49 protein-coding genes and 1 tRNA gene are annotated in these 51608 nt (G+C 68.9%); 14 read left to right on the plus strand and 36 right to left on the minus strand.

Annotated elements, in window-relative coordinates; all coding sequences use genetic code 11:
* Positions 1-61 precede the first annotated feature (61 nt).
* The 6 genes from ABZT04_RS31615 (at position 62) to ABZT04_RS31640 (ending at position 5544) form a co-directional block, all read left to right on the plus strand.
* Positions 62-997, plus strand: coding sequence for a cellulose-binding protein (locus ABZT04_RS31615; protein ID WP_019073154.1), 936 nt, complete (start codon positions 62-64; stop codon positions 995-997).
* 287 nt (positions 998-1284) lie between these two features.
* Positions 1285-1539: a hypothetical protein gene (locus ABZT04_RS31620; protein WP_356060391.1), complete on the plus strand. Its 255-nt coding sequence runs from the start codon at positions 1285-1287 to the stop codon at positions 1537-1539.
* A gap of 9 nt (positions 1540-1548) precedes the next feature.
* Positions 1549-2523, plus strand: coding sequence for an ABC transporter ATP-binding protein (locus tag ABZT04_RS31625; protein ID WP_356060392.1), 975 nt, complete (start codon positions 1549-1551; stop codon positions 2521-2523).
* Positions 2524-2525: 2 nt separating this feature from the next.
* Positions 2526-3296, plus strand: coding sequence for an ABC transporter permease (locus tag ABZT04_RS31630; protein ID WP_355912121.1), 771 nt, complete (start codon positions 2526-2528; stop codon positions 3294-3296).
* Between the two features lie 107 nt (positions 3297-3403).
* Positions 3404-4675 (plus strand): ATP-binding cassette domain-containing protein, encoded by a 1272-nt coding sequence (locus ABZT04_RS31635; RefSeq protein WP_356060393.1) that lies wholly within the window; start codon positions 3404-3406, stop codon positions 4673-4675.
* The gene (locus tag ABZT04_RS31640; protein WP_356060394.1) at positions 4672-5544 is read left to right on the plus strand and encodes an ABC transporter permease; all 873 of its coding nucleotides are present in this window, start codon (positions 4672-4674) and stop codon (positions 5542-5544) included. The genes ABZT04_RS31635 and ABZT04_RS31640 overlap by 4 nt, the downstream gene beginning before the upstream one ends.
* A 12-nt stretch (positions 5545-5556) precedes the next feature.
* Here ABZT04_RS31640 and ABZT04_RS31645 read toward each other — a convergent pair whose 3' ends face one another.
* A complete protein-coding gene (locus ABZT04_RS31645; RefSeq protein ID WP_356060395.1) occupies positions 5557-5889 on the minus strand; it encodes an ATP/GTP-binding protein in 333 nt (110 codons plus the stop codon).
* 221 nt (positions 5890-6110) lie between these two features.
* Here ABZT04_RS31645 and ABZT04_RS31650 point away from each other — a divergent pair, with 221 nt between their 5' ends.
* Positions 6111-7139: an LLM class flavin-dependent oxidoreductase gene (locus ABZT04_RS31650; RefSeq protein ID WP_356060396.1), complete on the plus strand. Its 1029-nt coding sequence runs from the start codon at positions 6111-6113 to the stop codon at positions 7137-7139.
* A 79-nt stretch (positions 7140-7218) separates the two neighbouring features.
* On the opposite strand, the gene ABZT04_RS31655 is transcribed toward ABZT04_RS31650, so the two are convergent.
* On the minus strand, positions 7219-7611 hold the full coding sequence (locus ABZT04_RS31655) for an SCO5389 family protein (RefSeq protein WP_200679793.1): 393 nt from the start codon (positions 7609-7611) through the stop codon (positions 7219-7221).
* Between the two features lie 253 nt (positions 7612-7864).
* Here ABZT04_RS31655 and nucS point away from each other — a divergent pair, with 253 nt between their 5' ends.
* Positions 7865-8548 (plus strand): endonuclease NucS, encoded by a 684-nt coding sequence (nucS, locus tag ABZT04_RS31660; RefSeq protein WP_356060397.1) that lies wholly within the window; start codon positions 7865-7867, stop codon positions 8546-8548.
* Between the two features lie 86 nt (positions 8549-8634).
* Here the strand turns inward: nucS and ABZT04_RS31665 are convergent, their stop codons facing one another.
* The 3 genes from ABZT04_RS31665 to ABZT04_RS31675 all read right to left on the minus strand — a co-directional run bounded on the left by ABZT04_RS31665 (position 8635) and on the right by ABZT04_RS31675 (position 12685).
* Positions 8635-11145, minus strand: coding sequence for an ATP-binding protein (locus ABZT04_RS31665; protein ID WP_356060398.1), 2511 nt, complete (start codon positions 11143-11145; stop codon positions 8635-8637).
* A 221-nt stretch (positions 11146-11366) separates the two neighbouring features.
* The gene (locus ABZT04_RS31670; RefSeq protein WP_043683078.1) at positions 11367-11690 is read right to left on the minus strand and encodes an STAS domain-containing protein; all 324 of its coding nucleotides are present in this window, start codon (positions 11688-11690) and stop codon (positions 11367-11369) included.
* A 146-nt stretch (positions 11691-11836) separates the two neighbouring features.
* Positions 11837-12685: a 3-hydroxyacyl-CoA dehydrogenase family protein gene (locus ABZT04_RS31675; protein WP_356060399.1), complete on the minus strand. Its 849-nt coding sequence runs from the start codon at positions 12683-12685 to the stop codon at positions 11837-11839.
* A gap of 205 nt (positions 12686-12890) precedes the next feature.
* Between ABZT04_RS31675 and ABZT04_RS31680 the strand changes: the two genes are divergently transcribed.
* Entirely contained in the window at positions 12891-13463 is a 573-nt protein-coding gene (locus ABZT04_RS31680) for a cob(I)yrinic acid a,c-diamide adenosyltransferase (RefSeq protein ID WP_356060400.1), read from the plus strand.
* A 24-nt stretch (positions 13464-13487) separates the two neighbouring features.
* Here the strand turns inward: ABZT04_RS31680 and ABZT04_RS31685 are convergent, their stop codons facing one another.
* Both ABZT04_RS31685 and ABZT04_RS31690 read right to left on the minus strand, forming a co-directional pair.
* Complete coding sequence (locus ABZT04_RS31685) at positions 13488-13757, minus strand: type II toxin-antitoxin system RelE/ParE family toxin (protein WP_356060401.1); 270 nt, start codon at positions 13755-13757, stop codon at positions 13488-13490.
* The gene (locus tag ABZT04_RS31690) at positions 13754-14035 is read right to left on the minus strand and encodes a type II toxin-antitoxin system Phd/YefM family antitoxin (RefSeq protein ID WP_356060402.1); all 282 of its coding nucleotides are present in this window, start codon (positions 14033-14035) and stop codon (positions 13754-13756) included. The genes ABZT04_RS31685 and ABZT04_RS31690 overlap by 4 nt, the downstream gene beginning before the upstream one ends.
* A gap of 173 nt (positions 14036-14208) precedes the next feature.
* Between ABZT04_RS31690 and ABZT04_RS31695 the strand changes: the two genes are divergently transcribed.
* Positions 14209-16035, plus strand: coding sequence for a glycoside hydrolase family 18 chitinase (locus ABZT04_RS31695; protein WP_356060403.1), 1827 nt, complete (start codon positions 14209-14211; stop codon positions 16033-16035).
* A 70-nt stretch (positions 16036-16105) separates the two neighbouring features.
* Here the strand turns inward: ABZT04_RS31695 and ABZT04_RS31700 are convergent, their stop codons facing one another.
* The 26 genes from ABZT04_RS31700 to ABZT04_RS31825 all read right to left on the minus strand — a co-directional run bounded on the left by ABZT04_RS31700 (position 16106) and on the right by ABZT04_RS31825 (position 44420).
* Positions 16106-16552 carry a DUF2550 domain-containing protein gene (locus ABZT04_RS31700; RefSeq protein ID WP_355912074.1) on the minus strand — a complete coding sequence of 149 codons (447 nt, stop codon included), beginning with the start codon at positions 16550-16552 and terminating at the stop codon, positions 16106-16108.
* Positions 16553-16681: 129 nt separating this feature from the next.
* Complete coding sequence (locus ABZT04_RS31705; RefSeq protein WP_356060404.1) at positions 16682-17056, minus strand: F0F1 ATP synthase subunit epsilon; 375 nt, start codon at positions 17054-17056, stop codon at positions 16682-16684.
* Between the two features lie 111 nt (positions 17057-17167).
* Positions 17168-18604, minus strand: a complete 1437-nt coding sequence (atpD, locus tag ABZT04_RS31710) for a F0F1 ATP synthase subunit beta (RefSeq protein WP_356060405.1) — start codon at positions 18602-18604, stop codon at positions 17168-17170.
* 2 nt (positions 18605-18606) lie between these two features.
* Positions 18607-19521: a F0F1 ATP synthase subunit gamma gene (locus ABZT04_RS31715; RefSeq protein ID WP_356060406.1), complete on the minus strand. Its 915-nt coding sequence runs from the start codon at positions 19519-19521 to the stop codon at positions 18607-18609.
* Positions 19522-19542: 21 nt separating this feature from the next.
* On the minus strand, positions 19543-21132 hold the full coding sequence (gene atpA, locus ABZT04_RS31720) for a F0F1 ATP synthase subunit alpha (protein WP_356060407.1): 1590 nt from the start codon (positions 21130-21132) through the stop codon (positions 19543-19545).
* Positions 21133-21261: 129 nt separating this feature from the next.
* Complete coding sequence (locus ABZT04_RS31725) at positions 21262-22077, minus strand: F0F1 ATP synthase subunit delta (RefSeq protein ID WP_356060408.1); 816 nt, start codon at positions 22075-22077, stop codon at positions 21262-21264.
* Complete coding sequence (locus tag ABZT04_RS31730; RefSeq protein WP_356060409.1) at positions 22074-22616, minus strand: F0F1 ATP synthase subunit B; 543 nt, start codon at positions 22614-22616, stop codon at positions 22074-22076. Before ABZT04_RS31730 ends, ABZT04_RS31725 begins: the two co-directional genes overlap by 4 nt.
* 43 nt (positions 22617-22659) lie before the next feature.
* Positions 22660-22896 (minus strand): F0F1 ATP synthase subunit C, encoded by a 237-nt coding sequence (locus tag ABZT04_RS31735; RefSeq protein WP_067273352.1) that lies wholly within the window; start codon positions 22894-22896, stop codon positions 22660-22662.
* Between the two features lie 75 nt (positions 22897-22971).
* Positions 22972-23808 carry a F0F1 ATP synthase subunit A gene (gene atpB, locus ABZT04_RS31740; RefSeq protein WP_356060435.1) on the minus strand — a complete coding sequence of 279 codons (837 nt, stop codon included), beginning with the start codon at positions 23806-23808 and terminating at the stop codon, positions 22972-22974.
* Between the two features lie 210 nt (positions 23809-24018).
* Positions 24019-24432, minus strand: coding sequence for a hypothetical protein (locus ABZT04_RS31745; protein ID WP_356060410.1), 414 nt, complete (start codon positions 24430-24432; stop codon positions 24019-24021).
* A gap of 294 nt (positions 24433-24726) precedes the next feature.
* Complete coding sequence (locus tag ABZT04_RS31750; protein ID WP_356060411.1) at positions 24727-26046, minus strand: MraY family glycosyltransferase; 1320 nt, start codon at positions 26044-26046, stop codon at positions 24727-24729.
* A gap of 129 nt (positions 26047-26175) precedes the next feature.
* Positions 26176-27414 carry a serine hydroxymethyltransferase gene (glyA, locus tag ABZT04_RS31755; protein WP_356060436.1) on the minus strand — a complete coding sequence of 413 codons (1239 nt, stop codon included), beginning with the start codon at positions 27412-27414 and terminating at the stop codon, positions 26176-26178.
* A gap of 390 nt (positions 27415-27804) precedes the next feature.
* Complete coding sequence (locus ABZT04_RS31760; protein WP_356060412.1) at positions 27805-28482, minus strand: protein-tyrosine-phosphatase; 678 nt, start codon at positions 28480-28482, stop codon at positions 27805-27807.
* On the minus strand, positions 28479-29126 hold the full coding sequence (locus tag ABZT04_RS31765) for an L-threonylcarbamoyladenylate synthase (RefSeq protein ID WP_355912039.1): 648 nt from the start codon (positions 29124-29126) through the stop codon (positions 28479-28481). The genes ABZT04_RS31760 and ABZT04_RS31765 overlap by 4 nt, the downstream gene beginning before the upstream one ends.
* 55 nt (positions 29127-29181) lie before the next feature.
* The gene (gene prmC, locus ABZT04_RS31770) at positions 29182-30027 is read right to left on the minus strand and encodes a peptide chain release factor N(5)-glutamine methyltransferase (protein ID WP_356060413.1); all 846 of its coding nucleotides are present in this window, start codon (positions 30025-30027) and stop codon (positions 29182-29184) included.
* A 40-nt stretch (positions 30028-30067) separates the two neighbouring features.
* The gene (prfA, locus tag ABZT04_RS31775; protein WP_356060414.1) at positions 30068-31144 is read right to left on the minus strand and encodes a peptide chain release factor 1; all 1077 of its coding nucleotides are present in this window, start codon (positions 31142-31144) and stop codon (positions 30068-30070) included.
* Between the two features lie 106 nt (positions 31145-31250).
* Positions 31251-31475 (minus strand): 50S ribosomal protein L31, encoded by a 225-nt coding sequence (gene rpmE / locus ABZT04_RS31780; RefSeq protein ID WP_019073185.1) that lies wholly within the window; start codon positions 31473-31475, stop codon positions 31251-31253.
* A gap of 137 nt (positions 31476-31612) precedes the next feature.
* A complete protein-coding gene (locus ABZT04_RS31785; RefSeq protein ID WP_356060415.1) occupies positions 31613-32752 on the minus strand; it encodes an LCP family protein in 1140 nt (379 codons plus the stop codon).
* Positions 32753-32949: 197 nt separating this feature from the next.
* Positions 32950-34734 carry a trypsin-like serine protease gene (locus ABZT04_RS31790; protein ID WP_356060416.1) on the minus strand — a complete coding sequence of 595 codons (1785 nt, stop codon included), beginning with the start codon at positions 34732-34734 and terminating at the stop codon, positions 32950-32952.
* A 180-nt stretch (positions 34735-34914) separates the two neighbouring features.
* A complete protein-coding gene (gene rho, locus ABZT04_RS31795; protein WP_356060417.1) occupies positions 34915-36954 on the minus strand; it encodes a transcription termination factor Rho in 2040 nt (679 codons plus the stop codon).
* A gap of 411 nt (positions 36955-37365) precedes the next feature.
* Positions 37366-38295, minus strand: a complete 930-nt coding sequence (thrB, locus tag ABZT04_RS31800; RefSeq protein ID WP_356060418.1) for a homoserine kinase — start codon at positions 38293-38295, stop codon at positions 37366-37368.
* Positions 38296-38566: 271 nt separating this feature from the next.
* Positions 38567-39625: a threonine synthase gene (thrC, locus tag ABZT04_RS31805; protein ID WP_356060419.1), complete on the minus strand. Its 1059-nt coding sequence runs from the start codon at positions 39623-39625 to the stop codon at positions 38567-38569.
* Positions 39626-39631: 6 nt separating this feature from the next.
* Positions 39632-40924: a homoserine dehydrogenase gene (locus ABZT04_RS31810; protein WP_356060420.1), complete on the minus strand. Its 1293-nt coding sequence runs from the start codon at positions 40922-40924 to the stop codon at positions 39632-39634.
* A 160-nt stretch (positions 40925-41084) separates the two neighbouring features.
* On the minus strand, positions 41085-42482 hold the full coding sequence (gene lysA / locus ABZT04_RS31815) for a diaminopimelate decarboxylase (RefSeq protein WP_356060421.1): 1398 nt from the start codon (positions 42480-42482) through the stop codon (positions 41085-41087).
* Between the two features lie 69 nt (positions 42483-42551).
* The gene (gene nrtL / locus ABZT04_RS31820) at positions 42552-43733 is read right to left on the minus strand and encodes an ArgS-related anticodon-binding protein NrtL (RefSeq protein WP_356060422.1); all 1182 of its coding nucleotides are present in this window, start codon (positions 43731-43733) and stop codon (positions 42552-42554) included.
* Between the two features lie 114 nt (positions 43734-43847).
* Entirely contained in the window at positions 43848-44420 is a 573-nt protein-coding gene (locus ABZT04_RS31825) for a response regulator (RefSeq protein WP_356060423.1), read from the minus strand.
* Positions 44421-44478: 58 nt separating this feature from the next.
* On the opposite strand from ABZT04_RS31825, the gene ABZT04_RS31830 reads away from it, so the two are divergent.
* Positions 44479-44550: transfer RNA gene (locus tag ABZT04_RS31830), tRNA-Arg, on the plus strand.
* A 501-nt stretch (positions 44551-45051) separates the two neighbouring features.
* Here ABZT04_RS31830 and ABZT04_RS31835 read toward each other — a convergent pair.
* On the minus strand, positions 45052-45720 hold the full coding sequence (locus ABZT04_RS31835) for a hypothetical protein (RefSeq protein ID WP_356060424.1): 669 nt from the start codon (positions 45718-45720) through the stop codon (positions 45052-45054).
* 657 nt (positions 45721-46377) lie between these two features.
* Between ABZT04_RS31835 and ABZT04_RS31840 the strand changes: the two genes are divergently transcribed.
* Positions 46378-46893 (plus strand): hypothetical protein, encoded by a 516-nt coding sequence (locus ABZT04_RS31840; RefSeq protein WP_356060425.1) that lies wholly within the window; start codon positions 46378-46380, stop codon positions 46891-46893.
* A 145-nt stretch (positions 46894-47038) separates the two neighbouring features.
* Here the strand turns inward: ABZT04_RS31840 and ABZT04_RS31845 are convergent, their stop codons facing one another.
* The gene (locus ABZT04_RS31845) at positions 47039-47995 is read right to left on the minus strand and encodes a LysR family transcriptional regulator (protein WP_356060426.1); all 957 of its coding nucleotides are present in this window, start codon (positions 47993-47995) and stop codon (positions 47039-47041) included.
* 96 nt (positions 47996-48091) lie between these two features.
* Between ABZT04_RS31845 and ABZT04_RS31850 the strand changes: the two genes are divergently transcribed.
* Complete coding sequence (locus ABZT04_RS31850; protein WP_356060427.1) at positions 48092-49276, plus strand: nuclear transport factor 2 family protein; 1185 nt, start codon at positions 48092-48094, stop codon at positions 49274-49276.
* 112 nt (positions 49277-49388) lie between these two features.
* Here the strand turns inward: ABZT04_RS31850 and ABZT04_RS31855 are convergent, their stop codons facing one another.
* Positions 49389-49976 (minus strand): lamin tail domain-containing protein, encoded by a 588-nt coding sequence (locus tag ABZT04_RS31855; RefSeq protein ID WP_356060428.1) that lies wholly within the window; start codon positions 49974-49976, stop codon positions 49389-49391.
* A 337-nt stretch (positions 49977-50313) separates the two neighbouring features.
* On the opposite strand from ABZT04_RS31855, the gene ABZT04_RS31860 reads away from it, so the two are divergent.
* The coding region (locus ABZT04_RS31860) for an acyltransferase (RefSeq protein ID WP_356060429.1) at positions 50314-51608 on the plus strand (1295 nt) is incomplete at its 3' end.

Here is a 51608-nt window from a genome sequence, read left to right on the forward strand (position 1 = left end):
CACCGCTTCGGCCCCTAGGATTCCACCTATCACCTCACCGGTCTCATTCGACAGGAACCCCATGAGCGACACTTCCCCCTACGGCTTCGAGCTTGTGCGGCGTGGATACGACCGCGCTCAGGTGGACGAACGCATCTCGAAGCTCGTCTCCGACCGTGACAGCGCTCTGGCCCGTATCACCGCACTCGAGAAGCGCATCGAGGAGCTCCACCTCGAAACGCAGAACGCCCAGGCGCAGGTAAGCGACGCCGAGCCGTCGTACGCCGGTCTCGGCGCGCGTGTCGAGAAGATCCTCCGCCTCGCCGAGGAAGAGGCCAAGGATCTGCGCGAGGAGGCGCGCCGCGCGGCCGAGCAGCACCGTGAACTCGCGGAGTCCGCGGCCCAGCAGGTCCGCAACGACGCAGAATCGTTCGCTGCGGAGCGCAAGGCCAAGGCGGAGGACGAGGGCGTCCGGATCGTCGAGAAGGCCAAGAGCGACGCTTCCCAGTTGCGCGGCGAGGCGCAGAAGGACGCGCAGTCGAAGCGCGAGGAGGCCGACGCCCTCTTCGAGGAGACCCGCGCCAAGGCCGCGCAGGCCGCCGCCGACTTCGAGACGAACCTCGCCAAGCGCCGCGAGCAGTCCGAGCGCGATCTGGCGTCGCGTCAGCAGAAGGCCGAGAAGCGTCTCGCGGAGATCGAGCACCGCGCGGAGCAGCTCCGCCTGGAGGCCGAGAAGCTGCGCACGGACGCTGAGCGCCGCGCCCGCCAGACGGTGGAGACGGCTCAGCGCCAGGCCGAGGACATCGTGGCCGACGCGAACGCCAAGGCGGACCGCATCCGTTCGGAGTCCGAGCGCGAGCTGGCGGCTCTGACGAACCGTCGCGACTCGATCAACGCCCAGCTGACGAACGTGCGCGAGATGCTCGCCACGCTCACCGGCGCCGCGGTGGCCGCCGCGAGCTCCCCGGTCGAGGACGAGCCCATCTCCCGCGGGGTTCCGGCTCAGCAGTCCCGGTAACGAACAGCGCGACCTGAGGCCCGCACCGTCTCCCCCGGAGGTGCGGGCCTCAGCCGTGTCCGGCCGTCATATTCCCGTCGTCCACCCGGCCCGGCGCCCGCCGCGGAAGCGGCAGGTGTCACGGACGATGCGTGCTCTCGGCGTGCGGGGCCCTGCTCTGCGTACGGGTCGCACTCGGGTCCGGGTCCGGTGCGGCGGCAGTGCGTGCCGGGCGCCGCGAGGCAGGCGTGACCTCGCGGACACGGCCTACCAGCGGCAGGTAAACGTCGTCGACGATCTCGGCGAGGGTGCGGTCCTCGACCGGGTCGCGGGACCTACGGCTGTTCCGGGACCGCGCCTTCACCATCTCCTCGGTGCTGACCGACCGGCTCGGGCCGCGCACCGCGCTGTTCACCGCCGTACTGGCGACGATCCTCGCCCACGGGCACGGCCGCACGGCCTTCCCGCACGCGTTCGCCTGGGCGACGGCGTTCACCGTTGTTGCCTGCGGCGTCGGACTCTGTTTGCCCGTTCGGGTGGCATCCGCCGAACGGCCGTCTTAGCGTGGCCGCATGATCGAGCTTGAGGGGCTGACGAAGCGGTACGGCGAGAAGGTCGCGGTCAACAATCTCACCTTCACCGTCAGACCCGGCATCGTCACGGGCTTCCTCGGCCCGAACGGCGCCGGCAAGTCGACGACGATGCGCATGATGCTCGGACTCGACCGGCCGACCGCGGGTGACGTACGCATCGACGGCCAGCACTACGACCGGCTCAAGGACCCGCTGACGTACATCGGCGCCCTCCTCGACGCGAAGGCCATGCACGGCGGGCGCAGCGCCTTCAACCATCTCCTGTGCCTCGCGCAGAGCAACGGCATCCCCAAGGCCCGGGTGCACGAGGTGCTCGACACCGTCGGTCTGACCTCCGTGGCGAAGAAGAAGGCCAAGGGGTTCTCGCTCGGCATGGGACAGCGGCTCGGCATCGCGGGCGCGCTGCTCGGCGACCCGCGGATTTTGATGTTCGACGAACCGGTCAACGGACTCGACCCCGAGGGCATCCACTGGATCCGCAACCTGATGAAGTCCCTTGCCGGGCAAGGCCGTACGGTCTTCGTCTCCTCGCACCTGATGAGCGAGATGGCGCTGACGGCCGATCACCTCGTCGTCATCGGCCAGGGCCGGCTCCTCGCCGACACCACCATGGCGGACTTCATCCAGCAGAACTCGCGGTCCTACGTCCGGATCCGCACCCCGCAGCGCGAGCGGCTGCTCGACGTGCTGCACCAGAACGGGATCACCGTCGTCGAGAGCGGCAGCGGAGCGCTCGAGGTCGACGGGGGCAAGTCCGAGCAGATCGGTGAGCTGGCCGCACAGCACCAGCTCGTGCTGCACGAGCTGAGTCCCCAACAGGCCTCCCTGGAGGAGGCGTTCATGCAGTTGACCGCGGAGTCGGTGGAGTACCACGCGCATTCCGACACATCCCCCGCGCCCCTCGCGGCACCTGCCGGACAGCAGGGCTGGGGCGACGGCTGGAAGAGGGGCTGAGCATGGCGGCGACCCAGGTCATCCGGTCGGAGTGGACCAAGATCCGCTCCGTCGCGTCGACGGTGTGGACGCTCTCGCTCGCCCTGGTGGTGACGATCGCGCTCGGCATGCTGATCTCGGCGCTGTCGAAGAGCCAGTTCGACGACATGAGCGCCAAGGACAAGCTGTCCTTCGACCCGACGTTCATCAGCTTCGCCGGGATGAGTCTCGGGCAGCTCGCGATGATCGTGTTCGGGGTGCTCGTCGTGTCGAACGAGTACAGCACCGGCATGATCCGCACCTCCCTGGCGGCGGTCCCGCAGCGCGGCACCTTCCTGTTCGGCAAGATCGTGGTGGCGACCGGGCTCTGTCTCGTCGTCGGGCTGGTGACGAGCTTCGTCACGTTCTTCCTCGGGCAGGCGATGCTCGGCTCGCACCGGGCGGAGATCGGCGACCCTGGCGTGCTGCGCGCGGTGATCGGCGGCGGGCTCTACATGACCCTGATCGCGATGTTCTCCATGGGCGTCGCCTCCATGCTGCGCTCGCCGATGCTGTCGCTGGGCATCCTGATGCCGTTCTTCTTCCTGATCTCCAACATCCTCGGCAACGTCTCCGCGACCAAGAAGATCGGCCGCTACCTGCCCGACCAGGCCGGCAGCAAGATCATGCAGGTGGTCACGCCGGTCGACGACTCCACGCCGTACGGACCCTGGGGCGGGCTCGGCATCATGGCCCTGTGGGTGGCGGCGGCGCTGCTCGGTGCCTATGTGCTGCTGAAGCGGCGGGACGCGTAGCCACGGCCGAGGCTTTACTTTCCTTTGGGCGGAACCGTCAGCGCCCCGATATCCTCCTAACCCTTACGGGGGCGTGTGCCCTGCTGTCCTTTCGATGGGTGCGGAGCATGATCGAGGCTGTCGGCCTGACCAAGCGCTACGGCGACAAGACCGCCGTGTACAACCTTTCCTTCCAGGTGCGGCCCGGCGCCGTCACCGGCTTCCTCGGACCCAACGGCTCGGGCAAGTCGACGACGATGCGCATGATCCTCGGCCTGGACAATCCCACGTCGGGCCAGGTGACGATCGGTGGCTTCCCCTACCGCAAGCTGCCGAACGCCCCCAGACAGGTCGGCGCCCTGCTCGACGCCAAGGCCGTGCACGGCGGCCGGCACGCCCGCAACCACCTGCTGAGCCTGGCCCAGCTCTCGGGCATCCCGGCCCGCCGGGTGGACGAGGTGCTCGGGGTGGTGGGCCTCCAGGACGTGGCCAGAAAGCGCTCCAAGGGCTTCTCGCTGGGCATGGGGCAGCGGCTCGGCATCGCCGCCGCGCTGCTCGGCGACCCGCAGGTGCTGCTGTTCGACGAGCCGGTCAACGGCCTCGACCCCGAGGGCATCCTCTGGGTGCGGAACCTGATGAAGGCGCTCGCGGCGGAGGGTCGTACCGTCTTCGTCTCCTCGCACCTGATGAGCGAGATGGCGGTGACGGCGGACCATCTGATCGTCATCGGGCGCGGGCAGTTGCTCTCGGACATGAGCGTCCGGGACTTCATCTCGGCGAACTCCGCCGACTTCGCGCGCGTGCGCACCCCCGACAGCGAGCCGCAGTTGCGCGAGAAGCTGACGTCCGCGCTGACCGAGGCGGGCGGGCACGTCATGCCCGAGCAGGACGGCGGGCTGCGGGTGACGGGACTGCCGCTGCCGCGCATCAGCGACATCGCGCACGACACGGACGTACGACTGTGGGAGCTGTCCCCGCATCAGGCCTCGCTGGAGGAGGCGTACATGCGGATGACGCAGGGCGCGGTCGACTACCGCTCGACCACCGACCAGAAGTCCGGTCTCATGCAGCCGCTGCCGCCGGGCACGCAGCCGCCCATGCCGGTACCGGGCCAGGGCCAGCCGGGCTGGTACGCCCCGCCGTCGCCGCAGCAGGGCGGGCAGCCGTTCGCGATGGGGCAGCAGCCCCCGGCGAATCCTTACGGCACCCCCAACCCGTACGGCGCCCCTGCGGCGCCCGGCGGGGCGATGCCGGGCCCGTACGGGCCTCCGGCGCCCCAGGCCCCGCAGACGGCGGCTCAGCCGCCTCAGGCCGCCTCGGCGCCGGCGGTGGACGCCGCCCCTGCGCAGCCCTCCGCCCCCTCCCCCGCCGACCTGACCAAGCCCGAGGACGCCCGATGAGTACGCCCCAGCCCCCGATGCCGCAGGCAGCCGCGCCCAACTGGCAGGCGGCGGCCGGTCCTTCGTACGGCGGGTACACCTCGCCGATCCCGGTGGTGCGCACGCATCTCGGGCATGCGCTCGCCTCCGAGTGGACGAAGATCAAGTCGGTGCGTTCGACGCTCTGGACGCTCGGTGTGTTCGTGGTGCTCGTCGTCGGCATCGGAGTGCTCGCCGCCGTCGTGGTCAGCAACTCCTCGTCCGAACTGCACGACGAGAACCCGCTCTCCTTCGGCTTCTTCGGGCTGCTGCTCGGCGTCATGTGCATCATCACGCTCGGCGTGCTGACCACCGCCTCCGAGTACGGCACCGGCATGATCCGCACCACGATGACCGCCTGCCCCAGCCGGGTCCGCGTCCTCGCGGCGAAGTCGATCGTGTTCTTCGCGGTCGCCTTCGGGGTCACGCTGGTGGCCGTGACGTTCGTCGCCTTCGTGGACGTCTCGCTGCTGAAGGGCAACGGTGCCAAGGACCCGTCCGCCGGCGAATGGCTGAAGGGAACCGTCGGCATCTCCCTCTACATCGCGCTGCTCGGACTGCTGTCGCTGATCATCGGCTCGATCATCCGGCACTCGGCGGGCGCGATCACCATCATGATCGGCGCGGTGCTCGCCCCGCTGGTCATCGCGCTGTTCATGTTCTCGCAGTCCCTGGAGAGCACGCGTCAGGCGCTGTTCGAGTACTCGATCCCGAACCAGCTCAGCGTCTTCTACTCCAACTCCCTCACCGAGTCCGGCCCGAGCGGCTGGGACCCGCTGTGGATCATCGTGGGGGCGACGGCCGTCGCGTTCGCGAGCGCCGTCGCACTGCTGGAGAAGCGGGACGTGTAGGCCGTAGGGCCCTCAGAACCTCGGCGCGTTCCTGGACCGCTGCACCCGTGTGGTGCGGCGGTCCTTCGCGTTCCAGCACGCCTTGTGCCAGTGGCGGCGGTCGTCCACGCCCGCGTGCTCCGGCCAGGCCACGACGTGCGGGACGGCGGAGGGGATCTGCTGGTCGCAGCCGGGACAGCGGTACGTCTTGCCCTCCGCGCTCGCCCCGGCGACATGGCGCACGCTCCACTCCTCGCCCTGCCAGTGCTCCGTGGACTGCCAGCCGCCGTAACGACCGGAGCGGTCGCCGTCGGCGCTCTGGCCGGAGGAACCGGACTCCTTGGGTCGGTTGCGACGCGGGGACACAGAACACCTCACGGGGCTATACAGGAGGCAAGGGCTGTGTCCAGCGTACGTGCCCCGGACACGGGTACGCGAAGGGCGCCAAGCCGCACAAGTCCCCCTCCGGGCCGCCCATTCTGAAGACAATCCGCAAATCTCTCCGCCAGACCGTGTCCTCGGCACGTGTCGGACGGTTATGCCCGGTGGGGGAGCTCCGAGCCGGAGCCAAGGAAGCAGGAAATGCGATGCGCGTCGGAAGTTTTGTGTTGGCGGCCCAGTTCCCGGGGCAGGGCCAGGGGGAGGCGCTCCACCGAGCGGTCCGCTCGGTGGAGGTCGCGGAGGAAGCGGGCCTGGACACGGCCTGGCTGGCCGAACACCACTTCGTGCCCTACGGCACCTGCCCCTCCGCGGTCACCCTGGCCGCCCTGCTGCTGGGCCGCACCCGGCGCATCCGGATCGGCACCGCGGTCAGCGTGCTGCCGACCGTCCATCCGGTCGCCCTCGGCGAGCAGGCCGCCCTGCTGCATGTGACGAGCGGCGGACGCTTCTCGCTGGGCGTGGGGCGCGGCGGGCCGTGGGTCGACCTGGAGGTGTTCGGTTCGGGCCTGGCCGCGTACGAACAGGGGTTCCCGGAATCGCTCGATCTGCTGATGCGCTGGCTGCGCGAGCCCTCGGTCGCGGGCACCGGGGACCGCTTCGCGTTCCGTGAAGTCCCCGTCGTACCAAGGCCGTCGGAGGCGCTGTCGGACGGGCCGGGCCCCGAGGTCGTCGTCGCCTGCACCTCGCCCGCGAGTGTGCGGCTGGCGGCCGAGCGGGGTCTGCCGATGCTGCTCGGCATGCATGTCGGGGACGAGGAGAAGGCCGAGATGGTCGCCGTGTGGCGGAAGTTGGCGCGGGCGGCCGGGCGGCCGGAGGAGGAGATCCGCGGCGCGGCCCATGTGTCGGCCGGGGTCTGCCAGATCGCGGACCGGCGTGCCGACGCCGTGGAGGCGCTCGTGAAGGCGATGCCGGGCTGGCTGAAGCAGGGACTGGACGCCCATGTCACCGTGGACGACCGCGAGCGCCGGATGCGCGACCCGCTGGCGTACACCGAACTCCTTTGCGGGCTGCACCCGGTGGGCACCCCGCGGCTGTGCGTCGACCGGCTCGCGGCGACCTCCGAGCGGACCGGCATCTCCCGCTTCGCGCTGCTCGTCGAGGGGTCCGGAGACCTCGCGGCGACCGAGGAGAACGTACGGCGGCTCGGCGCCGAGGTGCTCCCCCACCTCGGCTGACCGAACCGCGGGGTGCTTGCCGCCCCAGTACAGAAGCACCTCCCGCGTACGGAGCGGCAAGCAGTGCGCCACCGCCGCGTCAGCAGTCCCTGAACTCCGGGGACTGGTTCAGCAGTTGACTGCGCACCGAGGTGAAGCGGGTCAGCGTCTCGTCGACCGAGCCGTCCAACGGGAACACCGCCACCCGGTGGCAGTTCTGGAAGGCCAGCCGCACACCGAAGTGCCGCTGCAGCGCGCCGCGTATCGCGTCACTCGCGAGCGCACGCAGCAACTGACCGCGTGCCTGCTCGTCCGGCGGCGGCGTCTGGTTGTCGGCGAACGCACCGCCGTCGACCTTCAGCTGAGCCACCAGGGAGCTGATCATCTCCCATGCGTAAGGCAGGGAGGTCCGGACGCAGTCGACGAATTCCGCTTCGTCGACCTCGCCTCGCTCGGCCTTTTCGAGTAGGGCCGGTGAGACGTCGAGCGACATGGGTTCTCCTCTCGCACCCCCAACACCCGGGGGTTGCCGGACAGATAAGGGAGTCCGCGATTACGAACACGCTGCGTACACGCCTCGCGACCTCCCGTTTATACGGTAGGCAACTGAGGGGGGCGGCACCAGGAGAATGCGTACATAGGGGAATCCCAATAGGCCCACAATCGGCCATGAATGAACAAGGGGCGTCACGGGTCTTCCAGGGCGAATCGCGTGCACCCACGCCCGTCGAGTAGCGTTGCCGACCATGCGTCTCGTCATTGCCCGGTGTTCCGTGGACTACGCGGGCCGGCTCACCGCCCACCTCCCCTCCGCCCCCCGTCTCATCCTGGTGAAGGTGGACGGCAGCGTCTCGATCCACGCGGACGACCGGGCCTACAAGCCCCTGAACTGGATGTCGCCGCCCTGCACGCTGAAGGAGGAGTCCGGGGACTTCCCCGAGGGCGCCGTCGGCCTCTGGACCGTCATCAACAAGGCGGGCGAGAAGCTCATCATCACGATGGAGGAGATCCTGCACGACTCCTCCCACGAACTCGGCGTGGACCCCGGCCTGATCAAGGACGGCGTGGAAGCGCACCTCCAGGAGCTGCTCGCCGACCGCATCGACACCCTCGGCGACGGCTACACGCTGATCCGCCGCGAGTACATGACGGCCATCGGCCCGGTCGACATCCTGTGCCGGGACGCCGACGGCCAGACCGTCGCGATCGAGATCAAGCGGCGCGGTGAGATCGATGGCGTGGAGCAACTCACGCGCTATCTGGAGCTGTTGAACCGCGACCCGCATCTCGCCCCGGTCCGCGGCATCTTCGCCGCCCAGGAGATCAAGCCCCAGGCCCGCGTCCTCGCCACCGACCGCGGCATCGGCTGCACGGTCCTGGACTACGACGCCCTGCGCGGCATCGAGGACGACAAGCTGCGCCTGTTCTGACCGACACGGACTTCGCACGGACTTCACTACGACGAAAAGGGCCGGTTCCGATCATCGGAGCCGGCCCTTTCGTGTCGTACGGAGTGTCAGATCACGGTGTCCGCGGCCGCGCTGCTGCTCTGGGGCGCGGCCGAACCGGTCGTCTCCACGGGGGCACTGGAGGAGGCCGCGCCGCTCGCGGAGGTTTCTGTGGACGGGGCGCTGGACGTGACCGAGGGCGACGGTGACGTGGTGTCCGTCGGCGGAGTGGTGGTCGGCGGAGGGCTGCTCGGAGTCGTCGGCTCCGACGTGGTCGGCTTCGGCGACGTCGGCTTGCTCGTCGTCGGCTTGGACGGCGACGGCGACGTGTGCCCCGAACCGCTCGTCCCGCTCGGGTTGTCCGAGGGCTGCCCGCCGCCGTCCGTGGGCGTCGGGTCGTCGGACGTGCCGTAGGTGCCGTCCGGGCCCGGGTCGGTCGGGCTGCTGGTGACCGTGCCGGTGTCGGTGCCGTCGTCCTTCTTCGCCTTGTCGGCGCCGAGGCTGTCGTCGCCGGTGCCCTGGCTGGCGGACGGGTTGACGCCGACCTTGTCGGACGGGTTGTCGGCGTTGTTGTTGGACGTGGCGCCCAGGGTGACGACCGTGCCGAGGACGGCGGCGAGCAGGACACCCGCGCCGGCCGCGACGAGGTTGCGCCGGGCGTAACCGCGCAGACCGCCCCGCGCCTTGTTGTGGGGCGTCGGGGTCGAGGGCTGGTGGGAGACGAGGGTGTAGGTGTCGCCGGGCGGCTGGAGCGGCGGGAAGGGCGCCGGTGTGCCGCCGGGCGGTGAGGCGGACTCCTCGTAGCGCGCGTCGGGCACCTCGTCGCCGGCCGCGGCAGCGAGGCCCAGGGGGATGCCGGAGCGGTCGGCGACCAGGGCGAGGGCGCGGCGGCCGGCGACGGTACCGCGCTTGTCGGCGGCGGCCTCGCGCAGCGCGAGGGAGGACTCCAGCTCGGCCCGGGCCCGGTCGAGGTCGCCGTCGCACAGCGCGAGGACGCCCAACTCGTGGTGGAAATAGGCCTGTTCGCCGACATTGCCGGCGAGCTGGGCGGCCTCGGAGCCGGCCCGCAGCACCCGCTCCCAGGCGCTCCAGTGCAGTCCGGCGGCGAACGCGGGGGCTGCCGTGCGGGCGAGTTCGACGGTGGCGCTCTCCTCGCCCTCGCCCGGCGGGGTCGTCGCCGGCAGGAGGGCGACGAGCGCGGCGAGCAGGGCGTCCGCCTCGGCGCAGACGCGCTCGGGTGTGACCGAGGGGTGCCCGGCCCACCAGGAGTAGTGCAGGGCGGCGACGAGGGTACCGGAGTCGACCTCGTCGTCGTATCCGGCGGCCTCCAACTGGGTCTGGACGCCGGCCGCGAGCCGGTAGCGGGAGCCGACCGGGGAGACCAGTCCGCAGCCCGCGAGTTCACCGAGGGCGGCGTCCGCGTGGGTGTCGCCGACGAGCGCGGGCAGATGCGCCTGGTGCGGCACCTCGCCGTCGAGCGCGACCGCGAAGCGCAGGGTGGCGCGGGCCGAGGTGCTGAGCCGGGAGGCGAGCAGTGGAGCGGGCGCGGCGGCCTCGCCGAGGGACGGCAGCGGTATCTCGTCGGCCGGGTCGGAGGCGACGGGCGCGTCGAAGGGTACGTCGGCCGGGGGCGCGTCCTGGAAGACGCCGAACTCCTCGACGGCACTGGTGCCGACGCGCAGTTCGTCGCGCTGCCGGAGCAGGGCGCCGGCCTGGACGAAGCGCAGGGGCAGGCCCTCGGACTCGAAGTAGAGGTCGCCCGCCCAGTTCGCCTCCTCCTCGGTGAGGATGCGGCCCACCGTGCGTTCCAGGACCTCCACGGCGCCCGCCCGCTGCAGACCGCCGAGGAAGACCTCCTCGATGACGGAGTCGGCGGCCGGTGCCGGGACCTCCGGGGTCGCGGCGATCAGGAAGGCGCACTCGGGGGTCGCGTCGAGGAGTTCCTCCAGGGCGGCACCGCCGAACTCGATGTCGTCGAGGACGACGACCGCGCCGATCTCCCGGGTCAGGGCGAGCAGCTCGTCTCGGTCCGGCCGGTACAGCGGGGCGTCGTACACGGCGTGGAAGAGGTCGTGCAGGAGGTCGGTGGCCGTGCGGTGGAAGCCGGTGAGGCGGACCACGCCGTCGGGGGCGAGGTCCAGGCAGTCCTCGGCGACGAGGTCCAGCAGGCTGGTGCGACCCGAGCCCCCGGGGCCGGTGAGGCGCACGGAACGGCCGCGGGCGAGCAGCCGTACCAGACGCTCGCGCTCGTCCTGGCGTTCCAGGAGCGGTGGTGTGGGCCGGTTCAGGCCCGGCGGTACGGGCGGCTTGGCGGCGCGGGCGGTCTCGGCGCGCTCGGCGGCGGAGCGCTTCGCGGGCCGGCCGGGCCGCTGTCCGGGCGGGCAGGCCTCGATCTCGCTGCCGTCGACCGGGTTGACGGTGAGCAGGAAGTCGCCGGTGACCACCTGCACGGTGCGGGCGAGTGCGGGTGTGTGCTGGCCGAAGTCGGTTGTCAGGGGTTCCCGGGGCGGACGCTGACGCGACGACGTGTCGCCGGTGTCATGGCCGTACTCCTCGGGTCCCCGGTCGATCGGGTCCATAGGTCCAAGCCCCCCAAAAGCGTCGTGTGCGGGCCATAACGGCCCAGGCCCCTCCCGGCCTTGCTGCACACCGCGCTGTCGCTTCTGGTCCGGGCCCGCTCGAAGGGTTGTCTGGCAGCGGGCGACCGAACCCTAAACCTTCGCACAGTATCTACGACAGACCGGGGTACCGCGCCGTCCGAGACGTCACAGTCTCATGAGGATTGTGCGCGGCGGAATCGTCACACTCTGGGAAGCGACTCGACCCCGATCCCGCCCTCGATGGCCAGGATGCGGTGCAGCCGGGTGGCCACGAGCAGGCGCTGCATCTGCGGCGGTACGTCGCGCAGCACCAGGCGGCGGCCGCAGCGGCCGGCCCGTCGGTGGGCTCCCATGATGACGCCGAGGCCGGTGGCGTCCCAGGAGTCGAGCTCGGACAGGTCCAGCACCAGATCGCCGACGCCGTCGTCGACCGCCGAGTGCAGGACCGTACGGGCGTCCGCCGCGCTGCGGACGTCGAGGCGGCCCCCGACGACCAGCTCGACGTGGTCGCCCCTGATGTACATATGCGCTCCCCGTGAGTGCGGTGGCGTACTCCGTGATGTAGGTGATGCACCCTCTGACTGCGTGAGGTGTCGAGAGGTTGCCGTCTGTGAGCGAACCGATACCGAATTCACCCCTGGGTGTGATGGCTCAGAGGTGCTGTGCGGTTTCAGTGCTTGTAGAAGCCCTGCCCGCTCTTGCGTCCGATGTCACCGGCGTCCACCATTCGGCGCATCAGCTCCGGCGGGGCGAACTTCTCGTCCTGTGACTCGGTGTAGATGTTGCCGGTGGCGTGCAGCAGGATGTCGACGCCGGTGAGGTCCGCCGTCGCCAGCGGGCCCATCGCGTGGCCGAAGCCCAGCTTGCAGGCGAGGTCGATGTCCTCGGCGCTGGCGACGCCCGACTCGTACAGCTTCGCCGCCTCGACGACGAGCGCCGAGATGAGACGGGTCGTCACGAAGCCGGCCACGTCACGGTTGACGACGATGCAGGTCTTGCCGACCGACTCGGCGAACTCCCGCGCGGTGGCGAGGGTTTCGTCGCTCGTCTTGTAGCCGCGGACGAGTTCACAGAGCTGCATCATCGGGACCGGCGAGAAGAAGTGCGTGCCGACCACGCGCTCCGGACGCTCCGTCACGGCCGCGATCTTCGTGATCGGGATGGCGGAGGTGTTGGAGGCGAGGACGGCGTCGTCCCGCGTGATCTTGTCGAGCGCGCGGAAGATCTCGTGCTTGACTTCCAGCTTCTCGAAGACGGCCTCGACGACGATGTCGGCGTCGGCGACGGCGTCCAGATCGGTGGTCGCGGTGATCTTGCCGAGGGCCGCGTCGGCGTCGTGCGCCTCCAGCTTCCCCTTGCTCACGAACTTGTCGTACGAGGCCTTGATGCCGTCGGTGCCACGCTTCAGGGCTTCGTCGGTGACATCGCGCAGGACGACGTCCCAGCCCGCCTGCGCGGAGACCTGGGCGATACCGGAACCCATGAGTCCGGCGCCGATGACGGCAAGCTTCCGTGCCACTGTGCGACTCCCCTTTGAAACGCCAACAGCGTGTGTCCGTGCGTATCCGTATTGCTCTTCGGCGGACACTAGCGAAGGTGGGCGGCTGTGTGACCGGTAAGTAATGCGCGTCACGTCTCATCTGACGGACATCACACCGGCACGGCTCATTCGACCGCCCGTACGGCCTAGTTGAGCCACGACCGACCCTGACTACGCTGGTCCCATGGTCAATCTGACGCGTATCTACACCAGGACCGGCGACCAGGGCACCACCGCCCTCGGCGACATGAGCAGGGTCGCCAAGACCGATCTCCGCATCTCGGCGTACGCCGACACCAACGAGGCGAACGCGGCGATCGGCACGGCGATCGCGCTGGGCGCCCTCGCCGAAGACATCGTCAAGGTCCTCGTCCGCGTCCAGAACGACCTCTTCGACGTGGGCGCGGACCTCTCCACACCAGTGGTCGAGAACCCGAAGTTCCCACCCCTGCGCGTCGAGCAGTTCTACATCGACAAACTCGAAGCCGACTGCGACCACTTCAACGAGCACCTGGAGAAGCTCCGCTCCTTCATCCTCCCCGGCGGCACCCCGGGCGCGGCCCTCCTCCACCAGGCATGCACGGTGGTACGACGTGCGGAGCGGTCGACGTGGGCGGCCATGGAGACACACGGCGAGGTGATGAACCCGCTGACGGCCACCTACCTCAACCGCCTCTCGGACCTGCTGTTCATCCTGGCCCGTACGGCCAACAAGGAGATGGGGGACGTGTTGTGGGTGCCGGGGGGTGAGCGCTGAACGGCGGCCCGAGCGGCTCGCCGTTCAGGGGCGGCGGTAGATCTCTCGGCGATGCCCGGCCTCGACGACGAGGATGACGAGCTTGCCGTCGTCGATCATGCAGGCGATCCGGTAGACGCCGACGCGCAGTCGGTACAGGCTGTCGTGGCCCGACAGCTTCCTCACGTCCACGTCCTCGCGGTACGGGTCGTCACCAAGCCGGCTGAGGGCGTGGAGGATGAGCAGAGCCGTCGTCCGGTCGATGGCCTTGAGCCGGCGCCGGGCCGCGGGCGTGAACTCGAAGGCGTACTTCACGCCGTGTCCGCGGCGGACGTGCCGAAGATGTCCGCGAGCACGTCCGCGAGGGTGGCGCGCGGTGCGTCGCCTTCCTCGGCGAGAGTCCGCAGGGCCTTGCGCGCGAGCAGCTCGTCCGCCGCCTCCTCCAGCGCGTTGTACTCCTCTATGGGCACGATCGCCGCCACCGCGGCGCCACCGCGCGTGATGACGGTCGGCTCCCCCTCTTCCGCGTGGTCGAGGAGTCGCGCCAGGTTGGCCCGCGCTTCGCGGACGGATACGGATGCGGAGTCGTCCATGCGGCCAGTGCACTCGCCTCCGTGTACACGCGTCCGGGTGCGAAGGGACCTCAGTCGGCCTGCCCGGAAGTGGTCCAGACCTATTGACCCGTGGTCCAGACCTTCCTATTCTCGCGGGACTGTGGGTGCGAAGGCTCAGTCGCACCCCCCAACTCCCCCATAGGAGGCGCGACATGCGCTTCAGACACAGAGTCGCGGCGGGTCTCGCGACCCTCGTGCTGCCGCTCGCCGGGCTTGTCGGGCTGGCGGCTCCCGCTCAGGCCGCCTCGACCGCCACCGCCACCTTCACCAAGTCCAGCGACTGGGGTACCGGGTTCGGCGGTCAGTGGACCGTCAAGAACACCGGTACCGGTGCGATCAGTTCCTGGACGGTCGAGTGGGACTTCCCCTCCGGTACGTCCGTCACCTCGGCCTGGGACGCGGACGTCTCCAACTCCGGGAACCACTGGACCGCGAAGAACAAGTCCTACAACGGCACCATCGCCCCGGGCGCCTCGGTCTCCTTCGGCTTCAACGGGGCGGGATCCGGCTCCCCGTCCAACTGCCTTCTCAACGGCGGCAGTTGTGACGGCGGCACCACCGTCCCCGGTGACGCGGCACCCTCCGCACCCGGCACCCCCACCGCCTCCGCCGTCACCGACACCTCGGTGAACCTCTCCTGGAGCGCGGCCACCGACGACAAGGGCGTCAAGAACTACGACGTGCTGCGCGACGGCACCAAGGTCGCCACGGTGACGACGACGTCGTACACCAACACCGGCCTCACCGCCGGCACCGACTACTCGTACACCGTGCAGGCCCGGGACACCGCTGACCAGACCGGCCCGGTCAGCGGCGCGGTCGCCGTGCACACCACGGGCGGTACGACCACTCCCCCGGCCACCGCCGGCACGATCAAGCTCGGGTACCTCCCCGAGTGGGACACCTACACGCGCAACTACCAGGTCAAGAACCTGGTGACATCCGGCACCGCCGCGAAGATCACGCACATCAACTACGCCTTCGGCAACGTCACCAACGGGCAGTGCGCGATGGGCGATGCCTACGCCGACTACCAGAAGACGTTCACCGCCGACCAGTCGGTCAGCGGCGTCGCCGACACCTGGGACCAGCCGGTCGCGGGCAACTTCAACCAACTGCGCGAGCTGAAGGCGAAGTACCCGAACCTCAAAATCCTGTGGTCCTTCGGCGGCTGGACCTGGTCCGGCGGCTTCGGGCAGGCGGCGGCCAACCCGACCGCGTTCGCGCAGTCCTGCTACAACCTGGTCGAGGACCCGCGCTGGGCCGACATCTTCGACGGCATCGACATCGACTGGGAGTACCCGAACGCCTGCGGGCTCTCCTGCGACTCCAGCGGAGCCGCGGCCTACAAGAACCTGATGGCCGCCCTGCGCGCGAAGTTCGGCACCGGCAACCTCGTCACCTCGGCCGTCACCGCCGACGCCACCTCCGGCGGCAAGATCGACGCCGCGGACTACGCGGGCGCGGCCCAGTACGTCGACTGGTACAACGTGATGTCGTACGACTTCTTCGGCGCCTTCAACGCGACCGGCCCCACCGCCCCGCACTCCCCGCTCACCACCTACACCGGCATCCCGACCCCCGGCTTCACCACGGCGGACGCGATCGCCAAGTTCAAGTCGAAGGGAGTCCCGGCGAGCAAGCTCCTGATCGGCATCGGCTTCTACGGCAGAGGCTGGACCGGCGTCACCCAGGACGCCCCCGGCGGCACCGCCACGGGCGCGGCGACCGGCACCTACGAGCCGGGCATCGAGGACTACAAGGTCCTCAAGACGTCCTGCCCGGTCACCGGCACCATCGCGGGCACCGCCTACGCCCACTGCGGCAGCAACTGGTGGTCCTACGACACCCCGAGCACGATCGCCGGAAAGATGAGCTGGGCCAAGTCCCAGGGTCTCGGCGGCGCGTTCGTCTGGGAGTTCAGCGGTGACACCAGCAACGGCGAGCTGATCAGCGCCGTCAGCAGCGGGCTGCAGTAGGCCCGTTAAGCCACATTGACGCTCCCCCAGACTTCGTCCGGGGGGAACCCCACCCAGCGAGTGAATGTGGCTACGCCACATTCACTCGCTGTCCGGGCGGGGCTGCCTCAAGCCACGCGAGGAAACCGGTCAACGCGTCTTCGCTCATCGCGAGTTCGAGACGCGTGCCCCGGTGCAGACAGGTCAGGATGATGGCGTCGGAGAGCAGCGCCAGCTCCTCCTCGCCCTCGGGGAGACGGCGGCCGGCCACCTCGATCGCCGAGCGTTCCAGGGTGCGGCGCGGGCGGTAGGCGTAGGAGAAGACGCGGTACCACTCGATGCGGTCGCCGTTGTAGCGGGCGACGCCGTAGCTCCAGCCCTTGCCGTTGGTGTCGGGTTTCTCCGGGACGTCCCAGCGCAGCGAACAGTCGAAGGTGCCGCCGGAGCGCTGGATGAGTCGGCGGCGCAGGCCGAAGACGAACAGACCCACCACCACAAGGGCGACAGCGATTCCGCACACAGTCAGAGCGAGGACCATCGACACCGACCTCCTCGTCTCCTAGGTAACGGAACGGAAAAAACACCCACATTCGCCTCAGCCGCGGCTGGGGCCGGATTCCTCCGGTCCCAGCCGCGGCTGAGTCACGTCATCGCGTCAACGCTGGGTTCAGCGCGTCTCCACCGCACGCAGTCGGACGTCCGCGCGGCGCTCGGCGGAGGCATCGCCCTCAGCCTTCGCCTGCTCCAGCTCACGCTCCACGCGCTGGACGTCGATCTCGTCCGACAGCTCGGCGATCTCGGCGAGCAGCGACAGCTTGTTGTCCGCGAACGAGATGAAACCGCCGTGCACCGCGGCGACGACCGTTCCCCCATCGCTCGTACGAATGGTCACCGGGCCCGACTCCAGCACACCGAGCAGCGGCTGGTGACCGGGCATGACGCCGATGTCGCCGGACGTGGTGCGCGCGACGACCAGGGTGGCCTCGCCGGACCAGATCTGGCGGTCCGCGGCGACGAGCTCGACATGCAGCTCAGCAGCCAAGGTGGGCTCCTCGGGTCACCACCCGGCGATCGTGCCGGGTGTGGGTTCAATTCTAGTAGGCGTGAAAGAGGGGGTGGGACACGCCCCACCCCCTCAAGGTGAAGCACGGGGTCAGGAGACGCCCAGCTCCTTGGCGTTCGCCTTCAGGTCCTCGATACCGCCGCAGAGGAAGAACGCCTGCTCCGGGAAGTGGTCGTACTCGCCGTCGATGATCGAGTTGAAGGCCACGATCGACTCGTCCAGCGGGACGTCCGACCCGTCGACGCCGGTGAACTGCTTGGCGACGTGGGTGTTCTGGGACAGGAAGCGCTCCACGCGACGGGCACGGTGGACGGTGAGCTTGTCCTCCTCGCCCAGCTCGTCGATACCGAGGATCGCGATGATGTCCTGGAGGTCCTTGTACTTCTGCAGAACCGTCTTGACGCGCATCGCGGTGTTGTAGTGCTCCGCCGAGATGTAGCGCGGGTCCAGGATGCGGGACGTGGAGTCCAGCGGGTCCACGGCCGGGTAGATGCCCTTCTCGGAGATCGGACGGGAGAGAACCGTCGTCGCGTCGAGGTGGGCGAAGGTGGTGGCCGGGGCCGGGTCGGTCAGGTCGTCCGCGGGGACGTAGATCGCCTGCATCGAGGTGATCGAGTGACCGCGGGTCGAGGTGATGCGCTCCTGGAGGAGACCCATCTCGTCGGCCAGGTTCGGCTGGTAGCCCACCGCGGAGGGCATACGGCCGAGCAGGGTCGAGACCTCGGAACCGGCCTGCGTGAAGCGGAAGATGTTGTCGATGAAGAACAGCACGTCCTGCTTCTGCACATCGCGGAAGTACTCCGCCATGGTCAGACCGGCGAGGGCCACGCGCAGACGGGTGCCCGGGGGCTCGTCCATCTGGCCGAAGACAAGCGCGGTCTTGTCGATGACGCCCGAGTCGGCCATCTCCTCGATGAGGTCGTTGCCCTCACGGGTGCGCTCGCCGACACCGGCGAACACGGAGACACCGTCGTGGTTGTTGGCGACGCGGTAGATCATCTCCTGGATGAGCACCGTCTTGCCGACGCCGGCACCGCCGAACAGGCCGATCTTGCCGCCCTTGACGTACGGGGTCAGCAGGTCGATGACCTTGACGCCGGTCTCGAACATCTCGGTCTTCGACTCGAGCTCGTCGAAGCGCGGGGCCTTGCGGTGGATGGACCAGCGCTCGCCCGTGTACTGCTCGTCGACGTTCAGCACCTCACCGAGGGTGTTGAACACCTTGCCCTTGGTGAAGTCGCCGACCGGGACGGTGATGCCGTCACCGGTGTTGGTGACCGGGGCCTGGCGGACCAGACCGTCGGTGGGCTGCATCGAGATGGTGCGGACCAGACCCTCACCCAGGTGCTGGGCGACTTCCAGGGTCAGCGTCTTCTTCGCACCGTCCTGGGCCGGGTCGGCCACCTCGACGTGCAGAGCGTTGTAGATCTCCGGCATCGCGTCGACGGGGAACTCCACGTCGACGACCGGGCCGATGACCCGGGCGACGCGGCCCGTGGCAACGGCCGTCTCAACTGTCGTCGTCATTACTATTCACTCCCCGCGGACGCGTCGGCCAGGGCTGCGGAGCCACCGACGATCTCGCTGATTTCCTGGGTGATTTCGGCCTGGCGGGCCGCGTTGGCAAGACGGGAGAGCGTGGTGATCAGGTCTCCCGCGTTGTCGGTCGCCGACTTCATCGCGCGGCGGGTGGCGGCGTGCTTGGAGGCAGCCGACTGGAGCAGCGCGTTGTAGATACGGCTCTCGACGTACCGCGGCAGCAGGGCGTCCAGGACGTCCTCCGCCGACGGCTCGAAGTCGTACAGCGGAAGGATCTCGCCCTGGGGGACGGCCTCCTCCGCGACCTCTTCGAGGCTGAGGGGAAGCAGCCGGCTGTCGATCGCCGTCTGCGTCATCATCGAGATGAACTCGGTGTAGACGATGTGGAGTTCGTCCACGCCGCCTTCCGCCGTGTCCTTCTCGATGGCCTCGATCAGCGGAGCCGCGACCTTCTTCGCGTCCGCGTACGTGGGCTCGTCGGTGAAGCCGGTCCACTGGTCCGCGATCTTGCGCTCACGGAAGTTGTAGTGGGCGACACCGCGGCGGCCGACGATGTACGTGTCGACCTCCTTGCCCTCGGCCTCAAGGCGCGCGGTCAACTGCTCCGCGGCCTTGATGGCGTTGGCGTTGAAGGCGCCGGCCAGACCGCGGTCGCTCGTGAGGAGCAGCACAGCGGAACGGGTCGGCGTCTCGGCCTCGGTGGTCAGCGGGTGCTTGGTGTTCGAACCCGTACCGACCGCCGTGACCGCACGCGTCAGTTCCTTCGCGTACGGCGTCGAGGCCTGCACCTTGCGGTGCGCCTTGACGACGCGCGAGGCGGCGATCATCTCCATCGCCTTGGTGATCTTCTTGGTCGCGGTGACGGATCGGATGCGACGCTTGTAGACCCGGAGCTGGGCTCCCATGAGTCAGGTCCCTTCCTTACGTCACTTGGCCGTGGCCGGAGTGTCCTCGCCGAGAAGCTTGCCGTCCGAGGTCTCGAACTGCTTCTTGAAGTCGGCGATCGCGTCCGCGGCGGCGGTGAGGGTGTCGTCCGACATCTTGCCGCCCTCCTTGATGGAGGTCATGAGGCCCTGCTCCTTGCGGTGCAGGTACTCGAGCAGCTCCTTCTCGAAGCGGCGGATGTCCTCGACCGGTACGTCGTCCATCTTGCCGGTGGTCGCGGACCACACGGAGACGACCTGGTCCTCGGTGGGCATCGGCTGGTACTGCGGCTGCTTGAGCAGCTCGACCAGTCGCTGACCGCGCTCCAGCTGGGCCTTCGACGCGGCGTCCAGGTCGGAACCGAAGGCGGCGAACGCCTCCAGCTCGCGGTACTGGGCGAGGTCGAGGCGCAGTCGGCCGGAGACCTGCTTCATCGCCTTGTGCTGCGCGGAACCACCGACTCGGGAGACGGAGATACCGACGTTCAGCGCGGGGCGCTGACCGGCGTTGAAGAGGTCCGACTCCAGGAAGCACTGGCCGTCGGTGATGGAGATGACGTTGGTCGGGATGAACGCCGACACGTCGTTGGCCTTGGTCTCGACGATCGGGAGGCCGGTCATCGAGCCCTTGCCCATGTCGTCGGAGAGCTTCGCGCAGCGCTCCAGCAGACGGGAGTGCAGGTAGAAGACGTCACCCGGGTAGGCCTCGCGGCCCGGCGGACGGCGCAGCAGCAGGGACACGGCGCGGTAGGCGTCGGCCTGCTTGGAGAGGTCGTCGAAGATGATGAGGACGTGCTTGCCGTCGTACATCCAGTGCTGGCCGATGGCCGAACCGGTGTACGGCGCGAGGTACTTGAAGCCGGCCGGGTCGGACGCCGGGGCGGCGACGATGGTCGTGTACTCCAGGGCGCCGGCCTCTTCGAGCGCACCACGCACGGAGGCGATGGTGGAGCCCTTCTGACCGATGGCGACGTAGATGCAGCGGACCTGCTTGTTCACGTCGCCCGAGCGCCAGTTGTCGCGCTGGTTGATGATCGTGTCGACGGCCAGGGCGGTCTTGCCGGTCTGGCGGTCGCCGATGATCAGCTGACGCTGGCCACGGCCGATCGGGGTCATCGCGTCGACGGCCTTGTAGCCGGTCTCCATCGGCTCGTGCACCGACTTACGGGCCATGACGCCCGGGGCCTGCAGCTCCAGCGCGCGGCGACCGGTGGTCTCGATCTCGCCGAGGCCGTCGATCGGGTTGCCGAGCGGGTCGACGACACGGCCGAGATAGCCCTCGCCGACGGCGACGGACAGGACCTCTCCGGTGCGGGTGACCGGCTGGCCCTCCTCGACGCCGCTGAACTCACCGAGGATGACGGTACCGATCTCGCGCTCTTCGAGGTTGAGCGCGAGACCGAGGGTGCCGTCCTCGAACTTCAGCAGTTCGTTGGCCATGGCCGAGGGCAGGCCCTCGACCTTCGCGATGCCGTCGCCGGCAAGAGTGACCGTGCCGACCTCCTCGCGCGAGGCCGCGTCCGGCTTGTACGACTGGACGAAGTTCTCCAGCGCGTCCCGGATCTCCTCCGGCCGGATCGTGAGCTCCGCCATCTGGGTTCCCTGCTCTCCTTGTTGGGCCCGAAGTTTCACTTGGGGGGATGGGGGACTCCCCCCTGAACGAGGTGAATCCTCTGCACGGCCCAACTCGGGCCGCCTTACTACGTCTTTGTTGTGGTGGTGCTAGCTCGCCATACGGCGGGTGGCGTCATCGAGGCGGTCCGCGATGGAGCCGTTGATGACCTCGTCGCCGACCTGCACCCGGATCCCGCCGAGGACCTCGGGGTCCACGTCGATGTTGAGGTGCATCTGGCGGCCGTAGAGCTTCGCGAGGGCGGCGCCCAGGCGCTGCTTCTGCGGGTCGCTCAGCGGGACCGCCGTGGTGACGACGGCCACCAGGCGACTGCGGCGCTCGGCGGCGAGCTTGGAGAGGGCGTCGAGCCCCGCTTCCAGGCTACGTCCTCGCGGCGCGGTCACCAGGCGGGTCACCAGTCGCTCGGTGGCCGGCTTGGCCCGGCCACCGAGCAGGCTGCGAAGCAGCTCGCCCTTGGCCGTGGTGCTCGCGGCGCGGTCGGTCAGCGCGGCGCGCAGCCCGGTGTTCGAGGAGACGATCCGGCCGAACCGGAACAGCTCGTCCTCGACGTCGTCGAGCTGGCCCGACTGCTGGGCCGCGGTGAGGTCGGCGGTGGCCGCCAGCTCCTCCAGCGCGTCCACCAGGTCGCGGGACTGCGACCAGCGGGAGCGCACCATGCCGGACACCAGGTCGAGGGCGGCGCCGCCGACCTGGCCGCCGAGCAGGCGCTCGGCCAGCGCGGCCTTGGCCTCGCCGTCCTGCGCCGGGTCGGTGAGGACCCGACGCAACGACACCTCACGGCCGAGCAGCGCGGTGACGGCGGCCAGTTCGTCGGCGAGCTGCGTCGCGTTCACGGACGTGGAGTCCGTCAGCGCGTCGAGACGCTCACGTGCGGCTGCCAGGGCCTCGCGGCTCGCTCCGTTCATCGCGCCGCCTCGGCCTTCTCTTCAAGCTCATCGAGGAAGCGGTCGATGACGCGGCTCTGCCGGGCGTGGTCCTCGAGGGACTCGCCGACGAGCTTGCCGGCCAGGTCGGTGGCGAGCTTGCCCACGTCCTGGCGCAGCGCCTGCGAGGCGGACTTGCGGTCGGCCTCGATCTGCGTGTGACCGGCGGCGATGATTTCCTCACGCTGCCGCTGGCCTTCCGCGCGCATCTCGGCGATGAGCGTGGCGCCCTGCTCCTGCGCCTCCTGGCGCAGACGCGCGGCCTCGTGCCGGGCTTCGGCGAGCTGTGCCTTGTACTGCTCAAGGACGCTCTGTGCCTCGGTCTGGGCGGCCTCGGCCTTCTCGATACCGCCCTCGATGGCCTCGCGGCGCTCGTCCAGAACCTTGTTGATGTTCGGGAGGAGCTTCTTGGCGAGGAAGCCGAAGACGATGACGAAGGCGATCAGGCCGATGACAAGCTCGGGGATCGGCGGGACGAGAGGATTCTCCTTCTCGGCCGCCAGAATGAGCAGTTGGCTCATGTCAGTGCCTTTCGTCCGGTGGGCTGTTACTGATCGCGGTCGATCAGACGCCGTAGACGAACGGCATGACCAGGCCGATGAGGGCGAGCGCCTCACAGAAGGCGAAGCCGAGGATCTGGTTGGCACGGATCAGGCCGGCAGCTTCGGGCTGACGGGCCAGAGCCTGGGTGCCGTTACCGAAGATGATGCCGACGCCGACGCCGGGACCGATGGCGGCGAGGCCGTAGCCGATGGAGCCGAGCGAACCGGAGACGGCGGCGAGGGTCTCAGTGGCAGCCATGCTGATTCTTCCTTATCTGTACGGACCGGCGGGGGTTGGCCGCCGGACACCAAAGGGGGTTCTGGAGGACGGTGCTCAGTGGTTCTCGGCGAGCGCGCCCTGGATGAAGGTGCAGGTCAGCAGCACGAAGACATACGCCTGCAGGGCCTGGATGAACAGCTCGAAGGCCGTCATGACGAGCACCATGATGAACGAGACACCCGCGTAGGCGATCCCGATGCCGTTGAGCAGGTACCAACTGGCGATCGTGAAGAGCAGCAGCAGGGTGTGACCCGCGAACATGTTCGCGAAGAGTCGCACCGCGTGCGTGAACGGCCGGACGATCAGGTTCGACAGGAACTCGATGAACATCGCCAGCGGGAGAACCGGGCCGAGCGACTTGTCGTAGCCGGTGAAGTTCTTGAACGCGCCGACGAATCCGTGCCGCTTGAAGGTCAGCGAGACCCAGATGATGTAGACGATCCCGGCGAGGACCGCCGGGTACGAGATGATCGCCGTCACCGGGAACTGGGCGACCGGAACGATCGACCAGATGTTCATCATCCAGATGAAGAAGAACAGCGAGACGACCAGCGGTACGTACTTCTCGCCCTCCTTCTTTCCGATGGTCTCGTAGACGACACCGCGGCGGATGAAGTCGTAGCCGGACTCGGCGACCATCTGCAGCTTGCCCGGGACGACCTTCGGCTTACGGAAGGCGGCCCAGAAGATGCCGACAACGATGACCGAGCCGAGCAGCGCCAGCAGCATCGTCTTGTTGAAGTACACGTTGCTGTCGCCGTCCCCCAGAAGGGGCTTGAACAGGAACGAGTGCAGGCCGGGAGCCGGGAAGCCACAGCCGTCGAAGATGTGGCAGTCGGTCTCGAAGGCGAGCACCTGCGTCGGGTCAGCACTCACCGCGGGCTCCTTCAGCGTGGCGCATAGGTACGGCAACCTCGTTGTGTCGGCGCGGCGCACGGCCGCGGTTCGGCACTGGACTGGTGTTACGGATGTGGGGGCGGCAGTGGGGCATCGAGCCTCGCGATTGAGCAGGCGTCAGCTCAGATGCCCGCGCCCGCGATGCCGCAGTTGGCACCGGACGATAGCAGGGTCGCTTACGTGCTCTTATCCCGGCCCTACCGCTCACGACGAATGCCCCGACTTCTCGGGCTCGACGTAGAGGATCTTGGCCTTCATGTGGGCACGGGTCTGCGCGACGACCCAGACGATGGTCCCGGCGAGCAGTGTGAACGCGAAGGCCTTGGGGTTGAACAGCGTGGTGTGCTTGAACGCGGCCAGGAAGATGAACAGCAGAAGAATCTGCGCCGCGAAAAGCATGAGCCCCATCGACTGGAACAGGTGCGGAAGCGATTTGGCGGTGCGCTGCAGAACGTAGAGCCCGATTCCCATGAAGAGGATCACGATCAGCGTCGCAACGGCCGCCCCAATAGCTCCTTTGCCGCCGGCGACCACACCACTGACGACGGCGGCAATCGCGCCGACGGCAGCCGTGGGCACAGCGGCCTGAAGGAGAATCCGGGCGTCATTGGACGGCATGGCGGCAACTCCGCTTGCTAAGGGGGGCGTGTCGTCATGGACGAGCGTAGTCCCGGGATGAGAGAGAACCTCACGCCAATGGACCGTCGCACTTGGGTCCTTCGGCTCTGTCCCGGGTTCTCGTGAACCGTATCACAAACTATTTGATGCGGTCTTTACCTAGAAGGTGTGCTTGCTGTCACACATGAGAGTGATGCCGCGCGTCTGTGCAGAATAGCGGCCAACTTGTCTGGTATGGGGATGCTTTGCACCCCCACGAGATGGCAACGCTTTAGTCAGATTCTTACCTTGGCGTCAGCGGGAGGACTCCGCCTTGTGTCCGTCCAGGAAGCGCGAATGGTGGCTGACAGCGGTCGCTCCGTTGACTCCTGACACTCCGGCGATCACCGGAGGGCGCGGGTCGCGGTCCTCCTCCGCCAGCACGGCCACGGGCTCAACAGCCGCCCTGCCACGGCGATAACGCGGCGGCACCAGGAACTCGGCCCAGCGCGGGGCACGCGGGGTGAAGCGCGGCAGCAGGAGCAGCACCAGGCCGATCGCGCTCAGGAAGACGATGCCGAGGACGATCCACATCGAGGCCGAGTTGACCGAGTAGGACAGTGCGCCGAACGCGATCAGCGCCGACCAGAAGTACATGATCAGCACCGCCCGGCTGTGCGAGTGGCCGATCTCCAGGAGCCGGTGGTGCAGATGGCCGCGGTCCGCGGCGAACGGCGACTGTCCGCGCCAGGTGCGCCGCACGATCGCCAGCACCAGGTCGGCGGCCGGCACCGCGATGATCGTCAGCGGCAGCAGCAGCGGGATGTAGACGGGCACCGTCGAGTGCACGGCCGCCTTCTCCGACTTCAGGAACAACTGCAGCGCGTCGGGGTCGACCTGCCCTGTGATGGAGATCGCGCCGGCGGCCAGCACCAGGCCGATCAGCATCGAGCCGGAGTCACCCATGAAGATCCGCGCGGGGTGCATGTTGTGCGGCAGGAAGCCGAGGCACATGCCCATCAGGATCGCCGAGAAGAGCGTGGCCGGGGCGGCGGCCTCGATGCCGTACGAGTACCAGATCCGGTAGGCGTACAGGAAGAACGCCGCGGCCGCGATGCACACCATGCCGGAGGCCAGGCCGTCGAGGCCGTCCACGAAGTTGACCGCGTTGATGGTGATGACGACCAGGGCGACCGTGAGCAGGGTGCCCTGCCACTGGGTCAGCGCCACGTTGCCGACGCCCGGGATGGGCAGCCACAGGATCGTCAGACCCTGCATGACCATGACGCCGGCGGCGATCATCTGGCCGCCCAGCTTGATCAGGGCGTCGATCTCGAACTTGTCGTCCAGGACACCGATCAGCCAGATCAGGGCCGCGCCGGAGAGCAGGGCACGCGGTTCGTTCGAGTTCTGGAAGACCTCGCTGAGGTTGGTCAGATGGTCGGCGACCAGCAGGCCGGCGCACAGACCGAAGAACATGGCGATACCGCCGAGCCGCGGAGTGGGTTCCCGGTGCACGTCACGGGCCCGGATCTCCGGCATCGCCCCGGCCACGATCGCGAACTTCCGCACCGGCCCGGTCAGCAGATACGTCACCGCGGCCGTCACGCAGAGCGTCAGCAGGTATTCACGCACAGGCTTCCCCACAGGTCTCGCTGGCCATCACAGCCCCACACCCTAGCGAGGGACGCATATGGTTGGGGACTTCCGGGTAGCGACGATGGTTGCACGGGTGGCTGTGCACCTGGTTACGGCTACCCCCGTTCAGGCGCGGTAGGGCGGAAATCTTTCCGCCAGCTCCCTCGCTTCGTCACGCGCGTTCTTGCTCTGCACCTCGTCCCGCAGCACCCCGGCGATCAGCTCGCCGATCCGTGCCATCTCCCGCTCCCCCATGCCCTGTGTGGTGATCGCGGCCGTACCGAGCCGCAGCCCGCGGGCGTGCGCGTGCGGCAGCGCGCAGCAGTCGAGGACCATGCCGGCCGCGGCGAGCCGGCCGCGTGCGGTGCGGCCGTCGACGCCGAGGGGGGCCGGGTCGGCGGTGATCAGGTGGGTGTCGGTGCCGCCGGTGGTGACGACGAGCCCCTCGGCGGCGAGTACGTCCGCGAGCACCCGGGCGTTGGCAACCACCTGATGGGCGTACGCCGTGAAGGCCGGTGTCGCCGCCTCGCCGAACGCGACCGCCTTCGCGGCGATGGTGTGCATCTGGGCGCCGCCCTGGGTGAACGGGAACACCGCCCGGTCCACCCGCTCGGCGAGCTCGTTCCCGCACAGGATCATCCCGCCGCGCGGCCCGCGCAGCACCTTGTGCGTGGTGGCGCAGACGACATCGGCGTACGGCACCGGGTTCGGCGCCGCTCCCCCGGCGACGAGGCCGATGGGATGGGCGGCATCGGCGATGAGATAGGCGCCGACCTCGTCGGCGACCTCGCGGAAGTACGCGTAGTCGATGTGCCGGGGATAGGCGATGGACCCGCACACGATCGCCTTGGGCCGGTGCGTACGGGCCAGCGCGCGCACCTGGTCGTGGTCGATGAGTCCGCTCTCCGCGTCCACCCCGTAGCCGACGAAGTCGAACCAGCGGCCGGAGAAGTTGGCGGGCGACCCGTGCGTGAGATGCCCGCCGTACGGCAACCCCAGCGCGAGGACGGTGTCGCCGGGCCGCAGCAGCGCGGCGTACGCGGCGAGGACGGCCGAAGACCCGGAGTGCGCCTGCACATTGGCGTGCTCGGCACCGAACAGCGCCTTCGCCCGCGCCACGGCGACGCGCTCGGCGACATCGACGATCTCGCAGCCGCCGTGGTGCCGGGCGCCGGGATACCCCTCCGCGTACTTGTTGGCGAGCGCTGAGCCGAGCGCGGCCAACACGGCGGCCGAGGTGAAGTTCTCGGCGGCGACCAACTGGAGCGTCGTCGACTGCCGAGCCAGCTCCCCGAGCAGGATCTCGGCCAGCTCGGGGTCCTGCCGACGCAGGACATCGGCCTCAAGGACAGGGGTGACCGACATGGTGGACTCCGGAGCGTCGACGGTGACGTACGTCCAATGTAGGCCCGGGGCCGGTGGGACGCGCGGCCGTCGCCACGTCTTCGCGGGTACGCCGGTGAGGGCGGTGACGACCGGGTCGATCGCCGGTTCGCCTTGTCGACGATGGTGCGGAAGGACGGCGGGGGCGCCCCGTACGGGATCCGATCCTCGACGCATCTCTCGCACGCTCGGCCCCGGCGGGCCCTCCGGGCGTCGAGCAGGTCCGCGCCGCAACACCCGTCAACCACCGGATCGATCGCCGCACGTACCTAGTCGCAGACGGTACGAAAGAACGGCAGCGGGGCCCCGTGCCGGACACCATCCCCAAAACACCTTCCGGGCATCGAGCCACCGACTCGCGCCCCGCCCGGATCAGGTCCGCGCCGCAACGCCCGTCAACGCCGTCACCACCGGATCGATCGCCGCGTGTATCTCGTCCCCGATCGAGCGGAAGAACGGCAGCGGCGCCCCGTAGGGGTCGAAGACCTCGTCCGCCTCCGCGGTGGGGGCCAGGAGCCAGCCTCGGAGGGCGGCGGCCGCGCGGACCAGGGCGCGGGCGCGGGCCACCATGCCGTCCTCCAAGGGAGGCAGGGTCGCCGGGTCGATCGCCTTCACCAGGCGGGTGAACTCCTTGAGGGTGAAGGTGCGCAGGCCCGCCGAGTGGCCCATGGAGATGACCTGTTGGCGGTGGTCGCGGGTGGCGGTCAGCACCAGGTCGGCGCGGATCACGTGGTCGTCGAGCAGCTCCCGGCCGGTGAACCCGGAGGGGTCCGCGCCGAAGTCGGTCAGGACGGTCTCCGCGTTGGCCTCCATGGGCGCGCCCTCATGGCCCCAGGTGCCGGCGCTCTCCACGATCAGCCCGCCCCACAGCGGGTCGCCGAGCCGGTCCGCCAGGGCATGACGGGTCAGCCGCTCGGTGATCGGCGAGCGGCACACGTTGCCGGTGCTGACGTGGAGGATGCGGAAGCTGTCCATGGGGAGGCCCCGTTCGAACAGGTTCCCCGTCACTTCCCCGTTGCCTATGCCACGCCCCGCGTCAGGGGCTGTCAATTCGCCACCTCGAGGTCGGGTACGACCTTCCGCAGCTCCTCGGCCGAGATGGCTCCCGCGCGCAGCAGCAGCGGGACCTCGCGGGTGACGTCGACGATCGACGACGGCACGTTGCCGGGCGTCGGACCGCCGTCGAGGTAGACGGAGACCGAGTCGCCGAGCATCTCCTGGGCCGCGTCGCAGTCCTCGGGCGACGGGTGGCCCGTGAGGTTGGCGGAGGAGACGGCCATCGGGCCGACCTCGGTGAGCAGTTCGATGGCGACCGGGTGCAGTGGCATGCGCACGGCGACCGTGCCCCGGGTGTCCCCCAGGTCCCACTGCAGGGACGGCTGGTGCTTGGCGACCAGCGTGAGGGCGCCCGGCCAGAACGCGTCGACCAACTCCCAGGCCAGCTCGGAGAAGTCCGTGACGAGGCCGTGCAGGGTGTTCGGGGAGCCGATGAGGACGGGCGTGGGCATGTTGCGGCCCCGGCCCTTGGCGTCGAGGAGATCGGAGACGGCCTCCGAGGAGAACGCGTCGGCGCCGATGCCGTAGACCGTGTCGGTCGGCAGGACCACGAGTTCGCCCCGGCGGACGGCGGACGCGGCCTCGCGCAGACCCGTCGTGCGGTCGGTCGCGTCATTGGTGTCGTATCGCCGTGCCATGTCTAGCGGGCCTCCTCGTACACGTACTGCTGCGGTTCGGAAGTCGGGGCGCCGGTCACGGCGTCGCCCTGCGGGCGGTCGCGAAGCGCGGGCGCTTGTTGAGATCGGGGTGGTCGGCCGCGTCGGCCCAGCCACGCTCCTCGGTGAAGATCCACGGCACCTGGCCGCCCTGGGTGTCGGCGTGCTCGATGACGACGACGCCGCCGGGGCGCAGCAGCCGGTGTGCGGTGCGCTCGATGCCGCGGATCAGGTCGAGGCCGTCCTCCCCCGAGAACAGGGCGAGTTCGGGGTCGTAGTCCCGGGCCTCGGGAGCGACGTACTCCCACTCGGTGAGCGGGATGTACGGCGGGTTGGAGATGACCAGGTCGACATGGCCGTCGAGGTCGGGGAAGGCGTCCAGCGCGTTGCCCTGCCGCAGGTCGACCCGGGAGCCGTCCATGTTCTTGCGGGTCCACCGGAGGGCGTCCTCGGACAGCTCCACGGCGTGCACCCGGGAGCGCGGGACCTCCTGGGCGAGGGCGAGCGCGATGGCGCCGGATCCGGTGCAGAGGTCGACGATCAGCGGTTCTACGACGTCCATCGCGCGCACCGCGTCTATGGCCCAGCCGACCACCGACTCGGTCTCGGGGCGCGGCACGAAGACTCCCGGCCCGACCTGGAGTTCCAGGTAGCGGAAGAAGGCGCGGCCGGTGATGTGCTGGAGCGGCTCACGCTGCTCGCGCCGCGCGATGGCCTCCCAGTAGCGGGCGTCGAAGTCCGCGTCCTTCACGGAGTGCAGCTCGCCCCGCTTCACGCCGTGCACGAACGCGGCGAGCTCCTCCGCGTCGTTGCGCGGCGAGGGCACGCCGGCGTCGGCCAGCCGCTGGGTGGCCTGTGCCACCTCTGCGAGCAGCAGGTTCACGCATTCCTCCGTGTCGTACTGGGTCGTACGTATGTGGCCTTTACGCCGCCGCGAGCTTGGCGGCCGAGTCCGCGTCCACGCAAGCCTGGATCATCGCGTCGAGGTCGCCGTCCAGGACCTGGTCCAGGTTGTACGCCTTGAAGCCGACGCGGTGGTCGGAGATGCGGTTCTCCGGGAAGTTGTACGTACGGATCTTCTCGGAGCGGTCGACCGTGCGGACCTGGCTGCGGCGGGCGTCGGCGGCGTTGCGCTCCGCCTCCTCCTGTGCCGCGGCGAGCAGCCTGGAGCGCAGGATACGCATCGCCTGCTCCTTGTTCTGCAGTTGGCTCTTCTCGTTCTGGCAGGAGGCGACGACTCCGGTGGGAATGTGCGTGATGCGCACGGCGGAGTCGGTGGTGTTGACGGACTGTCCGCCGGGTCCGGAGGAGCGGTAGACGTCGATGCGGAGGTCGTTCGGGTTGATCTCGACGTCGACCTCCTCCGCCTCGGGGGTCACGAGGACACCGGCCGCGGAGGTGTGGATACGGCCCTGGGACTCGGTGGCCGGGACGCGCTGCACGCGGTGCACTCCGCCCTCGTACTTCAGGCGGGCCCACACGCCCTGGCCGGGCTCGGTGGCACCCTGGCCGCCCTTGGTCTTCACGGCGACCTGGACGTCCTTGTAGCCGCCCAGTTCGGACTCGGTGGCGTCGATGATCTCGGTCTTCCAGCCGACGCGCTCCGCGTACCGCAGGTACATGCGCAGCAGGTCGCCGGCGAACAGGGCGGACTCGTCGCCGCCCGCGCCCGCCTTGACCTCAAGGATCACGTCCTTGTCGTCGTTGGGGTCACGCGGCACGAGCAGCAGCCGCAGCTTCTCCGTGATCTCCTCGCGCTGCTTCTCCAGCTCCTTGACCTCGGCCGCGAACTCCGGGTCGTCGGCGCCGAGTTCACGCGCGGTCTCGATGTCGTCGCCGGTCTGCTTCCAGGAGCGGTACGTGGCGACGATCGGGGTCAGCTCGGCGTAGCGCTTGTTCAGCTTGCGCGCGTTGGCCTGGTCGGCGTGGACCGACGGGTCGGCGAGCTTCTTCTCAAGGTCGGCGTGCTCGCCGATGAGGTCCTCGACAGCCTCGAACATCTTGGGCTCCTGAAATGCGTGAAGAAAGGGAAGGCGGGCGACCAAAAACGCCGGTCCCGGCACGCCTGTAGAAGGGCGTGGCCGTGGACCGGCGAAATGGAGCTCGCTACTTCTTGGAGCCGGCGCCAGCCTTGCCGAAGCGGGCCTCGAAGCGGGCCACGCGGCCACCGGTGTCGAGGATCTTCTGCTTGCCCGTGTAGAACGGGTGGCACTCGGAGCAGACCTCGGCGCGGATGTTGCCGCTCGTGATCGTGCTGCGGGTGGTGAACGACGCGCCACAGGTGCAGCTCACCTGGGTCTCGACGTACTCGGGGTGGATCTCGCGCTTCAAGGTGTCTCCTAGTTTCGGGAGGGCACCGGGTCGCTGCCGCGGGGTGCGGTGGCGTGAACCGGGGCCGACGTACCAGTCTGCCAGGACTGGGGCCATCCCCCAAAACGGGGGGCGTCGATCATCTATTCCCGGGAGCCTCAGGACGAGGTGACGACGCCCTTGGCCTCACCGGTGGCCGTGCCCTTCGTCGCCGCCGCGGGGACCGGCCGGTCGTTCTTCAGAGCCGTCCAGACCAGTCGGGCCTTGGCCTTCTCGACGATGACGCGGTTCGGGTTCGACGGGTCGTACTCGACCGGCATCGTGACCATGTTCATGTTCTTGGAGCTGATGCCCTTGAGGCCGTTGGCGAAGGACGTGAGGGAGTTCACCGAGCCGAGGTCGGAGTCGGTGGTGACGGCCTTCGTGGCGGTGTCGGCGAGGTCGTACAGCTTCGCCGGGTTGGTCAGGATGCCGACGTGCTTGACCTGGTTGACGAGGGCCTTGATGAAGGCCTGCTGGAGCTGGATCCGGCCGAGGTCGGAGCCGTCGCCGACGCCGTGCCGGGTGCGGACCAGGCCGAGGGCCTGCGAGCCGTTGAGCGTGTGGCTGCCGGCCTTGAGGTTCAGGTGGCTCTGGCTGTCCTTGATGTCCTTGGTGGTGGTGATCTGGACACCGCCCAGCTCGTTGATGAGCTTCTCGAAGCCGGCGAAGTCGACTTCGAGGTAGTGGTCCATGCGCAGACCGGATATGGACTCGACGGTCTTCACCGCGCAGGCCGCGCCGCCGGTCGAGTACGCGGAGTTGAACATGACGCCGGAGGCCGCGTCGTGGGCGACGCCCTTGGTGTCGGTGCACTCGGGGCGGTCGATGAGGGTGTCGCGCGGGATGGACACCACGCTGGCCTTCTTGTGGCCCTTGTAGACGTGCACGATCATCGCGGTGTCGGAGCGGGCGCTGCCGTCGTCGGCGCCGCCGCCGAGCTTCTTGTTGCTGCCGGAGCGGGTGTCGGAGCCCAGGACCAGGATGTTCTCGGAGCCGTTGTCGACCTTGGCCGGCCGGTCGGTGCCGAGGGCCTGGTTGATGTCGACGCTCTTGAGGTTGCCGTTGAGCTTGAAGTACACGTATCCGGCGCCGGTACCGCCCAGCACCAGGACGCCGCCCGCGACCCAGGCAGTGATCATCAGGGCTTTGTGGCGGGGGCTGCGTTCCTTCTTCTTACGGCCGCCCGCACGGTGGCGCGGGCCGCTGGTGCCGTCCTTGCCCGGTATGGCGGGCTCCGGCGTGCTCTCGGCGGACATGGGCTCCTCGAATCTCGTACCGGTCGATTACCCCCTGTTTTCAGGGTCAGGCGCGGTCAGTACCGCTCCATCTTCGCTCCGCCTGGTCAGACGGGGGAACTCGGCAAAGGGTTGCACAACGCAGAGTGCCCATCGCGTACGGCGATGGGCACTCTGCGTAGTCGATTCAGCGGGTCAAGCCTCGCTCACCTGCTATTTCACCCGAAGATGTCGTACTGCTGGAAACCGGTACCAAGCGACTTCGGTGTGCCGAAGATCTCGCTCGTCGCCTTCCCGGTGCCCGGGTACAGGTACAGCGAGCCGCCGGCGTTGCGGATCAGGAGGTCCGCCTTGCCGTCGCCGGTGAAGTCGCCGATCGAGTCGAAGGCGGTGTAGCTGGGCCAGGTGCGCACCTTGACCCGGGCCGCGAAGGCGCCCGAGCCGGACTTGCCGACGCCCTTGTACAGGTAGACGACACCGGTGCTCTTGTTGCGCGCGAGCAGGTCGGCCTTGCCGTCGCCGGTGAAGTCGCCCTTGCCGACCAGCGCGTTGTACTGGCTCCAGCCGCCGCCGACGCGCGAAGGCGAGCTGAAGGTGCCGTTGCCCTTGCCCGGGTAGATCCACAGCACACCGGCGCTGTCGACCGAGACCAGGTCGGGCAGGTAGTCGCCGGTGACATCGCCGGGGGCGACGATCCGGGTGCGGGTCTTCCAGTTGGTGAAGATCTTCGTGCTGGCCCAACTGCCGTCGTCTCGCGCGCTGTTGAGCACGAAGTGGTCCCAGTAGACCGCGCCGGTGGTGGTCCGGTAGATCCAGTCCTGGTAGCCGTCCCGGTTCAGGTCGGCCGACCGGACCAGGTTGACGCCGCCCCAGTCGCCCAGGGACTGGCGCGTGGCCAGCGAGGTGCCCTTGGAGTCCAGCTCGTAGCCCACCTTGGTGGAGGACTTACGGGCGTAGACGTCGGCCTTGTTGTCGGTGTAGCTCAGGTTGCCGTCGTCGACCTGCGCGTAGGCCGCGCCGACGTAGGTGCTGACCTTGGTGAAGACGCTGTAGGCACCCTGTGCCACACAGTCCTCGACACCCCAGGACACCACGCCGACGATCCGGCCGCCGACGACCAGCGGGCCGCCGGAGTCGCCGTTGCAGGTGGTCGTCGTGCCGGTGTCGCTGCCGGTGGCGGGCGTGCCCGCGCAGACCATGTGGCCCTTGACGTAGTCGACACTGCCGTAGGCGGCGGTGCAGGTGGCGTCCGAGTCGATCGGCAGCACGGCCGTCTTCAGTGTCTCGGAGATGTCCTGCGTGGTGGAGCTGGTGCGGCCCCAGCCGTAGACCCGGGCGGTCTTGGCGGGCGTGCCCGTGTACGACGCCGTGTCGGTGTTCGTCGTCATACGGATCGGGGTCGCCTTGACGGGGGCCGCCAGGGTGAGGACCGCGATGTCGTTGTTCGGGGCGCCGTCGCTGTTCACGCTGTACGACGGGTGGTTCCACTGGCGCAGGACCGCAGTGGCCTGGCCGCCGTGCAGGTCGCCGTCGGTCGGGAGCTGCGTGGCGCTGGTGACGACGGCACCGTACTTGGCCCAGTTGTAGCCCTTGACGCAGTGCGAAGCCGTCAGGATCTTCGACGGCGAGATGACCGAGCCACCGCAGAAGAAGCCGATGTCGTCGCTCTCGTCGGTGGTGCCCTTGTCGTCGTAGTACCAGAGCTGCGCCATGAACGGCGCGGTGTTGATGGTGGTTTCGGTGCCGCCGATGATCATCGGGTTGGCGGCGGAGCCGGTGGTGCTCGCGCTCTGCGACGACCTCTTGGCCGTCACACCGGCGGTGTCGTCACCGGCCTGCGCGCCCGCGATCCGCGTCTTCAGCGTGGCGAGCGACGGCTGGGCCACGACGGGCTTCGCGGTGGGCGTCGGCAGCGCGGTGGCCGCGCCGGCGGACGTCGTCATCAGTGCGGCGGTCACGGCGGCGGCGATACCGGCCGCGGCGACGGGCAGGGCGAAACGCATCCTGCGTCTGTGCCGACCGGCTCCAGGCATGGGCGTACCCACTCAAGTCCCCCCTAGGGATCGGAAGTTCGGACGTCTATCGAAAAGAAGTCCGAAGGGCGCGATCGTACCGGGAGGCACTGACAACACACAGGGCCGCCCCCTTAACAGGAGGCGGCCCTTTGGTAACGCTGACGTCCCTTAGTCTCCGTTGCCGGGGGTGGGGGTCGTCTTCTGGATCTGGAGCAGGAACTCGGCGTTCGACTTCGTCTGCTTCATCTTGTCGAGGAGCAGCTCGATCGCCTGCTGCTGGTCGAGCGCGTGCAGCACCCGGCGCAGCTTCCAGGTGATGGCCAACTCGTCGCTGCCGAGCAGGATCTCTTCCTTACGGGTGCCGGACGCGTCGACGTCCACCGCCGGGAAGATGCGCTTGTCGGCGAGCTTCCGGTCGAGCTTCAGCTCGGCGTTGCCGGTGCCCTTGAACTCCTCGAAGATGACCTCGTCCATGCGCGAGCCGGTGTCGACGAGCGCGGTGGCGAGGATGGTCAGCGAGCCGCCGTCCTCGATGTTGCGCGCGGCACCGAAGAAGCGCTTGGGCGGGTACAGCGCCGTCGAGTCGACACCGCCGGAGAGGATGCGGCCGGAGGCGGGGGCGGCGAGGTTGTAGGCACGGCCCAGACGCGTGATCGAGTCGAGCAGCACGACCACGTCGTGGCCCAGTTCCACCAGGCGCTTGGCGCGCTCGATGGCCAGCTCCGCGACCGTGGTGTGGTCCTCGGCAGGGCGGTCGAAGGTCGAGGAGATGACCTCGCCCTTCACCGACCGCTGCATGTCGGTGACCTCTTCCGGACGCTCGTCGACCAGGACGACCATCAGGTGGCACTCGGGGTTGTTGTGCGTGATCGCGTTGGCGATCGCCTGCATGATCATGGTCTTGCCGGTCTTCGGCGGGGCCACGATCAGACCACGCTGCCCCTTACCGATCGGCGCGACGAGGTCGATGATGCGGGTCGTCAGCACACCCGGGTCGGTCTCCAGGCGGAGCCGGTCCTGCGGGTAAAGGGGCGTCAGCTTGTTGAACTCCGGTCGCCCGCGCCCGGAGTCGGGCGCCATGCCGTTGGTCGAGTCCAGGCGGACGAGCGCGTTGAACTTCTCGCGACGCTCGCCTTCCTTCGGCTGGCGGACCGCGCCGGTGACGTGGTCGCCCTTGCGCAGGCCGTTCTTGCGGACCTGGGCGAGGGAGACGTACACGTCGTTGGGACCCGGCAGGTAGCCCGACGTACGGATGAAGGCGTAGTTGTCGAGGATGTCGAGGATGCCCGCGACGGGGATCAGGACATCGTCGTCGGCGACCTGCGGCTCGCCGGCCGCGCCGCCGAACTCGTCACGGCCGCGACGGCCCCGACGGTCGCGGTAACGGCCGCGGCGACCGCGCCGTCCGCCGTCGAAATCGTCGTCGTCCTGCGGGCCGTTGTCACGCTGCTGACGGTCCTGCCGGTCCTGACGGCCACCCTGCTGCTGGCCGCCCTGCTGACGGTCCTGCTGCTGGCGGTCCTGACGGCCGCCGCCCTGCTGCTGGCCGCCGCTCTGCTGGTCGTCGCCGCTCTTGCGGCGGTCGCCGCGGTCACGGTCCTGACGGCCACCGCGGTCGCGGTCGCGGCGGTCACGGCGGCCCTGACGGCCGTCGTCACCGGCGTCGGACCGGGCCTCGCCCTGCGCGGCGGCGGGCGTCTCGGACGCCGACTCGCTCTTCGCCTCGGCGGTGATCGTCTCCGGGCTGCCGGCCTCGGCGGTGGCGCGGCGACGACGACGCTCGACCGGAGCATCGTCGCTGGCGGGCTGGCCGGGAATCTCGATCTGCTGCTGGGCCACGGCCTTCTCGGCGGCGACCTTCTCGGCCTTCTGCTCGGCCGGGGCGGCCGCCTCGTCGCCCGTACGGGCCTTGGAGGTGGCGCGGCGCTTCGGCTTGGTCTCGGTGGCGGTCTCGGCCTTGGCCGGAGCACCCCCGCCCGCCTGCGCGTCCTTGATGACCTCGATCAGTTGGCTCTTGCGCATGCGCGCGGTGCCCTTGATGCCGAGGCCGGATGCGACCTGCTGCAGCTCGGCCAGCACCATGCCGTCGAGGCCGGTACCACGGCGCCGCCGGGAGCCGGCACCGGTGGCAGGCGCGGAGGCGTCCGTGGCGGGCGCGGCAGCGGTCTCCTCGACACGTGCGCCCATCAGATCGGTGGTGTCGCTCACGAAGGGTCCTTCCCTGGAGCGGACGTCGGCCTGTCTGGCTCGGCGACCGGTTGTGCTGTCCGGCTTCGGTTCTTGCTGTGTGAACCGTGCCGGGGCGGTGGTCCGCCAATACGGCGGAAGAGATATCTGGTGATGGCGCTTCCCAGAGCAGTGGCACCGAGTGTCTGTGTCACATGGCTTGGTCGCACCAATTCCGGAGCGTGCCCGGCGAACCGCTCAGTGCCCGCGTACGAGGTACTGCCCGCGTACGTCGTACGAAACACAGTGCGGCTTGGGAGGCTCCCGGAAGAATGTGTGTCCCGGACGGGGACAACAAGCACCTCGCCATGGTGGGGTCGGGTGCAGACTTGAGATTAACACTACCGGATCCAACAAACATTCCCCCTCTCGAAATCCGGCGACGGTATGTAGTCAATGGGCACTGGAAGCCGTGAGCGGAAGCACGCAGGCACCCTGTGCGTCGAGATCCAGCCGGTTGGCGGCCCAGCCCTCGCCGGCGAGGTGGGACACCTTGTCCGCGTTGTCGGCGTCGACCAGCGCCAGCACGGTCGGTCCGGCGCCGGAGATCACGGCCGACACCCCGTCCGCCCGCAGCCGCTCCACGAGGGCCGCGCTGTCCGGCATGGCCGGCGCGCGGTACTCCTGGTGCAGACGGTCCTCGGTGGCGGGCAGCAGCAGCTCGGGGCGCCGGGTGAGTGCCTCTACGAGCAGGGCGGCGCGGCCCGCGTTGGCGGCGGCGTCGACGTGCGGGACGCTGCGCGGGAGCAGACCGCGCGCGGTCTCGGTGAGCACGGGTTTCCCGGGCACGAAAACCACCGGAACGATGGAATCGGCGGGGTCCATCCTGATCGCCCGCGCGGCGCCGCCGTCCATCCAGGAGAGCGTGAAGCCGCCCAGCAGACAGGCCGCCACGTTGTCGGGGTGGCCCTCGATCTCGGTGGCGAGTTCCAGCAGGGCCGTGTCGTCGAGCCGGGAGTCCCCGCCTATGGTCACGGCGCGCGCGGCGACGATGCCGGCGCAGATGGCGGCGGACGAGGAGCCCAGGCCGCGGCCGTGCGGAATGCGGTTGGCGCAGACGATCTCCAGACCGCGCGGCTGTCCGCCGAGCAGGTCGAAGGCGGTGCGCAGGGACCGTACGAGGAGGTGGTTCTCGTCGCGCGGGAGGGTCTCGCTGCCCTCGCCGGCGATGTCGATGAGCAGCCCGGAGTCGGCCACCCGGACGACTACGTCGTCGTAGAGCCCCAGCGAGAGGCCGAAGGCGTCGAAGCCCGGGCCGAGGTTGGCGCTGGTGGCGGGGACGCGCACCCGGACGGCGGCGGCGCGGAAGGCTGGACCGGCCATCGCTCGATGACTCTCCTTGAGCTGCGTGAGTGTCGAAGACATTCGATGGAATTCGATGAGATGCGACAGGTACTTCGATAGGTACGTGGAGACCCTCGGGCCGTGGTGACGGCGCGGTGCCGAGCCATGCGCGCAGGCATATGCGGCGGGCGGGTTCGGTACAGCCTATCGAAGGAAGGTTCTGTGGCGACATAGGGCGCACAGGAGGCGCACGATGCGTGTCGTAAGCCCCCTGTGCACCCCCCGTGGGGATCGCTCCCCGTCAGTCGTTCTACGCGAGTCCGAGTCGCTCGGCGGCCGTCGCCGCGTCGACCGGGACGGTGACGGGCTGCGGGGCGCCGGCGACGGCCCAGTCGGGGTCCTTGAGGCCGTTTCCGGTCACCGTGCAGACGATGGTCTGGCCCGGGTCGACCTTGCCCTGCTCGGCCGCCTTCAGCAGACCGGCGACGGAAGCGGCGGAGGCGGGCTCCACGAAAACGCCCTCCTGCGCGGCCAACAGCCGGTAGGCGCGCAGGATCTCACGATCCGTCACCTCGTCGATGAACCCGCCGGACTCGTCCCGCGCGGCCAGCGCGTAGTTCCAGGAGGCCGGGTTTCCGATACGGATCGCGGTGGCGATCGTCGACGGGTCCTTGACGATCTCGCCGCGCACGATGGGCGCGGAACCGGACGCCTGGAAGCCCCACATGCGCGGGGTCTTCGCGGCGATGCCGTCGCCGGCGTACTCCTTGTAGCCCTTCCAGTACGCGGTGATGTTGCCCGCGTTGCCGACCGGCAGGACGTGGATGTCGGGCGCGTCGCCGAGCATGTCGACGATCTCGAAGGCGGCCGTCTTCTGACCCTCGATGCGCACCGGGTTGACCGAATTCACCAGCGCCACAGGGTAGTTGTCGCTCAGCTCGCGGGCGAGGGTGAGGCAGTCGTCGAAGTTCCCGTCGACCTGGAGGATCTTCGCGCCGTGCACGAGGGCCTGGCCCATCTTGCCGAGCGCGATCTTGCCGCGCGGCACGAGGACGGCACAGACCATCCCGGCGCGTACGGCGTAGGCGGCGGCGGACGCGGAGGTGTTGCCGGTGGAGGCGCAGATGACGGCCTGCGCGCCCTCCTCCTTGGCCCGCGTGATGGCCATGGTCATACCGCGGTCCTTGAAGGACCCGGTGGGGTTGGCGCCCTCCACCTTGAGGTGGACCTCGCAGCCGGTGCGCTCGGAGAGCACCTGCGCGGGCACGAGGGGCGTGCCGCCCTCGCGGAGGGAGACGACCGGCGTGCTGTCGGACACCGGGAGCCGGTCCCGGTACTCCTCGATGATTCCGCGCCACTGGTGGGTCATTGCTGGTTACTCTCCTTCAACCCGCATGATGCTGGCGACACCCCGCACGGTGTCGAGCTTGCGCAACGCCTCGACGGTCCCGGTGAGGGCGGCGTCGGACGCGCGGTGCGTGACGACGACGAGAGAGGCCTCGCCGTCCTTCCCCTGCTGCCGAACCGTATCGATCGAGACACCGTGCTCGGCGAACACGGTGGCGACCTGTGCGAGAACACCTGGTTTGTCGGCGACGTCGAGGCTGATGTGGTACCGCGTGACGACCTCGCCCATGCCCGACACCGGCAGTCCGGCGTACGCCGACTCGCCGGGCCCGGTGGTCGAGTTGAGCCGGTTGCGGCACACGGCGACGAGGTCGCCGAGCACGGCGGAGGCGGTGGGGGCGCCGCCCGCTCCGGGGCCGTAGAACATGAGCTGCCCGGAGGCGTCGGACTCGACGAACACGGCGTTGTAGGCGCCGCGTACGGAGGCGAGCGGGTGGCTCAGCGGGATCATCGCGGGGTGCACGCGCGCGGTGACGGAGCCGCCGTCCTCGGCCCGCTCGCAGATGGCGAGCAGCTTGATGGTGCAGCCCATGTTCTTCGCGGAGGCGAAGTCCGCGGCGGTGACCTCCGACATCCCCTCGCGGTAGACGTCGTCGAGACGCACCCGCGAGTGGAAGGCGATCCCGGCGAGGATGGCGGCCTTGGCGGCGGCGTCGAACCCCTCGACGTCGGCGGTGGGATCGGCTTCCGCGTACCCGAGCGCGGTGGCCTCGTCGAGGGCCTCTTGGTACCCGGCCCCCGTGCTGTCCATCTTGTCGAGGATGAAGTTGGTCGTCCCGTTGACGATCCCGAGGACCCGGTTGACCTTGTCACCGGCGAGGGACTCGCGCAGCGGCCGGATCAGCGGGATGGCACCGGCGACGGCGGCCTCGTAGTACAGGTCCTGGCCGTGCTGCTCGGCGGCGGCGTGCAGGGCGGCACCGTCCTGGGCGAGCAGCGCCTTGTTGGCGGAGACGACGGAGGCGCCGTGCTCGAAGGCGGCGGTGATGAGGGTGCGGGCGGGCTCGATGCCCCCGATGACCTCGACGATCACGTCGATGTCGCCCCGTTTGACGAGGGCGGTGGCGTCGGTGGTGACGAGGGCGGGGTCGACGCCTTCGCGAACCTTGGACGGCCGCCGTACCGCGACACCGGCAAGCTCGATCGGGGCGCCGATCCGGGCGGCGAGGTCGTCGGCGTGCGTCGTCATGATGCGCGCCACCTCTGAGCCGACCACTCCACAGCCCAGCAGCGCCACCTTCAGCGGACGCGTACGCATCATCCGACCTCGTTTCCTCATACCGTCTTCGGTTGCACCAGTCTCACTCACCGGACGGGAGTTTCTATCCATAGTCCGGATCGTGAGACATCGATTTCATTTCCACGGGGGTGGAAGACGGGAGATCTTCCACCCCCTGCTGTGTCCTCTGTCTACTGTCCGCTCAGCCGACGTCGAGGCGCAGCAGATCCTCCTCCGTCTCCCGGCGGACGATGACCCGCGACTCCCCGTCCTTCACGGCGACGACCGGCGGGCGGAGGACGTGGTTGTAGTTGCTGGCCATGGAGCGGCAGTACGCACCCGTCGCCGGTACGGCGATCAGGTCACCCGGTGCCAGGTCCCCCGGCAGGAACGCGTCCTTGACCACGATGTCCCCGCTCTCGCAGTGCTTGCCGACGACCCGCGCGAGCATGGGCTCGGCGTCGGAACGGCGGGACACGAGAGCGACGCTGTACTCGGCGTCGTAGAGCGCCGTCCGAATGTTGTCGGACATCCCGCCGTCGACCGACACATACGTCCGCAGCCCGTCGAGGGGCTTGATGGTGCCGACCTCGTACAGCGTGAACGCGGTGGGCCCGACGATGGCGCGCCCCGGCTCGACGGAGATGCGGGGGGTCCGCAGCTTGGCGGAGTCGCACTCGCGGGTGACGATCTCGGTGAGCGCCTTGGCGATCTCGTGCGGCTCGCGGGGGTCGTCGTCGCTGGTGTAGGCGATCCCGAGCCCACCACCGAGGTCGATCTCGGGCAGCTCGACACCGTGCTCGTCGCGGATGTCCTTCAGCAACCCGACGACGCGGTGCGCGGCGACTTCGAAGCCGGACATGTCGAAGATCTGCGACCCGATGTGGGAGTGGATGCCAATCAGCTCGAGCCCATCGAGCTGAAGAGCGCGCCGTACCGCTTCGGCGGCCTGCCCCCCGGCGAGCGGAATCCCGAACTTCTGGTCCTCATGGGCGGTGGCGATGAACTCGTGGGTGTGCGCCTCGACCCCGACCGTGATCCGGATCTGCACGCGTTGCCGCTTGCCGAGGGACTGCGCGATGTGGGCGACGCGCACGATCTCCTGGAAGGAATCGAGGACGATACGCCCGACCCCGGCCTCGATCGCCCGGTGGATCTCGTCCGTGGACTTGTTGTTGCCGTGGAAGGCGATGCGGTCGGCGGGCATCCCGGCGGAGAGGGCGGTGGCCAACTCGCCCCCGGAGCACACATCGAGGTTGAGCCCCTCTTCGTGCAGCCACCGCACGACGGCCCGGGACAGGAACGCCTTGCCGGCGTAGAAGACGTCGGCGTCATGCCCGAAGGCGGTACGCCAGGCACGGGCGCGCTCCCGGAAGTCCGCCTCGTCGAGGACGTAGGCCGGGGTGCCGTGCTGCTCGGCGAGGGTCTTCACATCGATCCCGCCGACTGTGACGACACCGTTCGCGCTCTCGTCGCGGGTGACGGTCTGGGACCACACCTTGGGGTCGAGTTCGTTGAGGTCGGCGGCCGGGCCGGAGTAGTGCCCCTCGGGCAGGACATCGGCGTGACGGGGACCGGCGGGGTGTGCGGAACGGCTCATGTCGTGTTCTCTTCTGTCTCTTCCTGGCGCTCAGATCGCGGTGTCTTCGTGTTCACGTGTTCTTGGCGCTCAGAGGTGTTGGGGTGCGTCGATGCCGAGCAGGGAGAGGCCACCGGCCAGCACCGCCCCGGCGGCTTCGGCGAGCGCGAGCCGGGCACGGTGGGCGGCCAAGGGTTTCTCGTCACCGAGCGGAAGCGTTACGGCGAGGAGGGGGAGCGCGGCGTCGGCCACGGCGACCAGGTGACGGGCGAGGAGGTCGGGGGCGTGGTGGGTTGCCGCGCGGGCGAGGACGCGGGGGTGGTCGGCGAGGAGAGGGGTGAGGGGGGTGGTGTCCCCTTGTACGTCTTCTCCTACGGCGCCCGGTTGGGCGGTGAGGCCGAGGTCGGCGGCGTTGCGGCTGACGGCCCGGGTGCGGGCGTAGGCGTAACGGACCCGGAAGAGGGGATTCGTCTCCCGCTGCACGAGGTGGTCGGCGGTGAGGCGGGGCCGGTCATGGGCGGCGGGATGAAGGAGGGCCCAGCGGGCGGCGTCGAGGCCGAGGGGGAGGAGGGCTGCGGGGTCGGGGGCGGGGATGGGTCGTACGACGACGTGGACATCGTCGTCGACGTCGACGACGGCGTTGGTGTCGGCTTCGACGTCGGCTTCTGCTTCTGCTTCTGCTTCTGCTTCTGGTGGAACGGGTGCTTCCGGGCGGCTGCCGTAGGCGTCGATGTCACCGATACCGATACCGAGAACGGCCGCCCACTCGGGCTCGGGTAGGCCCTCACAGCTGGTGCGGACGAGAACGCCCTGCGAGCGCAGCAGACGGGCGACGACGTCCATGACGACGAGGGCGCGTGGCTCGCGGGGGGCATACAGCCGTACGGAATGGGCGACGGGAGCGTGCCGATCGCCGGCGAGGGCGTCATCGATGAACCCGTACCGCGGTCCGCGCCGCAGGATCTCCTCGACGAGAAGGGTGGACACGGTACTCCCCAGACTGATGTTGAGGAACCCGGGCCCGGTGATCTCGACACCGCTGACGCCAGGCACCTCGACAAGATGCGGCCGCAGCAACTCGGCGACACGGCGAGGGGTCTCCCCGGCGGGCCGGGCGAGCTGAAGGGCGATGTTGGTGGCGTAGTCACCGCACCCGCCCGCCCCCGGCACGGTCACCAGCGCCCGCTCGGGCACGGCCACCGCCAGCTCCCCGTCCTCGACAGCACGGCGCACCGCGCGCAGCACGGTACGGGAGAGCTCGACGGGGGTCACGGGACAAGCGTATGGGAGGAGGGGGGTGGGTAGGCCAGCCGGTTTGGGAGGGTTCCGGGATGTGGACGCCGACCGGTGCACACGGTCGGAGCCGGCCCCGCATGTCGGACGTCCTCAGCCGCCGCTACGACCGCCCCGCCCGGCCCGCTCGGCCTCACCGGCACCGAAGGCGCCACCGAGGGACAGCCCACCGGCCGGGTCTCGCCGCCCGTGCTCGATCAACTGCCGTACGAGAGCGATGAGTTCGGATGGTTCGAAGGGCTTGGCGAGGAAGGCGTCGACGCCGACGTCGAGCCCGCTCTCGACCTCGTGCTGAGTGCAGGCGCTGATGATGGCGAGGGGGAGGTCGCGGGTCCGTGGGTCACTGCGCAGCCGGGCGGCAGTCCGCAACCCGTCCAGCCGCGGCATGACGACATCCAGGGTCACGACATCGGGCCGTACCTGATGGATGACGTCCAGACACTCGGCACCATCGGCCGCGGTCACGACCTCGAAACCCTCCAGCTCGAGATTGACCCTGATCAACTGCCGGATGACCTTGTTGTCGTCCACAACAAGCACCCGACCCGACGCGCCTGGCACAACTCGAGAGTAGGTCCGGACCGGCCACCGCGTCCGGGTTTTCCCCACTTCCACCCCCTGCGAGCGACCCAGCACGCGTCCCTGACCACCGAGAAACCTGTTCATGAACACCGGGAAGGAGCTGGTAGGGTTCTACCCGTCGCCGCAACACCGCGACCGACACGCCCCCGTAGCTCAGGGGATAGAGCAACGGCCTCCGGAGCCGTGTGCGCAGGTTCGAATCCTGCCGGGGGCACTCGCCAGTCAAGCAGCAAGAACCATGCTTTGACCTGCGCGGATGCCGACTTGAGAGAGCGGGAGTCAGTCTCACTGACTCCCGCTCTTTCTCGTGCTCTCTCACTTTTCGCGCACTATCTGCGATACACGCGCCACACACACTGCGATGAACGCGGTGTGGGCGGCGGCCCTGACGGGGGAAGCGCTTCGCTCGCCAGAGTAGGTGCCCCGTACGCAGGAAAGCGCCGGACCTCCTCCGAAGATCATGGTGAGGGTCCGGCACTGTCCGACTGCCACCGGGTTTCTGCGAGTGGTCGCGGTGAATGCGCGGGGAAATTCACTGCTTACACAAAGCAGGCAGAGAGGCTTCCACTTGGTGGCGCATTCGGGCCGCGATGTTGCGCCACCCCTGTGGCGTAGCGACGTCACAAGCCACCAAAGCGCGACCACCCACGGCGACTACAGCTTTTCTGGCGGACGCAGGAAGGTGATCTGTGTCCAGTCCGTGGCGAAACTGCCCTCAGGGAAGACCCTGACGTCCGCGAGGCCGTTGTTGGCGTCGACGGAACCGATACACCCACGCCCGGTCGACCTTGGCGTAGTACAGAATGCGATCGCCGCTGAGCGCCGTGATCTGCGTCCAGTCCGTGGCGAAACTGCCTTCAGGGAAGACCCTGACATCCGCGAGGCCGTTGTTGGCGTCGACGGAACCGATACACCCACGCCCGGTCGACTTGGCGTAGTACAGAATGCGATCGCCGCTGAGCGCCGTGATCTGCGTCCAGTCCGTGGCGAAACTACCCTCAGGGATGACAGTCTCATCCGCCAGGCTGCCGCTTTCCACGTCGACGGAACCGATGCACCCACGCCCGGTGGACCCGGCGTAGTACAGAATGCGATCGCCGCTGAGCGCCGTGATCTGTGTCCAGTCCGTAGCGAAACTACCCTCAGGGATGACAGTCTCATCCGCGAGGCTATTGTTCCCGTCGACGGAACCGATGCACCCGCGTCCGGTGGACTTGGCGTAGTACAGGACGTGATCGTCGCTGAGCGCCGTGACCTGTGTCCAGTCCGTGGCGAAACTACCCTCAGGGAAGACAGTCTCATCCGCGAGGTCGTTACTGGCGTTGACGGAACCAATGCACCCACGCCCGGTAGACGCACCGTAGTAGAGAATGCGGTCTGACATCACATCGCCTTTCTGACCTGTTTCCTCGTCTGCAAATTACGTACGTACCGAGCCGGTCGCATGATAGGAAGGCAGGGGTAAAGACGAGTCCAGTTCGCAACAGGTATAACTGGGCGAAGCGCTCGCTTCTGCGGCGGGACCTTCGGCGCCCTGGCCAACAACTACCTCAGCCGACGCGAAACCCTCTCGTGCCGCCACTGCTTCCGCGAGCGCTGAGACCGCTCGGTGCTGGTGGCTGACATTTACTCCTCTTCCAGTATGACCACGATTCGCCGAACCCTGCGAGTTGGGCAGCGGAGCGATCGGGTGCGAACTGACACGCATTCATGCACGGTTCAACTAACTATCAAACTATGGGCATTGACGCCTACGAGTCATCCAGCATTCAATCTTCAGTGCCCCGCACCAACTCACGCGGCGGACACAGCTCCAAACCAGCACGAGCGCTGCGGTGCTCCTACAATGGGGAGTTTCAGGATTCGACAGAAAGTCACCAGAGCCGCGACTGTGAGGCACCAACTAACCTTCAACAAACAAGAATTGTGCGCATTGGGTCAAGGTGCGCACGGGCAACCTAAGGCGTAGCTTGGAAAGCAGAGGGGGCGTTGACCGACTGGATTTCAGCCTCGTGCACCTATTTCGATGGAGGGAAACCTCATGAAGACACAGGGCATGCGCCTCGGCTCCTCTCGCTCCGCACTCTGGCGGGCTCTCATTATTCCCGCCGCAGCGGCCATAGCGGTCCCTGCTCTGGCGACCGACGCCCAAGCCGCCCAGCGGACGGTAACCGGAAGCGTCAGCATGCGCATCATGGATTACGAGGACTTCGGCCCGAACACAGTCTGCAACCGCGGTTTCTCGCTTACCCCCCGTGTAGTCAATAGCGGCTTTTCCAACAGAATCCGACTGTCATCCAAGTGCGGCGGAGAGGTCAGGGTCGAAGTTCACTACAAGCTCAACATCGATCCAAATGGCGTCATTCGCGTGACTGAAGGCCTCGTCAAGTTCTATGAGGGGACCAGCGAGGACACCGGCGACTTGGACGGTGCGTCAGCCTTCGCGAATATGATCCTCTTTCCGGGAGCAAGCGCTTCCAGGAATATACACGTGCAGAATTGGAGTGAGGGGCAGCCGGACGACAAGGCCGATGTGACACTCACTCTGCGAAACTAGCTAACGCCAGACGGCGGTCCGAGTCTCCCGGACCGCCGTCGCAACGCGATGAAACTAACCGCTGTGCGGCGTCTCCGTCCTCCTCCATGGACGCCGCAGAAATGGCAGTTGCCGAGGTTGCGTGAGCGGCGTTTGCGGCGCCCGTTCAATCCTGTTGTCCCGCTTCATCGTCGCTGATTTCCGTAACGGCGTCATGAGGTATCACGGCAACGGAGTGATCCGTGGTGAAAGCCATAGCGAGTTGAGTCAGCAAGGGCCCTGCGGACGGGTGTTGGGCGTAGCGGCGCGTGATCACATAGATGCCCCGGGCCGGCGGATCCACGAGGCGCACCGTGGTGATGTCGGGCCGTAGTGCGGACCTCAGTACTCCAGGTATCAGGGCGATGGCGTGGCCGGTTGCGACCAGGGCTGTTTTGCCGGGGAGGTCGGCCGCGGTGAGGTCGATGTGGACGGTGACGCCGGCGCGGGCCGCGTGTTGGCGTAGGAGGGCTGCGGAGCCGTCGTTGTCCTCGGCCCAGGTCTGATCGGTCAGGTCCTCGATGCGCAGGGGACCGTGATCCGCCCGTGGGTGGGCGGTGGGCAGTGCGACGACCATCTCGTCCATTCCCAGGAAATGTCGGTCCACGCGTGGGTCGTTGGGGAGGCCCGGTGGTGCGTCCGTGATGACGGCGATGTCCAAGTCGCCTGCGATCACGCGGTGTTGCAGGTCCGCAGTGAGGCCGGGCGACAGGGTCCAGGGGGTGGGGCCTGACATCTGTAGCAGGGAACGGATTGCCGCGGGCACGATCCCTGCCGCCAGGGACGGCGTCGCTCCGACAGTCAACGGGCGGGCGCTGGCGCCTTCATGGGCGTCCCGTACGGCACGCACCGCGCGGTCGGCCTCGTTGAGTGTCATCAGGGCGTGGTGGCGGAACACCTCGCCTGCGGGCGTCGGATGTGTGCCGCGCACACGTCGCTCCACCAGTGGTGCCCCGAGTCGGCGTTCCAGTCCGGCGATCTGTCGAGAGACGGCCGACTGGGTGTAGCCGAGTTCGTCGGCCGCCGCAGACAGGGATCCGAGTCTGCACACCGTCACGAACGTCCGCCACGCCGTCAAGTCCATGGCGTAAGTGTGCCTGTCGGGTATGCGTCTGCCGCATGGCTGCCCTGCCATGTCTGCGCTTGTCGCAGATGCCGCGATGGCTCCAGGCTGGCACGCATGACCGCACCGCACACGATCGCCGTCCTCGGCCTGGGGCGCATGGGCTCCGCGATGGCGATACGACTCACCAACTACCGCTGGAGTGTTGTCGGTTGGACACGTTCCGGGCGCGCGACGGGCGCCGTGCAGACCACTGGCGACCCTGATGACGCCGTGGCCAAGGCCGACATCGTGCTCCTGGCCTTGTTCGACGGGCCGGCCTGCCGGGAGGTCGTCGAGCGGGTCCGTGGCTCGTTGCGAACGGACACGATCGTGGTGAACACCAGCACCATCGGTCCCGACGAGGCCGCAGAGTTGGCACGGCGACTTGGCCCGTCCTACGTCCACGCGCCCGTACTCGGGTCCGTGTCCGCCGCTGCCGCAGGGACCTTGGAGATTCTCGCCGCCGGACAGCGGGAGGCGCTTCAGCGCGTCCGTCCGGTTCTGGAAGCGCTGGGCACCGTGCGGTACGTAGACGACGTCGCTACGGCGGCTTCGCTCAAGTTGGTCGCCAACAGCGGCCTCGCGGGGGCCGTCCTCGCTCTGCGCGACCCCCTGCGGCAGGCCGACGCCCTGGGTCTGCCCCTCGCTCAGGTGCTGGACGTCCTCGAACTCGGCCGGCTCGGTGGGCTCGTCGCCCGCAAGAGACCCTTCATCACCGGGCAGCCGACCGACGCTCCCGCAGCCGCCACGCCCATCACGCCCACCGCCGAGTTCACGATCCGCGCGCTCGCCAAAGACATGGCCCTGCTGGCAGCCGCCTCGGACACACCTCTCCCCAGCGCGGCCGACCTGGCCGGCACCTCCGTCGACCCCGAAGCCGATATCGCCCTCGCCGCCACGGTCCCCGCCGTCGGTGACGCCGTACTCGAACCGCTGCGTGCCTACATCCGCGGGCACGCCACCGGGGACCCCGCCCACTTCCGTGACGCCTTCCTGCCCACGGCGCATGTCGAGGGGCTCCGGGACGGGGCGTTCGTCTCATGGTGTCTGGACGAGTACTGCGCTCTCTTCACCGGCCGGCCGGCTCCGGACGAGCCGAGCCGCTCCCGCCGTATCGACGCCGTCGACGTGCACGGCACCGTCGCGACCGCGTCCATGACGCTTCGGCACGGCCCGGACACCTTCACCGACGTCTTCCTGTTGACCCACGTCGACGGCGACTGGCGTATCGCCAACAAGGCGTATCACCGCGCCACTTGAGCGCGCGAACGGCGCGCCGCCCCCGGATGGGACGGCGCGCCGCAGCTATCACGTCACTGACAGGAAGTCACCGGTAGGACGCCGCTGGTGGGACGTCATGGTGCCGATGGGGTCAGCGGTGCCCGCCGCCACCCCCGTGACCGCCACCCTCGTGACCGCCACCGTTGCGGCCGCCGTCACCGTCGTGGCCACCACCGTCGCGACCGCCGCCCCCGTGGCCGCCGCCGTTACGGCCGCCCCAGGACTGGTCGTCCACCAGGCGGCGGTGGTCGTTGCGGAGGGTGGCCGTGTCGGAGCGGTTGTCCCAGACGTAGTCGCGGCGGCCCTGGTAGAGGTCGCGCATGTCGTCGTGGCCCTTGCCGGTGTGGACGCGGACCGTGGCGTGGCCGGCGAGGCGGTAGTGGTGGAAGGTGTAGGTCTGGCCGTCCTTGTTCGAGAGCTTCCAGCCGTCGAGGTTGACGCCGTGGCGGGTGTGGTTGGTGATCTCGACCCACTCGTTGTTCAGGGAACGGGCGGAGCGGTCGTCGTGTCCCGGAGAGTCGTATTGCACTCGGCTGATCTCCACGCTCGGCCGGGCCGCGTGGTCGGCCGCGGTCGCCGGCAGTGCCGCCGCGCCTACGAGAGCACCGGCCGCCAAAGCGGCTGCGGCCAGACGGCGGACGGACACGGAAGGTGAAGAGGTCACGGGTTCCCCCAGCATGGTGCGGGCACCTCCCCGGATACGGCGAAGGCCGGACCCGGGCTGTGCGGTGTGCGGGTGGCGGCCTGTTGGCCGCACATCCACACCTTCTCCGCCGTACCGACGAGATATGGGCGATACGTGAACGGCGTTACGGGTCAGTCGCATTTCCGTGACTCTCACCTGCATCATCCATTTATGCGCGTGATGCACCATGTTGACGGCCCGACAGACCAAGGGGCCTTGTGCGAACTGATCCGGGTTCCGTGATCGCCATGGTGCGCCACCCCAGGGCCGCCGGAGCCGTCACCCGAAAGTGAGTAACGGTGGACCCGCGCCTACGACACCATGACCTCCCATGGGGAGCTTGAGCGGGGGCCGGGACCGCTACGTCGACTTTCTGCGGGCGTGGGCGATCGTGCTGGTGGTGTTCGGGCACTGGCTGGTCACCGGGTTGGTGCGGGAGCCCGACGGGACAATCAACGCACCGGAGTTGCTCGCCACCGTTCCCTGGACCCAGTGGCTGACCCTGGGGTTCCAGATCATGCCGTTGTTCTTTCTGGCCGGTGGGCATGGAGCCGGTGGGTCCTGGGCGCGGGCCCGGGCGGAGGGTCGTACGGCCACCGGGTGGGTGGGGCGGCGGGCCTTGCGGATGCTGCTGCCCGCCGGGGTGTACAGCGGGTTGGTCCTGGTCGCCGTGGCCCTCTGCTCGGCGGTCGGCGTGGACCGGGGCACCCTCGCGCTCGTCGGGTGGGCCATGGCCATGCAGTTCTGGTTCCTGCCGGTCTATCTGCTGCTCAGCGCGCTGACTCCGGCCTTGCACGCGGCACATCGGCGGTGGGGGCTGCGCGTGCCCGTGGCCATGGGGGCGGTCGCCCTCGTCGCCGACACGCTCGCGGTCAGTGGGCATGTGGCCGGTCTCGGGCTGCTCGACTATCTGCTTGTGTGGGGCGTTGCCTACCAGTTGGGCTTCTGTTGGCGGGACGGGATCGTGGTTGAGCGGTCCCCGGTCCCCGTCTGCATGGCCGTGGGCGGTGCCGTCGGCTTCGCGGCTCTCGTCGCCCTCGGGCCCTTCCCGGTGAGTCTGATCCTCGTCACCGGGCAGCATCCCAGCAACACCAATCCCCCGTCAGCCGCCATGTTGGCCTGGGCGGTTGGGCAGGCCGGGGTCGCGCTGCTCCTCGCGCCCGTGCTGCGGCGGGTGTTGGAGCGCGGGCAAGTGTGGGGGCTGGTACGGCCGTTGGGCGGCGCCAGCATGACGCTCTATCTGTGGCACATGCTGCCCGTGCTGATCGTCGCCGGTGCTTTCTATCTCACCGGGCTCGCGCCCGAACCCGCCTACGGGTCGGCGGGGTGGTGGGCGCTGCGCGTGCCCTGGCTGGCCGTGCTCGGGGGCGTGCTGGTGGGGGTCGTAGGGGCGTTGCGGCCGTTGGAGCGTGGGCTCGCGGTCGGCTACGAGCGGACCCTGCCGGGTGATCGGCCGCGCCGGGCCTGGGCGTTGTGGGGCGGGCTGGCCGCGAGTGTGAGTGCGCTGATCTGGTTCGCGGGCCACGGGTTCGCCTACGAGGGGCGGTTCCCGGTGCTGCCCGCGCTGGGGCTGCTCGTGGGGGTGGGGCTGGTCATGGCGGCGGGGCGGGACGGTGTCGACCGTCC

The sequence above is a fragment of the Streptomyces sp. NPDC005492 genome (assembly GCF_040605995.1).
Classification (GTDB): domain Bacteria; phylum Actinomycetota; class Actinomycetes; order Streptomycetales; family Streptomycetaceae; genus Streptomyces.

Excerpts from the sequence above, each read along its gene's own strand:
- ABZT04_RS31655 (WP_200679793.1), bottom strand. The coding sequence starts at position 7,611 with ATGTCGCTCGACGTCTCACCGGCCCTACTCGAAAAGGCCGAGCGAGGC.
- thrC (WP_356060419.1), bottom strand. The coding sequence starts at position 39,625 with ATGACCCACCAGTGGCGCGGAATCATCGAGGAGTACCGGGACCGGCTC.
- ABZT04_RS31680 (WP_356060400.1), top strand. The coding sequence starts at position 12,891 with ATGGTCAATCTGACGCGTATCTACACCAGGACCGGCGACCAGGGCACC.
- nucS (WP_356060397.1), top strand. The coding sequence starts at position 7,865 with ATGCGTCTCGTCATTGCCCGGTGTTCCGTGGACTACGCGGGCCGGCTC.
- ABZT04_RS31835 (WP_356060424.1), bottom strand. The coding sequence starts at position 45,720 with ATGTCAGACCGCATTCTCTACTACGGTGCGTCTACCGGGCGTGGGTGC.
- ABZT04_RS31825 (WP_356060423.1), bottom strand. The coding sequence starts at position 44,420 with ATGAACAGGTTTCTCGGTGGTCAGGGACGCGTGCTGGGTCGCTCGCAG.
- ABZT04_RS31785 (WP_356060415.1), bottom strand. The coding sequence starts at position 32,752 with ATGTCCGCCGAGAGCACGCCGGAGCCCGCCATACCGGGCAAGGACGGC.
- ABZT04_RS31810 (WP_356060420.1), bottom strand. The coding sequence starts at position 40,924 with ATGATGCGTACGCGTCCGCTGAAGGTGGCGCTGCTGGGCTGTGGAGTG.
- ABZT04_RS31650 (WP_356060396.1), top strand. The coding sequence starts at position 6,111 with ATGCGCGTCGGAAGTTTTGTGTTGGCGGCCCAGTTCCCGGGGCAGGGC.
- glyA (WP_356060436.1), bottom strand. The coding sequence starts at position 27,414 with ATGTCGGTCACCCCTGTCCTTGAGGCCGATGTCCTGCGTCGGCAGGAC.
- ABZT04_RS31725 (WP_356060408.1), bottom strand. The coding sequence starts at position 22,077 with ATGAACGGAGCGAGCCGCGAGGCCCTGGCAGCCGCACGTGAGCGTCTC.
- lysA (WP_356060421.1), bottom strand. The coding sequence starts at position 42,482 with ATGAGCCGTTCCGCACACCCCGCCGGTCCCCGTCACGCCGATGTCCTG.
- ABZT04_RS31630 (WP_355912121.1), top strand. The coding sequence starts at position 2,526 with ATGGCGGCGACCCAGGTCATCCGGTCGGAGTGGACCAAGATCCGCTCC.
- ABZT04_RS31735 (WP_067273352.1), bottom strand. The coding sequence starts at position 22,896 with ATGGCTGCCACTGAGACCCTCGCCGCCGTCTCCGGTTCGCTCGGCTCC.
- atpD (WP_356060405.1), bottom strand. The coding sequence starts at position 18,604 with ATGACGACGACAGTTGAGACGGCCGTTGCCACGGGCCGCGTCGCCCGG.
- ABZT04_RS31845 (WP_356060426.1), bottom strand. The coding sequence starts at position 47,995 with ATGGACTTGACGGCGTGGCGGACGTTCGTGACGGTGTGCAGACTCGGA.
- ABZT04_RS31690 (WP_356060402.1), bottom strand. The coding sequence starts at position 14,035 with ATGGACGACTCCGCATCCGTATCCGTCCGCGAAGCGCGGGCCAACCTG.
- ABZT04_RS31615 (WP_019073154.1), top strand. The coding sequence starts at position 62 with ATGAGCGACACTTCCCCCTACGGCTTCGAGCTTGTGCGGCGTGGATAC.
- ABZT04_RS31850 (WP_356060427.1), top strand. The coding sequence starts at position 48,092 with ATGACCGCACCGCACACGATCGCCGTCCTCGGCCTGGGGCGCATGGGC.
- ABZT04_RS31765 (WP_355912039.1), bottom strand. The coding sequence starts at position 29,126 with ATGGCACGGCGATACGACACCAATGACGCGACCGACCGCACGACGGGT.
- ABZT04_RS31625 (WP_356060392.1), top strand. The coding sequence starts at position 1,549 with ATGATCGAGCTTGAGGGGCTGACGAAGCGGTACGGCGAGAAGGTCGCG.
- prfA (WP_356060414.1), bottom strand. The coding sequence starts at position 31,144 with ATGTTCGAGGCTGTCGAGGACCTCATCGGCGAGCACGCCGACCTTGAG.
- ABZT04_RS31695 (WP_356060403.1), top strand. The coding sequence starts at position 14,209 with ATGCGCTTCAGACACAGAGTCGCGGCGGGTCTCGCGACCCTCGTGCTG.
- ABZT04_RS31640 (WP_356060394.1), top strand. The coding sequence starts at position 4,672 with ATGAGTACGCCCCAGCCCCCGATGCCGCAGGCAGCCGCGCCCAACTGG.
- ABZT04_RS31670 (WP_043683078.1), bottom strand. The coding sequence starts at position 11,690 with ATGTACATCAGGGGCGACCACGTCGAGCTGGTCGTCGGGGGCCGCCTC.
- ABZT04_RS31855 (WP_356060428.1), bottom strand. The coding sequence starts at position 49,976 with ATGCTGGGGGAACCCGTGACCTCTTCACCTTCCGTGTCCGTCCGCCGT.
- thrB (WP_356060418.1), bottom strand. The coding sequence starts at position 38,295 with ATGGCCGGTCCAGCCTTCCGCGCCGCCGCCGTCCGGGTGCGCGTCCCC.
- ABZT04_RS31700 (WP_355912074.1), bottom strand. The coding sequence starts at position 16,552 with ATGGTCCTCGCTCTGACTGTGTGCGGAATCGCTGTCGCCCTTGTGGTG.
- ABZT04_RS31730 (WP_356060409.1), bottom strand. The coding sequence starts at position 22,616 with ATGAGCCAACTGCTCATTCTGGCGGCCGAGAAGGAGAATCCTCTCGTC.
- ABZT04_RS31665 (WP_356060398.1), bottom strand. The coding sequence starts at position 11,145 with ATGGACCCGATCGACCGGGGACCCGAGGAGTACGGCCATGACACCGGC.
- ABZT04_RS31745 (WP_356060410.1), bottom strand. The coding sequence starts at position 24,432 with ATGCCGTCCAATGACGCCCGGATTCTCCTTCAGGCCGCTGTGCCCACG.
- ABZT04_RS31635 (WP_356060393.1), top strand. The coding sequence starts at position 3,404 with ATGATCGAGGCTGTCGGCCTGACCAAGCGCTACGGCGACAAGACCGCC.
- atpA (WP_356060407.1), bottom strand. The coding sequence starts at position 21,132 with ATGGCGGAGCTCACGATCCGGCCGGAGGAGATCCGGGACGCGCTGGAG.
- ABZT04_RS31715 (WP_356060406.1), bottom strand. The coding sequence starts at position 19,521 with ATGGGAGCCCAGCTCCGGGTCTACAAGCGTCGCATCCGATCCGTCACC.
- ABZT04_RS31790 (WP_356060416.1), bottom strand. The coding sequence starts at position 34,734 with ATGCGTTTCGCCCTGCCCGTCGCCGCGGCCGGTATCGCCGCCGCCGTG.
- ABZT04_RS31840 (WP_356060425.1), top strand. The coding sequence starts at position 46,378 with ATGAAGACACAGGGCATGCGCCTCGGCTCCTCTCGCTCCGCACTCTGG.